Here is a 46121-nt window from a genome sequence, read left to right on the forward strand (position 1 = left end):
GTCGAAGACATCCGGCGTGGTCTTGTCCAGCGTCACCTCGACGAAGACGAGGAAGCCGCGGCCGAGCTTCACCGGATCAAGCCGCGCACCATAGCCGGCGATGATGCCCTCGCGGGTGAGCCGTTTCACCCTTTCGCTCGTGGCGGTCGGCGACAGGCCGACGCGCTCGGCCAGTTCCACATTGGAGATCCGTCCGTCCTGCTGAAGCAGGCGGAGCAGCTTGCGGTCTAGGTTGTCGAGCGGAGCGGTCATGGCAGGCGGCGATAGTCTCTGTAAATGTGTATCATTGTAGAGATTATCACTGTCAAACTGGAAAACAATCTATCGAAACACATGACATGCTGGCTTATGGTAGAGATATCGAACGCCAAACACTGAGATCCCCCGTGCCATCCAAGCCTTCCTTCGACGCTCCCTATGCCGAAGCTGACGAGGCCATTGCCGCCCGGCTGCTGGCGGAAGCCGGCCTTCCCGCAGCCGCGGAGGCGCGGATCGATGCCCATGCGCGGCAGCTGATCGCGGCGATCCGCGCCAGGTCGGGCGGGCTGGGCGGCATCGAGGACTTCCTGCGCGAATATTCGCTGACCACCAAGGAGGGCCTCGCCCTCATGGTTCTGGCCGAGGCGCTGCTCCGCGTGCCGGATTCGCGCACCGCCGATGCGCTCATCGAGGACAAGCTGTCGGGCACCGACTGGGCGCATCGCGCGACCAAGTCCGAGGCCTGGCTGGTATCGGCCTCCGCCTGGGCGCTCGGCGTCACAGCCCGCGTCATCCATCCCGGCGAGACGCCCGAAGGCATCCTGGAAACGATCGGCAAGCGGCTGGGACTGCCGACCGTGCGCGCGGCGACCCGGCAGGCCATGCGCCTGCTCGGCTCGCATTTCGTGCTGGGCCAGACGATCGCCGAGGCGCTCGGCCGGGCCGGCGCGGCGCGCCGCTTCCGCTACTCCTACGACATGCTCGGCGAGGGCGCGCGCACCGCCGGGGATGCCGCGCGCTACTTCGCCTCCTACCGCGACGCCATCGAGGCCATCGGCAAGACCGCCGGCAACGAGACGCTGCCCAACCGGCCCGGCATATCCGTGAAGCTCTCCGCGCTGCATCCGCGCTACGAGGCGGTCAGCCACGCGCGCGTCATGGCCGAACTGGTGCCGCAGATTCTGAAGCTCGCGGAAGCCGCGAAGGCACACGACCTCAATTTCACCATCGACGCCGAGGAGGCCGACCGGCTGGAACTGTCGCTGGAGGTAATCGAGGCGGTGCTGGCTTCGCCCTCGCTCGCCGGCTGGGACGGGTTCGGCCTTGCCGTTCAGGCCTACCAGAAGCGCGCGCTGGCGGTGATCGAATGGCTGGAGCAGATCGCCGCCCGGCACGACCGCAAGCTCATGGTGCGCCTCGTCAAGGGCGCCTACTGGGACACCGAGGTGAAGCGCGCGCAGGAGCGCGGCCTTGCCGACTACCCGGTCTTTACCCGCAAGCCGATGACCGACCTCAATTACATGGCCTGCGCGCGCCGCCTGCTGGCCGCGCGGCCCCGGCTCTATCCGCAATTCGCCACGCATAACGCGCTGACCATCGCGACGATCCTCGAAGAAGCCGGCGAGTCGCAAGGCTTCGAGTTCCAGCGTCTGCATGGCATGGGCGAAGCGCTCTACGACCAGTTCCTCGCGGACCTGCCGCAGGCGGCTTGTCGGACCTATGCGCCGGTCGGCGGTCATCGCGACCTGCTCGCCTATCTTGTCCGCCGGCTGCTGGAGAACGGCGCCAATTCCTCCTTCGTCTCGGCCTCCGCCGACCCGGCCGTCCCGGTCGAGACGCTGCTGACGCGGCCGCAGAGCTGGATCGGCACCTCTGGTGACGCGCGGCCGCATCGCCTGCCCCTACCCAAGGATCTCTACGCGCCCTCGCGCCTCAACTCGGCGGGCGTCGAGTTCGGTGATCGCGACGCGCTCGCCGCCTTCAGGGCGGAGATCGCGGCGGGAGCAGCGCGCGCGCCAACAGCTGCCCGGCCGCTGGTCGGCGGCAAGGCCATGGCCGGCACGGCGCGGCCGGTCACGAGTCCGGTCGACGGAGGTGCTATCGGCACGGTGGAGGAGGCCGACGCGACGACCGTCGCCGCCGCCTTCGCCGCCGCCGGGCAAGGCTTCCGGCGCTGGAGCCGGACGCCGGTGTCGCGCCGCGCCGAGATTCTCGAAACCCTCGGCGACAGGCTCGAAGCCGAGCGCGGCATGCTCTGTCACCTGCTCGCGCGCGAGGCCGGAAAGACGCTCGACGATGCCGTCGCGGAGATCCGCGAGGCCGTTGACTTCTGCCGCTATTACGCTGCCGAGGCGCGCCGCCATTTCGGCGAGGGCCAGCTCATGCCCGGCCCGACCGGCGAGGAGAACCGTCTGACCCTGCGCGGACGCGGCACCATCGTCTGCATCTCCCCCTGGAATTTCCCGCTCGCCATCTTCCTCGGCCAGGTCGCCGCCGCGCTCGCGGCCGGCAATGCGGTGATCGCCAAGCCGGCAGAGCAGACGCCGCTGATCGCGGCCGCCGCCGTGAAACTCGCGCACGAGGCGGGCGTGCCGGCCGATGCGCTGGCGCTCATGCCCGGCGACGGCAAGGTCGGCGCGCTGCTGACGGCGGACCCGCGCGTCGCCGGCATCGCCTTCACCGGCTCCACCGAGGTCGCGTGGATCATCAACAGGGCGCTGGCGGCCAAGCGCGGCCCCATCGTGCCGCTGATCGCCGAGACCGGCGGCATCAACGCCATGATCGTCGACGCCACGGCCCTGCCCGAACAGGTGAGCGACGACGTCGTGACCTCGGCCTTCCGCTCGGCCGGCCAGCGCTGCTCGGCGCTGCGCCTGCTCTGCCTGCAGGAGGACATTGCCGACCGGATGCTGGAGATGATCCGCGGCGCGGCGGCCGAACTCAGGATCGCCGATCCCGCCGATCCCGCAACCCATGTCGGACCGGTGATCGACGCCGAGGCGAAGGGGAAGCTCGATGCGGTGGTCGCCCGGGCAAAGGCAGAAGGCCGGCTCATCTGGCAGGCGCCCGTTCCCGCCGGTGCGCCGAAGGGCCTGTTCGTGCCGCCCGCCATCGTCCGCGTGACGCGGCCGGAGGATCTAACCGAGGAAGTCTTCGGCCCGGTGCTGCATGTCACGACCTGGAAGGCGGGCGCCCTGCCGCAGCTTCTCGACGGCATCGCCGGCAACGGCACGGGACTGACCCTCGGCGTGCATTCGCGCATCGACACGGTCGCCGAGCAGATCGTCGAGCGGCTCGCCAACGGCAATGTCTACGTCAACCGCAACATGATCGGCGCGGTGGTCGGCACGCAGCCCTTCGGCGGCTCGGCCCTCTCCGGCACCGGGCCGAAGGCCGGCGGGCCGCACTACCTGCCGCGCTTCGCGCTGGAACAGGTCGTCTCGGTCAACACCGCGGCGGCCGGCGGCAATGCCAGCCTGCTGGCGGGCGGCGAAGGCTAGCGCCCGACGCTAGCCCTTGCCCGTCGCCAGCTTCCACAGCCGCCCGTCGATGGCGGCGAGGCCGAGGCCGATGAGGCCCATGCCGGCGAAATGCGTCCATGCCAGCCGCTCGCCGAGGAACAGGCTCGACAGCAGGATCGCCGAGACAGGGATCAGGAACGTGACCAGCAGCAGGTTGGTCGGGCCGGCGCTGTCGAGGATGCGGAAGAAGATGATGTAGGCGAGCGCGGTGGAGAGCGCCGCGAGGCCGAGCACGGCGAGGATGACAGGCCAGCCGGGCATGGCGAGCGTCCATGGCCGGTCAACGATGGCGACGATCGGCAGCATGGCGATGGTCGTCACCGTGAGCTGCCCCCATGCGGTGAAGACCGGGGTCAGCCCCAGCGGCTTGAAGCGCCGGCCCCAGAGCCCCGAGAACGCGTAGGAGATGGCGGCGGCGAGGCAGGCGGCAAGCGCCCAGAGCGGCGTGTCGAGCGCGCCGAAGGCGGCGGGCCCGACCAGCACGACGACCCCGGCGAAACCCGTCAGCACGCCGGCGACCTTGGGCGGCGTCGCCTTCTCGTCGGCCGTGAACAGATGCATGACGATGACCGTGAACAGTGGCGTGGTGGCGTTCAGGATGGCCGCGAGACCGGCGGGAATGGCGGTCTGGCCCCAGAAGATCAGCGAGAACGGGATCAGATTGTTGAGCAGCGCCATGACGGCGAGTGTCGCCCAGACCTCCCGGCTTCGCGGAAAGGCCTGCCCCATGGCCTTGAGGACCGCCAGCAGGACGATCCCGCCAATGCCGACGCGGGCCAGCACCAGCGTCAGCGGCGGCAGACCATCGAGCGCGACACGCACGAAGAAGAACGACCCGCCCCAGAGAACAGAGAGCGCTAGCAGCAGGGCCCATTCGCGGGAGGTCATCGACAGGCCTGTCGGGCAGGAGGAGCGATGCCTATCTTTATCGGCGGATGCAGCCGCCGTCGCCACCCGCTTCCTCCGTTCAGCCCTGCTTCAGCCAGCGCATCCCATGGTCTCGGTTGCAATCATTGACAGGCCGCAATTCTGTGGCAGCGTCATTCATCCGCTGAAATAGACCTTTGATTCGAGCAGGAACGAGGACCACCCGCACACGATGTCCAGCACCATCGAACGACTGCACGAGGCCGTGACCCGGATCAGCCGCAACGTGGCCGATACCTCGCGCACGGCCAAGCTCGTCCAGGGCGGCCGGACCAAGATGGCGAAGAAGCTGGTGGAGGAAGCCTCTGAAGTGTCCCTCGACGCGGTGACCAACGACCGCGAGGCAGTGGTCCGCGAGAGCGCCGACCTGATCTACAACCTCACCGTCCTCTGGGTCGACATGGGCATCTCGCCCGACGACGTCTGGAACGAGATGAAGCGCCGCGAGCAGCTCTATGGCATCGCCGAAAAGCTGCACAAGGGCCCGGTCGCGGTGATCAATGGCGGCGTCACCGTCGGCCCCCAGGGCGACAAGGGCTGAATCCTCGACAAGGGCTGAGCCAGGCAGGCGCCGACCGCCCCCTTGCGCTGGCCCCGTCAGTCCCGCAGGAACAATGGCACATCGACCGGCGGCAGGCGCACCTCGCGATTGACCGCGTTCAGCATGCCGACGGCACGGCGGATCAGCCAGCCGTCCCGCTTGGGACAGGCTTCCGTGGCGAGTTGCTGCGCGGCGCGGATGGTCCGCACCAGTCTCGCCCGCTCGGGCGTCGCGAGACCCGCCCGTTCGACGGTTGCGCGCGTGCGCAGGAACTGGGTGGGATCGGCGCAGATGTCGCCGCGCGGCAGGAATTGCGCGGTCGCGGGACCGGAACCCGCAAGGAGCATCAGCGCGACGGCGGCGGTTCCGACGAGCTTCGCCGCGGCGCTGGCCAGCAGCGCGGGATCGCCGGATACCGCAAGCGTCTTGACCCGCGCCGTCTTGCCCTGAACCACGCTGACCGCCGACCGCGCGACCCCAAGCGACGACGCCACCAGAGCCTCCAGCGCGGCATTGGCCTTGCCGTCCTCCGGCACGGCCCGCACCCGCGCCTTCAGCACGCCCCGACCGTCGGCGAGGCGATCGATGCCGTCGAGTGCGTCACGACCGCCACGTGGCGTCAGGCGCACATCGACCATCAGGCGGCCATCGGCGATCCGGTAGGGCCTGTCGCTCATGCCGCCGCTCAGAACACGTTGGGGTAGATGTAGCGGATGATGACCTGCTGGATCAGGATGATGCCGAGCAGCAGCACGATCGGGGAAATATCCACCGCGCCGAAATTCGGCATCCGCGCCCTGATCGGCGCGAGCACCGGCTCGGTCAGCGCCCGCAGGGTCGTGTCGATCTGGGCGACGACCTGATTGCGGTAGTTCACCACGTTGAAGGCGATCAGCCAGGACATCACCGCCGAGATGATGATGATCCACCAGTAGAGGTTGAGGGCGATCAGGACGACGTCGAGAATGGCTTTCATGGGGCCGCCGTATGCGTGGAGCGTCTGGGCCCCGATTTATGGGGTCCAGCGGCGCAAGGGGCAAGCGGCAGCTTCACCGCACCTGTTCAGCCCGCCGCGAAGGACGAGCGCTGCGCCCAGCCGGTCATCCGGTTCTCCAGCCAGACGGTGGCCATGTACATGGCGACGCCGAGGATCGCGAGGGCGATGAGGGATGCGAACAGCAGCGGCACGTTGAAGTCGGCGGAGGCGCGCGCCATCAGGTTGCCGATGCCGAAACGCGAGGCGTTATATTCGGCGATGACCGAGCCGATATAGGCCAGCGTGATCGCGACCTTCAGCGAGCCGAAGAAATAGGGCAGCGAGCGCGGAATCCCGATCTTGGTCATGATCTGGAACTTGGTGGCGCCGAGCGCCTTCATGACGTCCTCGGTCTCGGGCTCGATCGTGGCGAGACCCGTCGCGACGTTCACGACGATGGGAAAGAACGAGATCATGAACGCGGTCAGCACGGCGGGAAGCCAGCCGACGCCGAACCAGATGACGAGGATCGGCACCACGGCGACTTTCGGCACCGTGTTGAAGCCGACCAGCAGCGGATAGAATCCCGCGTAGAAGAACCGGCTGGCGCCGAAGAGCAGGCCGAGCGCGATGCCGAAGGCGACCGCCAGGCCGAAGCCGGCAATGGTCATCCAGGCCGTATGGAACGAGTGCAGGCCGATCTGGCGCCGGAACTGCCAGAGCGAGATGGCGATATCGCTCGGCGCGGGCAGCACGAAGGTCGAGATCGACAGCGCCTTGCAGAACAGTTCCCACAGCAGGAACGTTCCGGCCGTGCAGATCAGCGGGGCAAGTTGCAGCGACAGCTTGGCGCGATCGGTCGCGCCGGACATCAGCACCTTCGCGAAGATCCACGCGACATAGGCGCCGCAGGCAATGACCAGCGCCACGGGCCAGCTGGTCAGAAGAAAATCCGCGATCGCGTCCATGGTCTGCCTTATGCGGTCGCGCGCGCTTCCGCGATGCGGGCGCGCAGGTCATGGACGATGTCGGAGAATTGCGGGGTGTAGGTGATTTCGATGTCGCGCGGACGGGCGAACTCGACCTCCCGCTCGGCGATGATCTTTCCCGGGCGCGACGACATGCAGAAGATGCGGTCGGCGAGGAACACCGCCTCGCGCAGGTCGTGGGTGACGAGGATCACCGTCAGCGTGCCGGACATGCGCGCGTGCAGGTCGCGGATGACGCACCACAGCTCCTCGCGCGTGAAGGCGTCGAGCGCGCCGAAGGGCTCGTCGAGCATGAGCAGCTTGGGCTCGTGGATCAGCGCCCGGCACAGCGAGGCGCGCTGCTGCATGCCACCCGAGAGCTGCCAGGGGAACTTGGCGCCGGCGCCCTTCAGCCCGACCGATTCGAGCAGGGCCTCGGCCTTGGCGACATATTCGGCCTTGTGCTTCCTGAGCCGCGAGCGGTGCGGCTCGACGATCTCCAGCGGCAGCATCAGGTTTTCCAGCGTCGTGCGCCACGGCAGCAGCGTCGGCGCCTGGAAGGCCATGCCCGCCATCTTCACGGGATCGCGGACTTCCTTGCCGTCGACGACGACCGCGCCCTTCTGGGGGAATTGCAACCCGGTCGCCAGTTTCATCAGCGTCGACTTGCCGCAGCCCGAGGGGCCGACGACAGCGGCGAACTCCCCCTCGTTGACCTTGATGTCGAGGCTGTCGACGGCAAGCGTGCCGCCGGTCGCATAGGTGTGGCTGACGCCGGTCAGTTCGACGAAGGGACGCAAGGAGATGTCACTTTCGGCCTGAATTGGGGCAAGGGCATTCGCGCCCCCGCAAGCTCAAGATCGAAGCAAGGGTCAGGCCAGTCGGCGGTCGCCGGCCGCCGGGAGGAAGTCGGAGACGAACACGTCTTCCGGCTTCGGCTTGTTCTTGTAGGTGAAGGTCAGGCCGATCTGGTCGATCGACTTGGCGAGGCGCACGGGATCGACGCCACCGAGGCCGTTGGCCTTCACCCAGGGGGTCGCGACGTAGTTGTCGATGCACATCTTGAGGCGCTCGGCCTCGGTCTCCTGCCGCGCGACGTCGTTGCGGGCGAGCACCAGTTTCACGGCCGTCGCCTGGTCGGCGATGCAGTCGCGGATGCCCTTGATGACCGCGCGGTTGAAGGCGGCGACCTGGTCGCGCTTGTCCTTCACAAAGCCCGGGCTCGGCATCAGCACGTTGCCGTAGAGTTCGACGCCATAGTCGTACATGTGCAGCACGACGATGTCGGCGTCCGGCACGCCACGCGACTTCAGGTTGATGTAGGACGAATGAGCGAAGCCGAAAATGGCGTCCACCTCGCCGGAGGCCAGCATGGGTTCGCGGACCGGGAAGCCGACATTCTCGAACTTCATGCCGGAATCGTTGAGGTTGTTGACCGCCTTGAAGATCGGCCACTGGGCATAGGCGCCGTCCGGGGCGGGCGCGCCGAACTTCTTGCCCTCGAGGCTCTTCACGTCGGTCGAGATGCCGCGCGACTTGCGGCCGATGATCGCGAAGGGCGGGCGGTCATAGACCATCATGACGCCCTTGAGATCGACGGTCGGGTTCTCGTCGCGGAACCGGATCATCGAGTTGAAGTCGCCGAAACCCATGTCGTAGGTGCCGGAGGCGACGCGGGTCACGCCCTCGCGCGAGCCCGAGGAGGCGTCGATCGTGACGTTGAGGCCCTCGGCGCGGAAATGGCCCTTTTCCAGCGCCATCAGGAACAGGCCCGCCGGCCCCTCGAACCGCCAGTCGAGGGTGAAGCGCACGTTGTTCGTGGCCTGGGCATGGACCGCCGGGGCGGCAAGCGGCAGCAGCGAAGCCGCGCCGGCAAGCGTCAGGGCGTCGCGGCGGGAGGGGCGGAAACGGAACTCGGTCATGGATGGGCCCTTGGAAGTCGGTTTGTGCCTCGACCTACCCTAGGGGCATGGCCGGACGGTGACCGTTCCGAGACCGGAACCGGCACCGTTATGATTATCGAGGCAGCAAAGACCATGCCGTTACGGACGGCAACCCATTTTTCAGGCAGATGCGGGGGATTGCCCAAGAATTCGGCGGTACGCTGTGCTTTGAGGCAAGGGTCCGTCAGTCGCGGCCGCGGATCGAGGCGGTTGTCGCGGGTGCGCCGAGTTCGAGCCGTGTCGGTTCGATCTGCGCGAGGCCGATGGGCGTGCGGATGGAGATGCGGGCCGGGACAAGAGCGCGCGTCCCGGCGACCGGCACCAGCCAGATCTGCATGTCGCGGTTCGCCTCCATCGGCGCGGTGACCGAGGGCCGGTGACCGGCGATGGCGCGGTAACGCGCGTTGCAGACGACCGCCGGGCCGTCATAGCCGGCGGCCTTCACGGTCTCCGTGCGGGCGAAGGAGAAGGACAGGTCGTAGCGCTGGCGGCCGTCGAAGACCGGAAAGGTCTTGGCGCAGGCCTCCGCCGTCACGGTCGGGCCGGCGCCGCCGACGAAGAAGAAACCCGCCGAGAGCGGATCGAGCACGCCCTGCCGGTGCGCCGAGGTCAGCGGCACCTCGTCGCCGGCCGCCGGCCGTTCCGGCTCGGCCGAATGCGAGCGCACCGAGCCGCCGGCCATGGCCATGCGGATCGCATCGTTCTGCTGGCTGGTATTGAGGGTGAGCTGGTAGTTCGCCGGCACGGCGCGAGCGCCGGCGATCCGCCCCGACGCGGTAGCCGAGCCACGCCCCGACGCGACCAGCCGCGACACGCCCGACAGGCGCAGCGACACGGAGGCCTGATAGCTCTCGCCCGACACCCGCCCCTCGAAGCCGGCAATGCCCACCTGCAGGCCGCCGATCAGGATCTCGTAGCGGCCGGAGACACGCTCCTGCGCGATCGCCGGCGAGGCGAGGACAGTGGTCGCGGCGAGAATGGACAGGAGGACCGATCGGGACACGGGACGCAAACTCCAAAACCAGCGCGAAGACCAGAGCGGCAGGCGCCGCACGGCGATCACGGGGCCGGCGGACAGCCGCATGAAAGCGCAAAACTGGTTAATGGGTTGGAAACGCTCCCCATGGGATTCAATAGACCGGGGAGCCCGAGGACTGCGCCGCGGAGCGGCCGCCGGGCCCGGAAAGGACGGCGGCGGGGGTGTCGGCCGCAGGCGCATGGTTCGGGGAGAGGCTGGCGGGGCTGAGACTTGCCGCCGCCGCGCGCTATCGCGCCCTCTGGTCGCGTCCGATCAGCCTCGCCGTGATCCAGATGCGCGTCGGCCGGACGCCGTCGCCTGGCATCCTTCTCGTGCCGCAGGATCTGAGAACCGCCGATCCCGTGCGCGCCGACGAGATCATGGCCGGCGTCAATGTCTTCGCCGGACGGATCGTCACCGCGGCCGATCCCTTCGCGGCCGAGGCGCCGACCCCCGAATGGGCCGAGGCGCTGGCAAGCTTCGGCTGGCTGCGCCATCTGCGCGCGGCGGGCACACCGGAGGCGGCAGAGGCCGGCCGCCGTCTCGTCCTCGCCTATCTCGACCGCGGCGACATCGGCCGACCCGCCGATGAGGCGCCCGCCATCGCCGCCGAGCGCATCCGGGCCTGGCTCGCCGCCTCCGGTTTGCTGCTGGCGGGCGGCGACGGCCTGTTCTACCGGCGATTTTCGCGCGCGCTGTGGCGGCAGGTCCGCCTGCTCCAAGCCCGCTATCGCGCCGTTCCGCCCGGCGCCGAACGGCTCTCGGTGCTGACGGCGCTGGTCGGGGCCAGCCTCTGCCTCGACGGCGAGACGAAGCTGCTGGCCTGGGCCTCGAAGCGCCTCGGCCTGGAGCTCGGCCGGCAGATTCTCGCCGATGGCGGCCATGTCAGCCGCGATCCCGGCGTCCTCGTGCCGCTGGTGCTCGACCTTCTGCCGCTGCGCCAGCTGTTCTCGGCGCGCAACGAGACGCCGCCGGCGGCGATCCTCACCGCCGTCGACCGGCTGATGCCGATGATCCGCTTCTTCCAGCTCGGCGACGGGTCGCTGGCGCGGTTCAACGGCATGGGACCGACGGTGATCGATCAGGTCGCCACCGCGCTCGCCTATGACGACAGCCGCGGCGTCGCCTCGCCCTCGGCGACCCATAGCGGCTACGAACGGCTCGCGGCCGGCGAGACGGTGGTGATCATCGATGCCGGCGCGCCGCCGCCGCCGGCCCATGCATCGGCGGCCCATGCCGGCTGCCTCGCGCTGGAGCTGTCCTCCGCGCGGCAGCTGATCGTGATGAATTGCGGCGCCCCCGCCATTCACCGCGCGGCCTGGCGGGACGAGGCGCGCAAGAGCGCGGCTCATTCGACGCTGACCGTCGCCGACCGTTCATCCGCCACCATCCTGCGCTTCGGCGCCGCCGGCGGCGCCCTGATCGCCGGGCCGCGCAGCGTCACGGCGCGGCGCAGCGGACTGGCGCTGGCGACCGCGCATGACGGCTATGGGTCACGGCTCGGCATCGTCCATGCCCGCAACCTCCGCCTCGGCGAGAACGGCGACCGGCTGCACGGCGAGGATGTCGTCGACGGGCCGGATTGTCCCTATGTCGCGCGCTTTCATCTGCATCCGGCCGTCCAGCCGATCCCGACCGAAAGCGCCCGCTCGATCCTGCTGCGCCTGCCGAACGGCGAGGCCTGGCAGTTCTCGGCAAGCGTGCCGGTCACGATCGAGGAAAGCGTCGCCCTCGCCATGCCCGAGGGGCCGCGCCGCAGCCTGCAACTCGCCGTGACGGTCGCCTCGTCGGCCGAGACGCCCCGGCTGGTCTGGCAGTTCCAGCGTTTCGCCCGCATCACCCGCTCGGCTGAGGAGACGGCGCCGGAACCGGAGCTGCCGCTTTGACAGGAATATTGTCCTTGACAGCGTGACGCTGGTCCGGTAGATTTCAGGCACGTTCGGCAGTTGCGCCTTGACGACCGCCGGCGAGCATCCCGCCAGACAATCCCGTGATGATCGCGCCGCCGGCAGTTCCGGTGGCCGATGCGCCATGCTAAGGCGCGCGGACATTTCCACACCCAGAGCATCCGTCGCCCGGTGCGCGGATGCCGTGCCGGAGCCTGCCGCCTTGTCCAGCCAGCCGAACCGCCCGATCGCCCGCGCGCTCCTGTCCGTCTCGGACAAGGCCGGCATCGTCGACTTCGCCCGCGATCTGGCGGGCCTCGGCGTCGCGCTGGTCTCGACCGGCGGCACGTTCAAGACCCTTAGGGATGCCGGCCTCGCCGTGACCGAGGTCGCGGAACTCACCGGGTTCCCGGAGATGATGGACGGCCGGGTGAAGACGCTGCACCCGAAAGTGCATGGCGGCCTGCTCGCCATCCGCGGCAATGCCGAGCACGAGGGCGCCGCGAAAGAGCACGGCATCCTGCCGATCGACCTGCTGGTGGTGAACCTCTATCCCTTCGAGGCAACCATCGCCCGTGGCGCGGGCTGGGACGACACGATCGAGAACATCGACATCGGCGGCCCCGCCATGATCCGCGCGGCCTCCAAGAACCACGACGCCGTGACCGTGGTGGTCGACAATGCCGATTATGCCGCCGTCATCGATGCCATGAAGGCGAATGGCGGCGCGACCCCGCTCGATCTCCGCCGCCGCCTCGCCGCCAAGGCCTATTCGCGCACGGCGGTCTATGACGCGGCCATCTCCAACTGGCTGTTCGACGAACTCGGCGAGACCTCGACCGCCTATCGCGCCTTCGGCGGCACGCTGGCGCAGGGACTGCGCTACGGCGAGAACCCGCACCAGTGGGCGGCGTTCTACAAAACGCCCCACCGCGCGACACCACGCCCGGGCGTCGCGACCGCCAGCCAGCTGCAGGGCAAGGAGCTCTCCTACAACAATCTCAACGACACCGACGCGGCCTATGAGCTGGTCGGCGAATTCGACCCGGCGCGCACGGCCGCCGTCGCGATCATCAAACACGCCAATCCCTGTGGCGTCGCCGAAGGCGACACTCTGCTGGGGGCCTACGAGAAGGCGCTGGCCTGCGACCCCGTCTCGGCCTTCGGCGGCATCGTGGCGCTGAACCGCACGCTCGATGCCGAGGCCGCCCGGAAGATCGTCGAGATCTTCACCGAAGTGATCATCGCGCCCGACGCGACCGAGGAGGCCCGCGCCATCGTCGCGGCCAAGAAGAACCTGCGCCTGCTGGTCGCCGGCGGGCTGCCCGATCCGCGCGCGGCGGGCATCATGGTCAAGACCGTGGCCGGCGGCCTGCTGGTGCAGTCGCGCGATAATGCGATCGTCGACGCCATGGACCTGAAGGTGGTGACCAGGCGCGCGCCGAGCGAGCGTGAACTGATCGACCTGAAATTCGCCTTCCGCGTCGCCAAGCACGTCAAGTCCAACACCATCGTCTATGCGAAGGACAGCGCGACGGTGGGCATCGGCGCCGGCCAGATGAGCCGGGTCGATTCCGCCCGCATCGCCGCCCGCAAGGCCGAGGACGCGGCTCAGGCCGGCGGCTGGGCGACGCCGCTGACCAGGGGCTCGGTGGTCGCCTCCGACGCCTTCTTCCCCTTCGCGGACGGACTTCTCGCCGCCGTCGACGCGGGCGCCACCGCCGTCATCCAGCCGGGGGGCTCGATGCGCGACAAGGAAGTGATCGATGCAGCCGACGCGGCTGGCCTCGCCATGGTGTTCACGGGAACGCGCCACTTCCGGCACTGAGGCCCACGCACTACATTGGCGGCGGCGACGACGGAGACCTGACCTTCATGCTGCTCGCAACCACGCCGACCATCGAGGGCGGCCGCATCATCCGCTACAACGGCATCGTGACCGGCGAGGTGATCCTCGGCGCCAACGTGTTCCGCGACTTCTTCGCCTCGATCCGCGACATTGTCGGCGGCCGGGCCGGCTCCTACGAGAACGTGCTCCGGGACGGCCGCACCACGGCCTTCCAGGAGATGATGCAGGAGGCGCAGCGGCTCGGCGCCAATGCCATTGTCGGCATCGACATCGACTACGAGACCATCGGCAAGTCGATGCTCATGGTCTCGGTGTCGGGAACGGCCGTGACGGTCGAGATGATGATGCAGCAGGCGCCGTCGCCCCAGCCCGGCTATGGCGGCTCCGTGCCGCCGTGGGGCCAGAGGTAAGGTTCAGGCCGCCGGCCGGTCCGTTTTCACCGTCATCAGGATCGCCGCGCCGATCGCGAACATCACGACCAGCACGCCGAGGCCGGCCCGCTGGTCGTTGAAGGCGAGTGTCATGACGCTGGCGAGGAACGGCCCGACAAAGGCCGTCACCTTGCCGGACAGCGCGAACAGGCCGAAGAACTGGCCGATGCGCTCGCGCGGGGCGAGCCGGCAGAGCAACGCGCGCGAGGCGGCCTGCAAGGGGCCGGCCGCCGCCCCGATCAGTCCGCCGAGGACCAGATAGACCTTCTCCGGAACGGTGGCGAAGAAGCCGTCGCCGGGCACCGGCGGCGTGGTCGGGAAGACGAAGAAGATGTGGTCGCGGCCGATCATCAGGATGGTGATGACCGCAAAGGACAGGAAGCCGATCGACCCCAGGATGACCTTCTTCGAGCCGATGGCGTCGTCCAGCCGGCCGCCGAGCAGCGCGCCGGCCGTGCCGGTGATGGTCAGGAGGATACCGAACAAGCCGATCTCGATGGTGGACCAGCCGAACACGCCGGCCGCATAGATGCCGCCGAGCGCGAACAGCGCGATCAGCCCATCCTGATAGATCATGTTGGCGATCAGGAAGGTCATCACCCGCTTGTACTGGCGCACCTCCAGGATGGTCGTCCTGAGGCTTGAGACGCCGGAGCGCATCGCATCCTTCATGCCCATCCTCGCCGGCACGTCGGGCGTGAACAGGAACAGCGGGATGACGAAGACGAGGAACCACAGCGCGGTCAGCGGGCCGGCCGCGCGGTCGCCCTCGCGGGCGAGGGGGTCGAGGCCGAACAGCGGGTTGAGCCCGATCAGCGTCTTGCCCGTCTCCGGGCTGCCGACGAGGAAGCCGAGCATCAGGATCAGCGAGGTCATGCCGCCGACATAGCCGATGGCCCAGCCGAGGCCCGAGAGCCGGCCGATCCGCTCCGCCGGCACGAGGTTCGGCATCATCGAATTGTTGAAGACGGTGGCGAATTCCGCGCCGATGGTCGCCAGCACGAAGCCGATCAGCACGATGGCGATCGTCTCCGGCACGCCCGGCCGGCCGAGCCACAGCATGGCCGAGCCGAGGATCAGCACCAGGCCGAAGGCGGCGATCCACGGCTTGCGTCGGCCGGACGCGTCCGCGATGGCGCCGAGCAGCGGCGACAGGATGGCGATGGCGAAACCGGCCGCGCTGGTGGCGAAGCCCCACATGGCCTGCCCTTCCACCGGATTGCGCGCGATGGCGCTGGCGAAGAACGGCGCATAGACGAAGGTGTTGATGATGGTGAAATAGGGCTGTGCGGCCCAGTCGAACAGCACCCAGCCGACGATGGCGGAGCGTTTGGCCGGCCTCATCGCGGCGCCTTCAGGGGGAGACGCGGTGGGTATCATGGTGCCAAGCTAGGCGCCCTTCGCCGATCGGTTGAAGCGGTATCCGCCGCCGTGGTTACCGGATACTGCATGTGAAATGTTGCGGACGCACGCCACAAAGCCTTCATTCCGGCCAGCGCGTCAGCAGCTCTGGACCATCGGACGGGGTACGGCCGACATTCAGGACATAGGCGAGAAGCGTGTAGATTCCGATCATGGCGGGGATCTCGACCGCGCCCCGCTCGCCATAGCGGGCGACGATCCGTCCGTAGGTGGCGTCGGACCAGCGGCGCGTCGCGATCAGTTCGGCGACCGAATCGTGGATCAGCGCCTCATCGTCGGTCATCCCCTCCGGGCGGCGGCCGTCGGCGACCGCGGCGAGGATGGCGGGCGCGACGCCGGCCTTCTCGGCCTCGCGGACATGGACCGACCACTCGAACTGCTGTGAGAAGGACCGCGCGACCTGGCAGATCGCCAGTTCCTTGAGATTCTCCGGCAGGCAGGAGCCGTAGCGCAGCCGCCGCCCGAGCGCCTCGACGTCCAGCATGACCTCCGGCGAGCGCAGCAGCGGCGCATAGGGCCCGAACGGCTCCACGCCGCGCCGCGCGCGGAAAACGGCTGCCGCCGCCTCCTGGTCCGGGCTGTAGGCCGAGGGCGGGATCGGCGGCATGCGGTCGGGGGCGGGCATGGCGGCTTTCAGGCTGGACTTTACGGCAAAGTGACCGACTCAATCGGCGCGGTCAGGTCATCATGGCGCGTGACAGGCGATTGCCAAGGGGCGCTGACGCAACGGGGCCATCCGCTTTCCGGCCTGATCGTATCGGTCAGCAATGTGGTGGGAATGACGATGAACGAACTGATGCGCCGATGGCCGTCGGCGGCGGCGGCTACCTTCGCCGCCTTTACCCTTGTCGCCGTCCCGGCCGCTGCCCAGCAGCCAGCTCCGCCGGCGGCATGGCCGATCATCTCGGATGCCGCGCGCATCCACCCCGCGCTTGCGCCGAGGGGCATGGTGGCGAGCCAGGAGGCGACCGCCACCCGCGTCGGCGTCGATATCCTGCGGCGCGGCGGCAATGCGGTGGATGCGGCGGTCGCGGTCGGCTTCGCCCAGGCGGTGACGCTGCCGCGCGCCGGCAATATCGGTGGCGGCGGCTTCATGCTGGTCCACCTCGCCGAGCGCAACGAAACGGTCGCCATCGACTATCGCGAAACGGCGCCCGCCGCTGCCACGCCGACCATGTTCCTCGGGCCCAATGGCGAGCCGGACCCACGCCTGTCGCGCGATTCAGGACTTGCGGCCGGCGTGCCGGGCACTGTCGCCGGCCTCGCCGAGGCGCACCGGCGCTATGGGTCGGGCCGTTTCTCGCTGGCGGAACTGATCCAGCCGGCCATCGCCCTCGCCCGCGACGGCATCGCGGTGGAGGAAGACCTCGCGGATTCCCTGCCGCGCGCCGCTGCCAGGCTCGGCCGCTTCCCCGCGTCGCGCCGGATCTTCCTGAAGGCCGACGGCACGGCTCCCGCACGCGGCGACCGGCTGGTGCAGGCGGACCTTGCCCGCTCGCTCGAAGCGATCGCCCAGCGCGGCCCGGCCGGCTTCTACGAGGGCGCGACCGCCGAGCGCATCGTCGCGGCGTTGGCGGCCCATGGCGGCATCATGACGGTGCAGGATTTCCGCGCCTACCGGCCGGTGATCCGCGATGTCGTGCGCGGCACCTACAAGGGCTATGCCATCGCCTCGATGCCGCCGCCCTCCTCCGGAGGCGTCCATCTCGTCCAGCTTCTCAACCTGCTCGAACCGCTCGACCTCGGCGCGAAGGGCCATAACAGCGCCGAGACCATCCACCTGATGGCGGAAGCGATGAAACTCGCCTATGCCGACCGCGCGCAATATCTCGGCGACCCCGACAGCGTCGCCGTGCCGGTGCGCGGCCTCACCTCGAAAGCCTATGCCGACCGCCTGCGGCCGCAGATCGATGCGGCGCGCGCCCGGCCCTCGGCCGACATCCGTCCCGGCGACCCCGCGCCTCACGAGGGCGAGCAGACCACCCATTTCTCGGTGGTCGATCAGTGGGGCAATGCGGTGGCCAACACCTACACGCTCAACTTCTCCTACGGCCTCGGCCTCGTCGCCGAGGGCACGGGCATCCTCCTGAACAACGAGATGGACGATTTCGCCGCCAAGGCCGGGGCGACCAACGCCTTCGGGCTGGTGCAGGGCGCCGCCAACCTGCCGGGACCGGGCCGCCGGCCGCTGTCGTCCATGACGCCGACCATCCTGTTCCGCGACGGCCGGGTGGCGATAGTGACGGGATCGCCGGGCGGCAGCCGCATCATCACCATCACGCTGCAGACCATCCTCAACGTCGTCGACCACCGCATGAACGCCGCCGAGGCGGTCATCGCCCCGCGCATCCATCACCAGTGGCTGCCCGACGCCATCGACGCCGAGAACGGCATCTCGCCGGACACGCTGCGGCTGCTGGCCGAGCGCGGCCACCGCATCACCCCGCGTCCTGCCTTCGGCAATGTCAACGCCATCATGGCGGTGCCGGGCGGCTGGGCCGGGGCGTCCGATACCCGTCAGCGCGGCACGCTGGCCGAAGGGCACTGACGACTGACAGCCTGCTGCCAAATGCTGTCAGCAAGCGTCATCGCGATCGTTGACGCCGGCCATCCATGTTCGCACAATGTTCTCATGAACAAAGAGCGAATCGGAAATCGGCGGATCATCCACGCCTTCGATGCCGGCAGCCCTTCGGCGCTTGCGGTTTCCGGCCTTGTCTCACGCTTTCACGCCTGGCGCGGGGCCTCGGGCCGCCGCTATCTCGCGACCGTCCACGGCGCCGGCGAGGCGCCGGCCTATGAGGGCGCAGTCATCGTGCTGGCCCGGCGCGAGCCGGACGGCACGCGTCTGGCGGTGTGGGCGGGTCGCGCACCGCGCACGCCACGGGCGCTGGCGCGCCTCGCGCAGATGAAGCGGGCCGAGGAGGTCCACGTTCATCTGATCGCCGAGCGGGACGAGGAGCGCGCCGCCGTCGAGGCAGACCTCGTCACGGTAGCGGCGGCCCCGCTCGTGCCGGAGGCGGCGGGTTTCCTCGCCGCCCCCTGATCACGATCAGCGCTGCATCGGCATCCGCGGACCGTCCGCCGGCGCCTCCTGGTCGGCGGAGCCATGGCCGTTCGCCTCGCGCTTCTTGACGGCGCGGCGCGACAGCATGTTCAGCGTCTCCACCAGGGCCGAGAAGGCCATGGCCGCGTAGATGTAGCCCTTCGGAACCTTGGCGCCGAAGCCCTCGGCGATCAGCGTCGTGCCGATCATCAGAAGGAAGCCCAGCGCCAGCATGACGATGGTCGGATTGCCGGCGATGAAGTTCGCCAGCGGATTGGCCGCGACAAGCATGACGATGACGGTGACGATCACCGCGATCACCATGATGGCGATCTCGTCGGTCATGCCGACGGCGGTGATGATCGAATCCACCGAGAAGACGATATCCAGCAGGATGATCTGACCGATCGCCGAGGCGAAATTGGTCACGACCGCACGGCCGGCCGAAGGCTCGTCATGCGAACCCGCGCGCGGATCGACGTTGTGGTGGATCTCCTTGGTCGCCTTCCAGAGCAGGAACAGGCCACCGGCGATCAGGATGATGTCGCGCCAGGAGAAACCCTTGCCGAGGATCGAGATGACCGGCTGGGTCAGCGTCACGATGATCGCCACCGTGCCGAGCAGGGCGAGGCGCATGATCAGCGCCAGCGAGATGCCGATCTTGCGCGCCTTCTCCCGCTGGCCGGCGGGCAGCTTGTTGGTGAGGATGGAAATGAAGATCAGGTTGTCGATGCCGAGCACCACTTCCATGGCGATCAGCGTTGCGAGGGCCGCCCAGGCGGTCGGATCCGCTGCGAGCCTCAAAAGATCTTCCACGTACCATCTCCGTTGCTATTGACGAGGGGCCGCTCTGAAGCGGAACGCCTGCAATGACGAAAGACGAAATGGTGTCGCACCCGGTCCCAAAGGCCCCGGGAAGGGCTCGGCGCGTTGTTTTGTCGCGCCTGCCCAAACGTCAGGACGGCCGTGTCAGGGCTTGAGGATGACCTTGCCCTTGGCGCGCCGACTGGTCAATTCGTTCAGCGCCTCGGCGATCTTCTCGAGGGGATAGGTGCCGTGGACATGTAGCGAGAGCTTGCCCTCGGCAGTCCATTTGGCGACCTGCATGAGGTTCTCGCGGTTCTTCTGCGGCTCGCGCTGGGCGAAGGCGCCCCAGAACACGCCGCGGATGTCGCAGCCCTTGAGCAAAGTGAGGTTGAGCGGGATCTTCGGGATCTCGCCGCCAGCGAAGCCGATGACCAGGAACCGCCCTTCCCAGGCGATGGCGCGCAGCGCCGGCTCGGCGAGCTTGTCGCCGACCGGATCGTAGATCACGTCCGGCCCCTTGCCGCCGGTGAGCGCCCGCAGGCGCTCCTTCAGATCCTCGGTCGCGTAATTGATCGTCTCGTCGGCGCCATGCTCGCGGCAGAAGGCGAGCTTCTCGTCCGAGGAAGCGCAGGCGATCACCTTCGCGCCCATGGCCTTGCCGAGCTCGATCGCCGCGAGGCCGACGCCGCCGGCAGCCCCCAGCACGGCCAGCGTCTCGCCGGGTTTCAGCTGCGCGCGATCCTTCAGCGCATGGATGGTGGTGCCATAGGTGATGATCATGCCGGCGGCCTGATCGTCCGACAGGGCGTCGGGGATCGGCGCCAGCATCGCCGCCTTGGCGACGATATGTGTGCGCGCCGCGCCATGGGAGGAGTTGCCGACCACCCGGTCGCCGACTTTCAGCCCGGCGACGCCCTCGCCGACGGCCACGACCCGGCCGGCGAATTCGGAGCCAGGCGAGAACGGCAGTTCCGGCTTCACCTGATACATGTTCTTGATGATCAGGTTGTCGAAGAAGTTGAGCCCGACCGACGCGACGCCGACCACGACCTCGCCGGAACCCGGCGCCGGATCGGGGAGTTCCTCGACCACAAGGCTTTCGGGCGGCCCATAGGCCTTGCAGAGAACGGCTTTCATCGGGGGATCCTCCAGTCGGGCGGCACGACACCAGCCGGAACGGGCAAGGTCAACCTCCGCCGAAGGGCGAGGCCGGGCGCGATCCGTTCCGGGGCGCGGCCCGCAGCTTTAACGCATCCGAAACAGCCATGGCAGACCGCCTCCGCAACGACTTCTGATCGCCTTATTCGGTGGTATGCTCATGACAATGACGTCCGTGCGCATGGAGGCCGCCCTGAGCGGCATGACGCATAATCAGGCTGCCCCGGCTGCCCGCCCCCGGCGGGTATGGCGTATTCTGCGCCCGGGATTCCTGCTCCCCGCGCTCCTCGCATCGCTTGTCCTCGGCCTGTTCGGCGGCTTCCTGTCCTTCGCCGACGAGGTGACCCGCCCCTACGACCCGTCCTCGCCGCGCACCGAGGCCATCGTCGCCATGACCGGCGGCTCCTACCGCGTGTCGGATGCGGTCGGGCTGCTCGGCTCCGGCCATGGCCGCCGGCTGCTCGTCAGCGGCGTCAATCCGATGGTGCGCGAACGCGAATTCGCCCGCGCCGTACCGGCCGCCCTGCCCTTTCTCGGCTGCTGCATCGATCTCGACCATCGGGCGCTGAACACGCGCGGCAATGCCATCGAGACCGCCAAATGGGCGCGCCTCCACGCCTTCCGCTCGCTGCTGGTGGTGACGTCGAGCTATCACATGCCGCGCACCATGCTGGAATTGCAGCACCTGCTGCCGGACGTGCAGCTCGTCGCCTATCCCGTGCAGACGGACGCCCTCAACCCCACCGGATGGTGGAAAGATCGCGCCAGCGTGAAGATTCTCGGCTTTGAATATGCCAAATATCTGCTGGCCGCCGTGGGTGTGAGGCTGGACGCTCCGATCGACGAGCGTCCCCGACCGATGCCGATGAGAACGGCCCGAAACTGACCGCCGCAGGGCGGGAGGAGCCCGCCCGATGCTTGCCCTGCGCTCCTTCGCGTTCAACATCTTCTTCTATCTCTGGACCCTCGTCCTGATGATCTTCATCATGCCGATGGTGCTTTTGCCCGGCTCCGGCCCGATCCTGTGGATCGGCCTCGTCTGGGGCCGCGGCAACCTCTGGGCACTGCGCGTCATCTGCGGCACGCATGTCGAGTGGCGCGGCATGGAGAAGATTCCGGACGGGGCCATCCTCGTCGCCGCCAAGCACCAGTCGGCCTGGGAGACCTTCGCTTTCTTCATCCCCTTCCGCAGGCCGGCCTATGTCTACAAGCGCCAGCTCGCCTATGTGCCGCTGTTCGGCTGGCTGATCTGGAAGGCGAAGCAGATTCCGGTGGACCGCGGCGGCAAGGGCGAGGCGCTGGCATCGATCACGCGCGGCGCGCTGAAGGCGGTCGGGATCGGCCGCCAGGTGATGATCTTCCCCGAAGGCACGCGCCGGGCGGTCGATGCCCCGCCGGACTACAAATACGGCGTGACGCACCTCTATTCGCGGCTCGACGTGCCCTGCCAGCCGGTGGCGCTCAATGCCGGCCTGTTCTGGAGCCGCAAATCCTTCACCCGCCGGCCCGGGACGGTGCTGGTCGAGTTCCTCGACCCGATTCCGCCGGGCCTGCCGCCGGAGGAATTCGCAGCCAGATTGCAGCACGACATCGAGACGGCCACAAAGCGCCTGATCGCGGAATCGCGCGGACGGGGTGAGGGCGGCTGAGCCTCACCCCTGCGGATGGAAGAAGTTGTAGACCGCCTGCGCCGTGCCGGCATTGATGCCGGGCGCGCGCTGGAGGTCCTCGAGGCTGGCCCGCTCGATCGCTTTCAGCGTGCCGAAATGGTTGAGCAGGGCGCGCTTGCGCGTCGGGCCGATGCCGCCGATCTCGGCAAGGCCGGCCGACCGCAAATCCTTCTTTCGGCGGCCGCGATGGGTGCCGATGGCGAAGCGGTGGGCTTCGTCCCGCAGCCGCTGGACGAAATAGAGCACGGGATCGCGCGGTTCGAGCCGGAACGGCACGCGGCCGGTCATGTGAAAGGTCTCGCGCCCGGCCTCGCGATCGCGGCCCTTGGCGATGCCGACCAGCGGCACGTCCGATATGCCGAGCCGTTCGAGGATCGCCTCGGCCGCCGAGAGCTGACCCGGCCCGCCGTCGATGATCACGAGGTCCGGCCAAGACGTATCGGCCACGTCCTCTTCCGGAGCGGCGACCTCGGCCTCCGGCTCGCTTCCCGCCTCCGGCTTCGGCGCATCCTTCAGAAGCCGCCTGAACCGGCGCTCCAGCACCTCGCGCATCATGCCGAAATCGTCGCCCGGCGCGATGTCCGACTTGATGTTGAAGGTGCGGTAGTCCTTGCGGCGGAAGCCTTCCGGCCCCGCCACGATCATGCCGCCGACGGCATTGGTGCCCATGATGTGGGAATTGTCATAGACCTCGACACGCCGCGGCGGCTTGTCGAGGCCGAGCGCGCTCGCCAGCCCCTCCAGAAGCTTCATCTGCGACGCGCTCTCGGCGAGCTGGCGACCGAGCGCTTCCCTCGCGTTCTGCGCGGCGTGATCGACGAGATCCTTCTTCTCGCCGCGCTTCGGCGCCTGCACCTCGACGCGCCGGCCGGCCTTGGTCGACAGCGCCTCGGCGAGCAGAGCCTGATCCTCGACCTCGTGGGACAGCAGCACCAGGGCCGGCGGCGGCTTGTCGTCGTAGAACTGCGCGACGAAGGAGGACAGCACCTCGGCCGCTTCCAGCGAACGGTCGGCCTTCGGATAATAGGCGCGGTTGCCCCAGTTCTGGCCGGTGCGGAAGAAGAACACCTGGATGCAGGTTTGTCCGCCATCTTGCACGGCGGCGAAAACGTCGGCCTCCTCGACGCCGCGAGGATTGATGCCCTGCGTCGACTGCACCGCCGACAATGCGGCGAGGCGGTCGCGATAGACGGCCGCCCGCTCGAACTCCATGGTCTCGGCGGCCTCCTCCATCTGCCTCGCAAGCAACTGCTTCACCGCCTGGCTTCGGCCGGAGAGAAACAGTTTGGCCTCCTTCACCAGCACATCGTAGTCGGCCGGCGCGATCTCGGCGGTGCAGGGACCGGCGCAGCGCTTGATCTGGAACAGGAGGCAGGGCCGGGTGCGGCTCTCGAACACGGCGTCCGAGCAGGAGCGCACGAGGAAGGCGCGTTCCAGCGCGTTGATCGTGCGTCCCACCGCCTGCGCCGAGGCGAAGGGACCGAAATAGTCGCCCTTCGGCACGCGCGCGCCGCGATGCTTGGCGATGCGCGGGGCCGGATGGTCACCCGTGATGAGGATATAGGGGAAGGACTTGTCGTCCCGCATCAGCACGTTGAAGCGGGGCCGCAACTGCTTGATCAGATTGGCTTCGAGCAGCAGCGCCTCTGTCTCGGTCTTGGTCGAGACGAACTCCATGGCGGTGGTCGCGGCGACCATCCGGGCGATGCGGCTGACCAGCCCCGTCGGGCGGGCATATGAGATCACCCGTTTGGCGATCGACTTCGCCTTGCCGACATAGAGCACCTCGCCCTTCACATCGATCATGCGGTAGACGCCGGGCCCCTTGGGCGCGTGCTTCACCGCCGCCTTGATCACCTCCATGCCGGCGGCGACCGTACCCTCGGCCGGGGCGGTTTCGTCCTCGACGGCCAGATCGAGGACGAGCGCCTCCGTCTCCTCCGCCTCGGGGGCTTCGGGATCGGTCAGGTCGGGTTCGATATTGGTCTGGCCGGGGCGACTCATCAGGAGCGATATATAGGCGATGCGGGCGTCCGATGCGTGGCATCAGGGCGCGGGCGCTTCATTCCCTGATGCCCCAGACATCCGGCGTCTGCCAGATCAGCCGCTGGCCGCCATCGACGGGCAGGGTGACGCCGGTCACGGCGCTCGCGCGGGCCAGATAGAGCACGGCCTCCGCCACCGCCTGCGGCGGACTGCCGGCACCGGTGAGGGTTGCCGCCTGCTGCCGGGCGAAATCCTCGGGGTGCTGGCGAATATTGGCGGCGGCCGGGCCCGGCGCGACGGCATTGACGCGAATGCGGGGGGCGAGCGCCTGCGCCATGGTCTCGGTCGCGGTCACCAGGGCGGCCTTGGTCAGGCCGTAGGAATAGAATTGCGGCGTCGGCTTGAACACGCGCTGGTCGGCGACATTGACGATGACCGAGCCGTCCGGCGCCTGAGCCGCGAAATCCTGCGCGAGGAAGGACGGCGTCTGGAGGTTGACGCGGAACTGGCGGTTCCACACCTCGCGGGTGAGCGAGCCGACATGGTCCTCGACGAACTCGCTGGCATTGTTCACGAGCAGCGTCAGCGGGCCGAAGGCTTCGGCCGCCGCCGCGATCAGGCCGTCGACCTCGGCGGGTTCGGCGAGATCGGCCCGCGCCACCGAAGCCCTGCCGCCGCGCGCCGCGATGGCCGCGGCAAGCGCCGCCGCCTCGGCTGTCGAGCGATTCGCATGGATGACCACGGCATAGCCGGCGGCCGCCAGCGCCTCGACGATGGCTGCGCCGATCCGCCGGGCCCCGCCTGTCACCAGCGCTATGCCGCCTTGCCCCATGATCCGATCCTCTGCGCTTCGCCTGACTTCCGCAAATAAAGCAGGCGTTGCCATTCGGCCACGGCTGCTAGCAGTGGCCCGAACCTTGGCCTGTCAGTAATGAACCGGCCCAGCACTGGCGCCTGCGGCGATGCCGCCGCGACACCCCTGACGTAGCAGGGAATTGCCGGGCCGCTTCTCTTGCTGCGCCTGCGAAACGACCTCCGTTCGCCACGATTGCGCCACAAGCCGGAAGAAGAGTTGGCCGTATTATCTCAATATCAATAGTTATTATATGTATATCTTACGATTGTAACGCTTTATTTCCAAATATGACTTGGCATTTCGTGCCTCATTTCAGCCAAGAACGGCAGACTATGAGTCACCTGTTCGCGAATGAACGCTAGCAGGCTCTCCGACGGGTAACCGACTATTAACGACGGAACCAAAGAAGCCGCGAAAATTGAACTGAATGCGGTTATAGATAGTTCACCGCACAGAATACGGGACGGCGCGAGGAGGCGAACTCCGGCGACGTTCGTGGGACAGGAGTTGGTTATGAAGAAGATCCTCTGGGCCGTGGCCGCTGCCGCTACCCTCGCCACCCCGGCTTTCGCGGCCGACCTGCCGCGCCGCCAGCCGATCGCCGACACCGTTTACGTTCCGGTGGCCCCCGCGGGCGTCTGGACCGGCTTCTACGTCGGTGCCCATCTCGGCGGCGCTTTCGGCTCGAACTTCCGCAACGACGTCGGCTACCGCCTCGGCGGCTCCTCGGGCTTCCTCGCGGGCGTCCAGGCCGGTTACGACTACCAGATCAACCGCGTCGTGCTCGGTATCGCCGGTGACCTGACCTATTCGACGGTCTCGCGCCGCTATATCGACCTGACCCCGTCGGACATCCGCGCCAAGCAGGACTGGAGCGGCTCGCTCCGCGCCCGTCTCGGCTACGCGGTCCAGGACAACATGCTGCTGTACGTGACCGGTGGTCTCGCCCTCGGCAATGTCCGCCTGAACGACGCCATCCTGGCCACCTCGCAGTCGCGCACGGCCTTCGGCTGGACCGTCGGCGCCGGCGGCGAGTACAAGTTCACCCAGAACTGGTCGGGTCTGCTCGAGTATCGCTACACCGATCTCGGCCGCGGCACCTACAACGCGATCTCCTTCGCGCCGCGTGTCGGCTACACCAGCCACACGATCCGCACCGGCCTGAACTACCGCTTCTGATCGGTTCTCCCGATCGAGCCTGCGACGGCCCGGGCAGCGCCCGGGCCGTTTGCTTGTCCGGGGCAGCAGCAATCAAGGCATCGTCATCGCCCGGTTGATCCGCCGCATTGCCTCGCCTGCCCAGTCGCCCTAGAACGCCGCCATGGCGCTCCTCGACCTCGCCAATCCGACCAGGTTCCTCGCCCTCGTGCAGCGCGCGCTGCCGTGGCTTGCGCTCGCGACCGCCGTGCTGTTCGCGGCGGCGGTTCATTTCGCCTTCTTCGTCGCGCCCGACGACTACCAGCAGGGCGGCACGGTCAGGATCATGTTCATCCACGTGCCGGCGGCCTGGCTGTCCATGGCCTGTTACGCGATGATGGCGCTGGCTTCCCTCGGCACGCTGGTCTGGCGCCACCCGCTGGCCGACGTCTCGGCCAAGGCGGCAGCGCCCATCGGCGCGGCTTTCACCTTCGTCTGCCTCGCCACCGGCTCGCTCTGGGGCCGGCCGATGTGGGGCACGTGGTGGATCTGGGACGCGCGGCTGACCTCCGAGCTCGTCCTGCTCATCATGTATCTTGGCCTGATCGCGCTCTGGCGCTCGGTCGATGACCCCGGCCGGGCCGGCCGGGCGGCGGCGGTGCTGACCCTCGTCGGCACGATCAACCTGCCGATCATCAAGTTCTCGGTCGACTGGTGGAACACTCTGCACCAGCCGGCTTCGGTGATCCGCCTCGGCGGACCGACCATCCACGCCTCGATCCTGATGCCGCTCATCGTGTCGGCGCTCGCCTTCACCGCGCTGTTCGTGACGCTGCACCTCGCCGCCATGCGCAACGAGGTGCTGCGCCGCCGGGTGCGCGCGATGCGGCTGATGGAAGCGCAGCGCGAGATGCCGCCGGTCGGCATCCGGACGGCAGCGGAGGCCAGCTGATGAACGATCCGCACGCCTTCTTCATTCTCGCCTCCTATGCGATCACGGCGCTGACCTGTCTCGGCCTGATCGGCTGGGTGGTGCTCGATCATCGCCGGCAGACGGCTGTCATCGCCGACCTCGAGGCGCGCGGCGTGACCCGCCGTTCGGGACGCTCCTCATGACCGACACCACCGCGCCCAAGCCGCGTTCGCGGTCCTGGCTCGCCTTCCTGCCGCTGATCGTCTTCGGCGGCCTCGTCGCCGTCTTCGTCATCGGCCTGAGGGGCGACCCGCAGCGTCTGCCTTCGGCGCTGGTCGGCCGGCAGGCACCGCAATTCGCTCTCGCGCCGCTGGAGGGCATCGGCCGCCCCGGCTTCACCACCGCGGATCTCCGGGGTCAGGTGACGGTCGTCAACGTCTTCGCCTCCTGGTGCATTCCCTGCCACGAGGAACACCCGTTCCTGATGGAACTGGCGAAGGACAATCGCATCCGCATCGCCGGCATCAACCAGAAGGACCAGCCGGAAAACGCCCGCCGCTTTCTCGGCCGCAACGGCAATCCCTATCATCTGGTCGGCGTCGATCCCGCCGGCCGGACGGTGATCGACTGGGGCGTCTACGGCGTGCCCGAGACCTTCATCGTCGGGCGCGACGGCACGATCCTGTTCAAGCATGTCGGGCCGATCACCGAGGCGATCCTCGCGAATCTGATCCGCCCCGAAGTCGAGAAGGCGCTGATGCGCTGATCTCCCCCGAACCGGGGAGATGCATCGCCGGGCCTCGCGCTTCACACTCGCTACGACCAAGCGGGTGACCTCATGACCGACCTTCTCATCGACCGGCGCGGGCCGGTCGCCGTTCTCACGCTCAACCGGCCGCAAGCGCTGAACGCGCTGTCGCAGTCGCTGATCCGCGCGCTGACGCAGGCCGTTCTCGATCTCGGCCGCGACGACGGCGTCCACGCGCTGGTACTGACCGGGGCCGGCGAGCGCGCCTTTTCCGCCGGCCTCGACCTGAAGGAGCTCGGCTCCAGCCCTGGCCTGCTCGGCATGGTGGAAGGCGACGGCGCCCGGCCCAATCCGATCAAAGCCATCGAGCAATGCCCGAAGCCGGTGATCGCCGCGGTCAACGGCGTCGCCATCACCGGCGGCTTCGAACTGGCGCTGGCCTGCGACATCCTCGTGGCCTCCAGCACCGCCCGCTTCGCCGATACCCACCAGCGCGTCGGAGTCATTCCCGGCTGGGGGCTCAGCCAGAAGCTCTCGCGCATCATCGGCCCCTCGCGCGCCAAGGAAATGGCCTTTTCCGGCCGCTTCGTCTCGGCGGAACAGGCGAGCCAGTGGGGCCTTGTCAGCCGCGCCGTGCCGCCGGGCGAGCTGATGGGCGATGTCATGAAGCTCGCCGAGGAGATCGCGGAAGTGCCGGCGGCCTTCCTCGCCGACTACAAGCGGCTCGTCGACGAGGGCTACGGCAAGCCCTTCGCCGAGGCCATGGCGCTGGAGGCCGACTGGTCGAAACGCCACAACAGCGCCATCGCCGTCACCGATCTGGAAGCGCGCCGCGCGGGCGTGCAGGAGCGAGGCCGATCCCGGTAGATCAGCCCACCAGCACGGCCACGCGCTGGATGGCGTTGCAGCCATAGCCCTGCGGGTTCCAGCCCGCAGCCCGCAGCGGCTGGACATTGCCGGCGGTGTCGGTCGCGCGCGTCCATATCTCGTGGTAGCCCTCGCCAACGAGGCGGATGGCGCCAGACCATCGCCGCCAGTCGTAACGATTGCGCGCGGGCGACAGGCGCATCGCGGTCCATGACAGGCCGAAATCGGCGGAGACCTCAACAATCCCGATGTCGTTTTCGCCGGCCCAGGCCGCGCCGCGCAGGTGCAGGGACGATCGGCCGGCGGGCAGGCGCGTGCCGCTCGCATGGCTGGTGAGGATCGAGCGCACCGGCATGGAGGCAAGATCGACGAAACCGGAGCGGCCATCGGCCTCCGCCCCCGGCGGCACCGGCACGGTCGGCACCCGGTAGCTCGTGCCGCCCATGCCCGGCCCGTCATGGACGCGGTCGCGCACCCAGATGCGCGTCAGCCATTTGTGCGACACCGAGCCCGGCCAGCCCGGCACGACGAGACGCACCGGCCCGCCATGGGCATGCGGCAGCGGCTCGCCGTTCATGGCGAAGGCGACGAGCGTGTGCCGCTCCATGGCCTTCGCGATTGGCACGCCGCGCGAGATGGATGGCCGCGCCGGATCGCCGGTCGCTGGCCGATCGAACCCATAATGGCCGGTATGAACCGCCGTGTCCTTCAGGCCCGCCGTCGCCAGCACGTCGGCGAGCGGCACGCCTGTCCATTCCGCGCAGCCGATGGCGCCGTTGCCCCAGGGATTGCCGCGCGCGGCCGGCATGTGGAACGCGCGGCCATTGCCGCCGCATTCCATCTGGAGGCGATAGGTGACCGCGCGAAATCGGCTCTTCAGCTCGCCGACGGTCAGGCGCAGCGGCGCGTGAACCTCGCCGTCGACCACGAAGGCATGGGCGTCCGGATCGGCGAGGGCCGGCGGCGCCAGGCCGTTATTGCGCAGGAAGAAGCGCCCGGTCGGCGTCGTCTCGTCGTCGAGCAGGTGCTCCGGCGTCTCGGCGACCAGCGGCGTTTCCTGCAGGAGGATCAGGCCGGGCGTCTTGCCGGCAAGCGGGCAAGTCGGCGCCACGCCTCGCGGAACCAGCCCTGCGGGGACGGTCTCCGGCCGGGCGACCCTGCCGCCGGCGGCGGCGGCCATGGCCCGCTCCGAACCGGCAGCAAGGCCCCGCTCGCGGCCCCGGCGGCCGAACACCTCCGCATCGGCCCGTTCGGGGTCGTCGCGATAGAGCTCCTCGACCGTGCGTTCCTTCTTCGCCGCCATGCCTCGCCTTCGCGCACTGCCCGCATCGGACCACTCTAGCGCGGCCGATGCGCGCCGGCGAAACACCCGTCGCGCAGGCCGGTTCCGGCGGCTGGAACGCTGTTCATGCGGCCCGTGTCATCGCCGCGTCACGGGAATAGGCGTTGACGGATGGGTCGCGGCGTGGCCAATGCGCGCCGTTACCTCATCCGGGTCCACGGCTTGGCCGCCGCGGGCCCGTTTTCAGTTCCCATGCAAGATCGGAGACCTCGCATGAGCCAATGGCACGTCTATCATGAAATCACCGGCCCGATCGTGATGATCGGCTTCGGTTCCATCGGCCGCGGCACCTTGCCGCTGATCGAGAGGCATTTCAAATATGATCAGACGCGCCTGACGGTCATCGATCCCGCCGATACCAACCGGAAGCTGCTCGACGAACGCGGAATCCGCTTCGTTCAGAAGGGTCTCACGAAGGACAATTACCGCGAGATCCTGACGCCCCTGCTGACCCAGGGCGGCGGCAAGGGCTTCTGCATCAACCTGTCGGTCGATACCTCGTCGGTCGACATCATGGAGCTGTGCCGCGAACTCGGCGCCCTCTATGTCGATACGGTGGCCGAGCCATGGACCGGCTTCTATTTCGATCACGACGCCGATGCGGCGGCGCGCACCAACTACATGCTGCGCGAGCGGGTGCTCGACGCGCGCCGGCGCAACCCCGGCGGGCCGACGGCGGTCAATTGCTGCGGCGCGAACCCGGGCATGGTGTCCTGGTTCGTCAAGCAGGCGCTGCTGAATGTCGCGACCGACCAGGGCGTCGCCTTCACCGAGCCGGCGACCAAGGCGGACTGGGCGGCGCTGGCGGCGAAGGTCGGCGTCAAGGGCATCCACGTCGCCGAGCGCGACACCCAGCGGTCGAAGAAGCCGAAGCCGGCCAACGTCTTCGTCAACACCTGGTCGGTCGAGGGCTTCGTGTCCGAGGGCCTGCAACCGGCCGAACTCGGCTGGGGCACCCACGAGACCTGGATGCCGGCCAATGCCGGTACGCACAAGACCGGCTGCGGCGCGGCCATCTACCTGCTCCAGCCCGGCGCGAATACCCGCGTCCGGTCCTGGTGCCCGACCATGGGCGCGCAATACGGCTACCTCGTCACCCATAACGAGGCCATCTCGATCGCCGACTATTTCACCGCGCGCGATGCGACCGGCCAAGTCACCTACCGGCCGACCTGCCACTACGCCTACCATCCCGCCAACGACGCGGTGCTGTCCCTGCACGAGATGTTCGGCGCGGCCGGCAAGCGCCAGCCGACCTGGCACATCCTCGACGAGGACGAGATCGAGGACGGCATCGACGAGCTCGGCGTGCTGCTCTACGGCCATGCCGGCAATGCCTACTGGTACGGCTCGCAGCTCTCCATCGAGGAGGCGCGCCAGCTCGCGCCCTACCAGAACGCCACCGGCCTTCAGGTATCCTCGGCCGTGCTCGCGGGCATGGTCTGGGCGCTGGACAATCCGGAGGCCGGCATCGTCGAGGCCGACGACATGGACTTCCGCCGCTGCCTGGACGTGCAGCGGCCCTATCTCGGTCCGGTCATCGGCACCTATACCGACTGGACGCCGCTCGATAACCGCCCGGGCTTCTTCCCGGAGGACATCGACGCCTCCGACCCCTGGCAGTTCCGGAACATTCTCGTTCGGGATTGATGGCCTCCCGTCGGCCGGGCGCTTGCCGCCCGGCCGTCACCGCTCTTCCAGCACATCCTCGAACAGGCCGAGCGCGGCCGCCGCGAAGGCGCGCATGTTGGGCTCGCGCTCGGCCGAGCCGGTATGCAGCGTGATGGTCCGCGATACCGGTCCCTCGACGCCGAGGCAGGCATGGCCGGCCGGATCGCCGTAGCGGTTGCCGGTCGGACCGGTCGCGCCGGTTTCCGAGAGGCCCCATGTCGCGCCGTGGCTGTCGCGGATCGTCCTCGCCATCAGCGCCGCCCAGGGCTCCGACGCCGAGCGGATGCCCGCCGCGACCATGTCCTTCGTACTGATGCCGAGCAGCGCCTGACGCGCCTTCGGCGTGTAGACGACGGCGCCGCCGAGATAATAGGCCGAGGCGCCGGGCACCGACAGCAGCGCCGCCGAGATCAGCCCGCCGGCCGAGGATTCGGAGACGGCCACCGTCTCACCTCGCTCCACCAGCAGGGCGCCGATCCGCCGCGCAATATCCTCCAGCTCCATGACAGCCCCCTTCCGCTTCGCGTCGCGCCACAATGCACGACGCGACGCGCCTGCGCGACCGCGTTGCGAACCGACACCACCCTTGCCGCCCTTGGCACCGGTCTTGCGATCCTTGTCCCGGATGTCGTGACGAAACCGGGAAATGCCGATGCCTGCCGCCCTTGCCGCCGTCTCCGACACGCCCCCGCCCGGCGTGCCTGCACAGGAAACAGGCACGTCGCGGCAGGTGTCGAACGCGCGGGCGTTCATCGAGTTCGAGAAGGTGTCGGTCCGTTTCGGCCGTGGCGACAGACAAGTGCAGGCGCTGGCCGAGACCAGCCTCAGGATCGACAAGGGCGATTTCGTCGCCCTTGTCGGCCCCTCCGGCTGCGGCAAGTCCACGCTGCTGAGGCTGGTCGGCGACCTCATGAAGCCCTCGACCGGCTACGTCTATGTCGGCGGCCGGGAGCTCGGCGCGACGCCGATCCGCATCGGCATGGCCTACCAGAACCCGACGCTGCTGCCCTGGCTCACCATCCGCGACAACGTCATGCTGCCGCTGAAGATCGTGCCGCCGTTCCGGGGCGAGTTCCTCGCCAAGCGCAAGACTGAGTTCCGCGACAAGGTGGAAGCCCTGCTCGATCAGGTCGGCCTTTCGGGCTTCGGCGACAAATTTCCCTGGCAGCTTTCCGGCGGCATGATGCAGCGCGCCAATCTCTGCCGGGCGCTGATCCACGAGCCGGACCTGCTGCTGCTCGACGAACCCTTCGGTGCGCTCGACCAGTTCACCCGCGAGGAGCTCTGGCAGATCATGCAGGAGCTCTGGGCAACGAAGAAGACCACCGTGCTGCTCGTCACCCACGACCTGCGCGAAGCCGCCTTTCTCGGCAACCGCATCTGCGTGATGAGCGCCCGGCCCGGCCGCATCCTCGATGATTCCGCCGTGCCCTTCGCGCGGCCGCGCACCATCGACATGACCTACGAGCCGGATTTCGTGGCGCTGAACCAGAAGCTGCGCAGCCTCATCGTCGAGGCGCGCGGCGGCACCGGCATCGTTCGGTAGAGAATTGTTTTGTCGCGTTTTGCACGCTGTTCGCGCGCTTCTCTTCCCGCGAACCGGTCTCCACTTCGCTCGAAAACGCTCTAGGGGGCATTGATCATGGACCGTCTCAGCGAACTCATCCGCGAACGCGCGGCCTCCATCGGCCTGATCGTCGGCGTCTTCGTGTTCTGGGAGGCGGCCTGCCTGATCGGCGGCGTATCGGACATCGTGCTGCCGCGGCCGACCCAGATCATCGCCGCGCTGATCGAATACTGGCCGGCGATCCGGCCGCATGCCGCGCAGACGCTCTACACCACGCTGGTGGGTTTCACGATCGGCGTCGCCGTCGGCATCCTGTTCGGCGTCGCCATCGGCTCGTCCAAGCTCGCCTACGACACCGCCTACCCCTTGCTGGTCGGCTTCTCGTCGATCCCGAAGGTGGCCGTGGTGCCGATCTTTGTCCTGTGGTTCGGGGCCGGCACCGTGCCGGCCATCCTCACCGCCGCGATCATCTCGATCTTCCCCATCACCGTGAACGTCGCGACCGGCATCGCCACCGTCGAGCCGGAGCTGGAAGACGTCATGAAGACGCTGAAGGCGTCGCGCTGGGACATCCTCTGGAACGTCTCGCTGCCACGCTCGATGCCCTACTTTTTCGCCTCGCTGAAAGTCGCGGTGACACTGGCCTTCGTCGGCTCCGTGGTGGCCGAGACGGTCGCCTCCAATTTCGGCATCGGCAACATGATGATGGTGGCCTCCTCCACCTTCAACGTGCCGCTGGTCTTCGCCGGCCTGTTCATCCTCGCCGGCCTCGGCGTCGGGCTCTACGCGATCTTCTCGGTGTTCGAGCAGCGGGTCACCGGCTGGGCGCACCGCAAGGATCTGGCGATGACGTGAGGCTGGCCGGGAACGGCATGGCGCGATAAGCCTCGATCAGCTCTGCCCGGAGGCTGCCTCATGCGCGAGATCACCTGCGCCGCCATTCTCGACCTCGCCGGCGCGCGCGGCCCCTCGCGCATCACGCTGGAGGGCGACAGGATCGCGGCCGTCCAGTCGCTCGAGGCAGGCGCTGCCTTCGACGACCTCCTCGTCATGCCGGCGCTCGCCAATGCCCACGACCACGGCCGGCCGATCCGCACCTCGTCCATCGGCGGCTTCGGGCGACCGCTGGAAGCCTGGCTGCATCGCCTGCGCCTGTTCGCGCCGGTCGATCCCTACCTCGCGGCGGCGGTGCCGTTCGGCCGCGCCGTCATGGGCGGACAGGGCGCGGCCATGGTCCATTATACCGGCGTGCAGGGCCTCACCGACTATGTGACCGAGGCGAAAGAGGTCGCGCGCGCCGCCGGCGATGCCGGGCTGCGCATCGCCTTCGCGGTGGCCATGCGCGACATGAACCCGCTGGTCTATGGCGATGGGCAGCCGATTCTTGACGCGCTGTCGCTGCCTGCTCGCAAAGAGATCGAGCAGCGCTTCCTGTCGACGCCGCCGCTTTCCGTCGCGGCGCAGATGGAACGTGTCGATGCCGTGGCGGAGGTCATCGGCTCGCCAACAGTCGACGTGCAGTACGGCCCGCAGGGCGTGCAATGGACGACGCCGGGCCTGCTGGAGGCCATTGCGGAAGGCTCGGCGCGCACCGGCCGGCGCGTCCATATCCACCTGCTCGAGACGAAGTATCAGCGCGACTATGCCGACCGCATGTTTCCTCAAGGCATCGTGCAGCACCTCAAGGATATCGGCCTCCTGTCACCGCGCCTGACGCTGGCCCACTGCGTCTGGGCGCGGCCCGACGAACTGGAGATGATCGCCGAAGCCGGCGCGACCATCTCGGTCAATACCTCTTCCAACTTCGCGCTGCGCTCCGGCATCGCGCCGGTGGCGGCCATGATCAAGGCCGGCTGCAAGGTCGGCATCGGCATCGACGGCTCAGCCTTCGACGAGGACGACGACATCATCCGCGAGATGCGCCTCGTCTGGTCGCTCCATGCCGGCTGGGGCTTCGACAAGGAGGTCGAGCCCGCGCAGGTGCTGGAAGCCGTGCTGGCGCAGGGCCACGCCACGCTGAACTCGCCAGTGACGGGCAGGATCGAACCGGGCGCGCCGGCCGACCTCCTCGTCCTCGACCGCAAGGCGCTCGATGCCGACGCGCTGATGGAGGTCGAGCCCATCGAATTGCTGTTCGCGCGCGGCACGGCCGCCCTCCTGAGGGAATCCATCGTCGCGGGCCGCACCGTGGTCGCGAACGGACGGCCGACCGGTTTCGACTTCGCGGGGCTGCAGCACGAGTTGCGAAGCCGGCTCAGGAACGGCGTCGCGGAACGCGGCCAGTTCCGCGCGATCCTCCCCGAGCTCGAAACCACGCTCGCCGGCCATTTCCGCGACCGTTTGGGCTGTTGCTAAACCCGGCGCTTTGCCTAGATTGCGCCATCCGTTTGGCTCCACCCCGCGAAGGATGGCATCATGGTCCCACGTTCCCTGTCGAAGCTCGTCGTCGCCGCGCTCGCGACGCTCGGTCTTGCGGCAACCGCCGCCGCGCAGGCGCCCCGGGAACTGAGGATCTTCAACTGGTCGAACTATATCGACGAGCAGGTGCTGCGCGACTTCGAGCGCGAGTTCAACGCCAAGATCACTTACGACACCTACGATTCCAACGAGGTGCTGGAGACGCGCCTGCTGGCCGGGCGCACCGGCTACGACATCGTCGTGCCCTCGGCGCCGTTCCTGTCGCGCCAGATCGCGGCCAATGTCCACCAGCGGCTCGACTTCGCGAATATCCCGAACCGTACCAATTTCTGGCCGGACATCCTGCGCCGCACCGCCGCCTATGACGCCGGCAACGCCCATTCCGTGAACTATCTCTGGGGCACCACCGGCATCGGCTACAATGTCGCGAAAATCCGCGAACGCATGCCCGACGCGCCGCTCGATTCCTGGAAGCTCGCCTTCGATTTCGACACACTGTCGAAGTTCAAGGATTGCGGCATCCACTTCCTCGACACCGCCGAGGATTTCCTGCCCTCGGTCATGCGCTATCTCGGCCGCGACCCGAACTCCAAGAAGCCGGAGGACTGGGAAGCCGCCGCCGCGCATGTGCAGAAACTGCGCACGCTGGTCACCAAGTTCCACTCGTCGGAATATATCTCGGCGCTGGCCAACGGCGACATCTGCCTGGCGGTCGGCTATTCCGGCGACATCTTCCAGGCGCAGAAGCGCGCCAAGGAAGCCAGCAACGGCATCGACATCCAGTACGTCATCCCGAAGGAAGGCGCGCAGATGTGGTTCGACCAGATGGCGATCCCCGCCGACGCGCCGAACGCCGATCTCGCCCACGCCTTCATCAACTATCTCAACCGGCCCGAGGTAATGGCGAAGGTCGCGAGCTTCGTCTCCTATGCCAGCGGCAATCTGGCGGCGAAGCCGCTTGTCGCGCCGGCCGTGCGCGACAACCCCTCGGTCTATCCGCCGGACGAGGTGATGGCGCGGCTGTTCACCGTGACGAGCCCCGACGCGCGGCTCCAGCGGGTCATCACCCGCGCCTGGACGCGCGCCAAGACCGGGCGTTGAGTTCATCGTGAGCGACACGCCCAAGACGACCGCGGCCCTCGGCGCGGTCCGCTCCGCTTTCGCGCCCTGGAACGACCCGGCCGCCAGACCGCTTGTCGTGTTCGACGGCGTGACCAAGCGCTACGGCACCGAGACGGCGGTCAACGACCTGTCGCTCGCCGTCTATGAGCGCGAATTCTTCGCCCTGCTGGGGCCCTCGGGCTGCGGCAAGTCCACGCTGATGCGGATGCTCGCGGGCTTCGAGACCCCGACCGCCGGGCGCGTGCTGCTGGCGGGAGAGGACCTGGGCGGCGTGCCGCCGCATCTCAGACCCACCAATATGATGTTCCAGTCCTATGCGTTGTTTCCGCATATGACGGTGGAGAAGAACATCGCCTTCGGCCTTGAGATGGAAGGCGTGGCGAGGCCTGAGATCGCCGACCGCGTCGCGGGCGCGCTGAAGCTGGTGAAGCTTGAAACACTCGCCTCGCGCAAGCCGCATCAGCTCTCTGGCGGCCAGCGCCAGCGCGTGGCGCTTGCGCGCGCGCTGATCAAGCGGCCCAAGGTGCTGCTGCTGGACGAGCCGCTCGGCGCCCTCGACCGCAAGCTGCGCGAGGAGACGCAGTTCGAACTGGTGGCCTTGCAGGAGCGGCTGGGGCTGACCTTCATCATCGTCACCCACGACCAGGACGAGGCCATGTCCATGGCGACGCGCATCGCGGTGATGGACAAGGGCCGCATCGCGCAGGTCGGCACGCCGCCGATGATCTATGAGGCGCCCGCGACGCGCTACGTCGCGGATTTCATCGGCGACATCAACATCGTCGAGGGCAAGGTCTCCGCCGTCGATGGCCGGCGGATCATGGTATCGACGCCGCTCGGCGACATGGCCGTGCCGGAGGTCGCAGACAGCCTCGTCGTCGGGCAGGAGGTCGCGGTCGCATGGCGGCCGGAGAAGACGCGCCTCGTCCGCGCCGAGGATGCGGTCACCGGCGGGCGGATGATGATCGAGGGCGTGGTCCACGACATCGGCTATCTCGGCGACTGGACGACCTATGTGGTCGAAGCCGGCGGCCGGCGGCTGCGCGCGGCGGTTGCCAACGCCTCGCGGATGGTCGAGCGACCGATCGGATGGGACGAGCCCGTGCGCCTCTGCGTCGCGCCGGAATCCCTGATCCTGCTGACGCGGTGACGCCATGAGCGAGCGCCAAGCCCGCCGCACCATCATCCTCGTGCCCTATCTGTGGCTCGCGGTGTTCTTCCTCGTGCCCTTCGCCATCGTCGCCAAGATGTCGCTGTCGCAGGTCGCGACCGCCATCCCGCCCTACGTGCCGGTCTTCGAGCTCGGCGACGGCCCGGCCGGCTGGCTCGCCAAGGCGCGCGAACTCTCCCTCGACAATTACGGGGTGATCGCCAGCGACCGCCTCTATATCGACGCCTTCCTGACCTCGATCCGGATCGCCGCCACCGGCACGCTGATCCTCCTGATCATCGGCTATCCCATCGCCCACGCCATGGCGCGCGCGCCGGAGCATTGGCGGCCGCTGCTGGTCATGGCGGTGATCCTGCCGTTCTGGACCAGCTTCCTGATCCGCGTCTATGCGTGGATCGGCATCCTCAAGCCCGAAGGCCTGCTCAACGAATTGCTCATCGGCCTCGGGCTGATCGGTGAGCGGCTCCAGATCGCCAATACCGAGACCGCCGTGCTGATCGGCGTCGTCTATTCCTACCTGCCGTTCATGGTGCTGCCGCTCTATGCGGCGCTGGAACGCATGGACCGCACGCTGCTGGAGGCCGCCGCCGACCTCGGCTGCCCGCCCTGGAAGGCGTTCTGGCGCATCACCGTGCCGCTGTCGCTGCCGGGCATCGTCGCCGGCTGCTTCCTCTGCTTCATTCCGATCACCGGCGAGGTGGTGATCCCGGACCTGCTCGGCGGCTCAGACACGCTGATGATCGGCAAGACGCTTTGGACCGAATTCTTCTCGAACCGCGACTGGCCGGTGGCCTCGGCGGTCGCGGTGCTGCTGCTGGTCCTGCTGGTCGGACCGATCATCCTCTATCAGCGCCAGCAGGCGCGGCAGCTGGAGGCGGCGCGATGAGTTCCCGCTCCCGCTTCCTGGATGCCACGGCGCTGACGCTCGGTTTCGCCTTCCTCTATCTGCCGATCGTCATCCTCATCGTCTATTCGTTCAACGCCAGCCAGCTCGTCACCGTCTGGGGCGGCTTCTCGACACGCTGGTACGGCGCGCTCTGGCAGAACCGCCAACTCCTCGATGCGGCCTGGATGACGGCGAAGGTCGCGGCGCTCTCGGCGGCCTTTGCCACGGTGGTCGGCACGCTCGCAGCGCTCGCTCTGACGCGCTACCTGCGCTTTCGCGGCCGGACGCTGTTCTCCGGGCTCGTCTACGCGCCGATCGTCATGCCGGAGGTGATCACCGGCCTGTCGCTGCTGCTGCTCTTCGTCTCGGTCGGCATCGACCGCGGCTTCTGGACCGTGACGGTGGCGCACGCGACCTTCACGTCGGGCTTCGTGGCGGTCGTGGTGCAGTCGCGGCTGATCACCTTCGACCGCTCGCTGGAGGAGGCCGCCGCCGATCTCGGCGCGACGCCATGGCAGGTGTTCTTCCGCATCACCCTGCCGATCATCGCGCCAGCTGTCATCGCCGGCTTCCTGCTCGCCTTCACCCTGTCGCTCGACGACCTCGTCATCGCGAGCTTCACCACCGGGCCGGGCTCCACGACCCTGCCCATGCGCATCTACAGCCAGGTGCGGCTCGGCGTGACGCCCGAGATCAACGCCATCTGCACGCTGATGATCGCGGCGGTGACGGTGCTGGTCATCGGCGCCTCGCTGGCGACCAAGCGCGGCCTGCCGGCGACCTGACAGACTGTTTGGAAGGTCACCGATCCCACCACGTCATGCCCGGGACAAGCCCGGCCATGACGATGGCGAGCGCTACTAGCGGTTGACCTGCGGGCGCTGGCAGTGGTTTCTCGGCTCAACAGTTCAGAGACCCTTGCCGCCATGACCTCCGCCGTCGAAAGCCTCGTGTCGATCCTCGACCTCGAACCGCTCGAGGTGAACCTGTTCCGCGGCCAGAGCCCGAAGGACCGCTGGCAGCGCGTCTTCGGCGGGCAGGTCATCGGCCAGGCGCTGGTCGCGGCCTGCCGCACCGTCGAAGGCCGCAGGCCGCACTCGCTGCACGCCTATTTCGTCCTGCCCGGCGACCCCAAGGCGCCGATCATCTACGAGGTCGAGCGCACCCGCGACGGGCGCAGCTTCTCGACCCGGCGGGTCAAGGCGATCCAGCACGGCGCCGCCATCTTCTCGCTCTCCGCCTCCTTCCACACGGAAGAGACGGGCGAGGAGCACCAGTTCGCCATGCCGGCCGTGCCGATGCCGGAAGACCTGAAGCCGGAATCGGAGGTGCGCGCCGAACTGCGGCCGGACATGCCCGAGGACGTGAAGAGCTATTTCGCCCGCGAGCGCCCCATCGAGATCCGCCCCGTGGAGGTTGACCGCTATACCGGCGAGAGCCAGCCGGAGGGCCGCTTCCACGTCTGGATGCGCGCGACGCGCGCCCTGCCCGACGATCCCGTCATCCACCAGTGCGTGCTCGCCTACGCCTCCGACATGACGCTGCTGGACGCCGCCAACCTGCCGCACGGGCGCTCGTTCTTCGACCAGTCGGTGCAGGCGGCGAGCCTCGACCACGCCATGTGGTTCCACCGGCCGTTCCGCGCCGACGACTGGCTGCTCTACGCTCACGAATCGCCCTCGGGGCAGGGCTCGCGCGGCTTCACCCGCGGCTCGATCTATACCCGGGAGGGCGCGCTGGTCGCCTCCGTGGCGCAGGAAGGCCTGCTGCGGGCCCGCCGGAAGCCCGCCTGACTGCCTCATTCTTGAGCGAATTCGCGTTGCGCGGTCAGCCGCAACTTTGGCTCAGCCCAGAAGTGCCCGCTTTTTAGGCATCGACGGGCTTCGCGCCGGGACGCGTAGCCGCGCGCGCCCTCCAACCATTTGATCTCACTGGATTTTGTGCGTCGCGGTAGCTCGTGGCACGCGACTTGATTGCTCATGTCCGGTTCGGACCGCGGCTTTGCCGGGGCTTTAGCCGACAAAGACCAGCGAGCCTCCCGCGACGACAGCGTCCCGCGAGGCCAGATCGGGGATGACGACATGAAAATCGTAATGGCGATCATCAAGCCATTCAAATTGGAGGAGGTCCGCGATGCCCTCACCGGTATCGGGGTCCATGGCCTCACCGTTACGGAAGTGAAGGGCTACGGCCGCCAGAAGGGCCATACGGAAATCTATCGCGGCGCCGAATATGCCGTCAGCTTCCTGCCGAAGCTGAAGATCGAGGTCGCGGTACCCGCCGGCGACGTCGACAAGGTCGTCGCCGCCATCGCCGGCGCCGCCAAGACCGGCCAGATCGGCGACGGCAAGATCTTTGTCACCTCGATCGAGCACGCCGTGCGCATCCGCACCGGCGAGACCGACATCGACGCCCTCTGACGCGCCAACAGACATTCCCTGGAGAGTTCCCTCATGACCAAGTCCAACCTTTCCCGGTGGGGCATTGCGGGGCTGGCGCTCGCCGCCGCCGCAAGCCTCGTCGAGCCGGCGCTCGCGCAGGCTCCCGCCGCCGCGCCGACCCCGCCGAAGCCGAACAACGGCGACACGGCCTTCGTGCTGTTCTCGGCCTATTTCGTGCTGATGATGGCTATTCCCGGCCTTGCGCTGTTCTACGGCGGCCTCGTTCGCGCCAAGAACATGCTGTCGGTGCTGACGCAGGTCTTCGTCATCGTGGCGCTGGTCTCGATCATCTACGTGACCTACGGCTACTCGCTCGCCTTCACCTCCGGCGGCGGCCTCAACAGCTTCATCGGCGGCTTCTCCAAGGCCTTCCTGATGGGCGTCGACACCAACTCGACCGCCGCGACCTTCTCCAACGGCGTGGTCATTCCGGAATATGCCTACATCATCTTCCAGATGACCTTCGCCTGCATCACGCCGGCCCTCATCGTCGGCGCCTTCGCCGAACGCGTGAAGTTCTCGGCGCTGCTGCTGTTCACGGTCCTCTGGGTCACCTTCATCTACTTCCCGATGGCCCACATGGTCTGGTACTGGGCCGGCCCCGACGCCATCGCTGACGCCGTCAAGGCTGTCGCCGCCGCCGGCACCGACGCTGCCGCCAAGGCCGCCGCCGAGGCCAAGCTCGCCGCCGTCAAGGCCGATGCCGGCCTGATCTTCCAGTGGGGCGCGCTCGACTTCGCTGGCGGCACCGTCGTCCACATCAACGCCGGCATTGCCGGCCTGGTCGGCTGCATCGTGCTCGGCAAGCGCATCGGCTACGGCAAGGAACTGATGCCTCCCCACTCGCTGGTGATGACGCTGATCGGCGCCGCGCTTCTGTGGGTCGGCTGGTTCGGCTTCAATGCCGGCTCCAACCTCGAAGCCAACGGCACCGCCGCGATGGCGGCCATCAACACCTTCGTCGCCACCGGCGCGGCCACGCTCTCCTGGCTGTTCGTCGAATGGGCGGCCAAGGGCAAGCCGTCGCTGCTGGGCGCCGCCTCGGGCGCCATTGCCGGCCTCGTCGCGGTCACCCCGGCCGCCGGCTTCGCCGGTCCGATGGGCTCGATCATCCTCGGCCTGATCGCCGGCGGCGTCTGCTTCATCTTCTGCTCGACGGTGAAGAACGCCTTCGGCTACGACGACACGCTCGACGTGTTCGGCATCCACGGCGTCGGCGGCATCATCGGCGCCATCGGCACCGGTATCCTCGTCAGCCAGGCTCTCGGCGGCGCCGGCATCCCGGACTACGAGTCGAAGCCGGGCGAACTGGCGGTCGGCGCCTATGAGTTCGGCGCTGCCATCTGGGCGCAGATCAAGGGCGTGCTGCTGACCATCGTGTGGTCCGGCATCGGCTCGTTCGTGATCTTCAAGATCGTCGACGTGATCGTCGGTCTGCGCGTCACCGCCGACCGCGAGCGCGAGGGCCTCGACCTCGCCGAGCACGGCGAGCGCGCCTACAACCTCTGACGTTTTCGCGGCTTGCCCCCGCGAAACTGCCCCCGGCGACCCGTTCGCCGGGGGCTTTCTTTTGTCACCGCGGCCCTGGACACCGTCCCCCCGGGGCCATGGTTAATCCCCCGTCAACCCTTGCCTCGGTAAGGTCGGACAACGAACCGGAAGGCCCCGGCGCGGCTGCATGTGCGAGGATGCGGGTGCCCGGCCGCCGCCCTGACAGGATGCGAGAGACATGGCCGTGGCGCGCCGGCAGACCGGACCATCGCTGGTTCCAGAAGGGCTCGGCGGCCTGATGCGCCGCAAGCTGCGCCAGCTCATTGGGCTCGGCACGCTCGCCGCCGTCGCCATCGCGGCGCTCGCCATGCTGACCTGGACGGCCGGCGATCCCTCGCTCAGCCACGCCACCAACGCACCGGTGAAGAACTGGGTCGGCCGGCCCGGCGCCATCCTCGCCGACCTGCTGATGCAGCTCTTCGGCCTCGCGGCCATCGTTCTCCTCGCCATCTGCGCCACCTGGGGCTGGCGCCTGCTGCGAAGCCGCGCCTTCGACCGCGAGGCACTGCGCGTGCCCCTTGGCCTCGCCGCCGCCATGACCGTCGCGGTCGCCTGCTCGCTCATGCCCGCGCCGCGCGGCTGGCCGCTGCCGACCGGTATCGGCGGCGTCATCGGCGACGGCGGCCTTGCCGTCATCTCCGCCGTGCTCGGCCGGCCGGACGCGGCGACGCGCGGTCTCGTCGGCCTCATCATCCTCGCCGTCGGCGGCGTCCTCGCCGCCATCGCCATCTGCCTCCTGATGCGCCCCGAGCCGGTGACGCTGGAGGAGGAGATCGACCGCGTCGCGCCGAAGGCCCGCAAGCCGGCCGACGACGATCGCGAGCCCGGCCTGATCGGCCGCACCGTGTCGAGCGGCGTCGGCGCCCTCGCTCACGGCGTGCTCTCCGCCAAGGCGCGGCTTGCCCGCATGGCGGCGGAAGCTCCCGAGACCGCCCGCCAGGCGGCCGGCGCGGAGCCCGGAACAGGCGGGCCGCGCGGACCCGGCATGGTCGCCCGCGCGAAAACCTTCTTCACCGAACCGGATGACGATGGCCTGCCCTCGCAGCGCCGCGGCTCCGGCGTGCGCCGCGAGCCGGTCATGGAAGCGCCGGCCGAGCGCCAGCCGCGCACCTATCACGCCCCCGTCGGCCGCAGCCGCCCCGCCGAGGAGCATCTGGACGACGCGCCGAGCGTCTCTCCCGCCCATGCGCCGGAGCCGGACGAACCGCCCTTCGACATCGATCCGCCGAAGCCGGCCGCGGCGCCGGCGGCGGGGCCCCGCATCCACGCGCCCGCGCCTGCCCCCCGCGCGGCGCAGGTCCAGCAGAAGCTGCCGCTGCCTTCGCCCGACGGCGCGGGCGACAATTACGAGCTGCCCCCCCTCGACCTGCTGGCGGAGCCGAAGCCCTCCGAGCGGCATGCCTCCATGTCGATGGAGACGCTGCAGGACAACGCCACGACGCTGGCCTCGACGCTCGACGATTTCGGCGTGCGCGGCGAGATCATCAATGTCCGCCCCGGCCCGGTCGTGACCCTCTACGAGTTGGAGCCCGCGCCCGGCACCCGCTCCAACCGTGTCATCGGCCTCGCCGACGACATCGCCCGCTCGATGTCCGCCATTTCCGCCCGCGTCGCTCTCGTGGCCGGCCGCAACGCCATCGGCATCGAACTGCCCAACGCCCAGCGCGAGAACGTGCTGCTGCGGGAAATGCTGGCGAGTCAGGATTTCATCACCGCCAAGGAAAAGCTGCCGATCGCGCTCGGCAAGACCATCGGCGGCGATCCCGTCATCACGGACCTCGCCAAGATGCCCCACCTGCTGGTGGCCGGCACCACCGGCTCGGGCAAGTCGGTCGCCATCAACACCATGATCCTGTCGTTGCTCTACCGGCTGACGCCGGATCAGTGCCGCCTGATCATGGTCGACCCGAAAATGCTCGAACTGTCGATCTACGACGGCATCCCCCATCTGCTGACCCCGGTCGTCACCGACCCCAAGAAGGCCGTGGTCGCCCTCAAATGGGCGGTGCGCGAGATGGAAGAGCGCTACCGCAAGATGTCGAAGGTCGGCGTGCGCAACATCGACGGCTTCAACGCCCGCATCGCGGAAGCCAAAGAGAAGGGCGAGAACATCCAGCGCCTGATCCAGACCGGATTCGACCGGGAAACCGGCGAACCGATCTTCGAGAATGACGAACTGCCGCTCGAGCCCTTGCCCTATATCGTCGTCATCGTCGACGAGATGGCCGACCTGATGATGGTCGCCGGCAAGGAGATCGAAGCCTGCATCCAGCGCCTCGCCCAGATGGCCCGCGCCTCCGGCATCCACCTGATCATGGCGACCCAGCGGCCCTCGGTCGACGTGATCACCGGCACCATCAAGGCGAACTTCCCGACCCGGATCAGCTTCCAGGTGACGTCCAAGATCGACAGCCGCACCATCCTCGGCGAGATGGGCGCCGAGCAGCTGCTGGGCCAAGGCGACATGCTCTACATGGCCGGCGGCGGGCGGATCACCCGCGTCCACGGCCCCTTCGTGTCCGACGAGGAGGTGGAGGAGATCGTCCGCCATCTGAAAAGCCTCGGCACCCCGGACTACCACGACGGCATCATCGACGGCCCCGACCCGGACGAGGACGCCGAGCTCGACCTGGTGCTTGGCCTCGGCGGCAACACCCAGAGCGACGACGCCCTCTACGACCAGGCGGTGGCGATCGTGGCGAAAGACCGCAAGTGCTCGACTTCATACATCCAGCGCAAGCTCTCGGTCGGCTACAACAAGGCGGCGAAGCTCGTGGAGATGATGGAAGACCAAGGCGTCGTCAGCCAGGCGAACCACGTCGGCAAGCGCGAGGTTCTGGTCCCGGAGCGGTAGCCCATGATAAGATGAGCCGTCGCTCACGTGGAGGCCGAACATGGTGACGGAGGTTCAGATGGCTATGGCGTGGCTGTCGGAGATGCGAACCAGCAGGATCTCCGAAATCGTTCCCCTCCAACCACAGCGAACAGTCGCGGACATTATCGAGCACCTGGCAAACGAGCCTTCCGTGTCGTCGCTGTTCAGCCAGCTGAACGAAAAATCGCGACAGGAGGCGATCGCACAACTCAAGTCGGCCACGCCGCCAGGATTGAAGGCGTCCCTGCCTTATGCCGTTCCTCCAGACATCCGGAACAACAGAAGAGATAACGTCTCCGGCCTCTGGGGAGAGGTCGGAGATCAATGGGTGGAGGCCATGTGCGGAGCGGGGTACGAAAAGCAGGTGAAGTAAATACCCTTGGTGGTGGGGAGACGTGAGGAACCTGGCCCAGGTGGAGCAGTGTCTG

Annotated in this window: 42 protein-coding genes and 1 pseudogene (1 of these 43 running past the window's edge); 27 read left to right on the forward strand and 16 right to left on the reverse strand. The window is 68.2% G+C overall.

Going from position 1 to position 46121, the window contains the following annotated elements:
• Positions 1 to 252, reverse strand: the 5' portion of a protein-coding gene (locus tag JNK84_RS19275) for an Lrp/AsnC ligand binding domain-containing protein (RefSeq protein WP_293426870.1). Its footprint begins 213 nt before the window's first position; 252 of the gene's 465 nt are visible here — the first part of the coding sequence; the start codon lies at positions 250 to 252; its stop codon lies off the left edge, out of view.
• 86 nt (positions 253 to 338) lie between these two features.
• Here JNK84_RS19275 and putA point away from each other — a divergent pair, with 86 nt between their 5' ends.
• Positions 339 to 3479 (forward strand): bifunctional proline dehydrogenase/L-glutamate gamma-semialdehyde dehydrogenase PutA, encoded by a 3141-nt coding sequence (gene putA, locus JNK84_RS19280; protein ID WP_441343274.1) that lies wholly within the window; start codon positions 339 to 341, stop codon positions 3477 to 3479.
• A gap of 9 nt (positions 3480 to 3488) precedes the next feature.
• On the opposite strand, the gene JNK84_RS19285 is transcribed toward putA, so the two are convergent.
• Positions 3489 to 4388, reverse strand: a complete 900-nt coding sequence (locus JNK84_RS19285; RefSeq protein ID WP_293426876.1) for a DMT family transporter — start codon at positions 4386 to 4388, stop codon at positions 3489 to 3491.
• A gap of 211 nt (positions 4389 to 4599) precedes the next feature.
• On the opposite strand from JNK84_RS19285, the gene hisE reads away from it, so the two are divergent.
• Positions 4600 to 4968, forward strand: coding sequence for a phosphoribosyl-ATP diphosphatase (gene hisE, locus JNK84_RS19290; RefSeq protein WP_293426879.1), 369 nt, complete (start codon positions 4600 to 4602; stop codon positions 4966 to 4968).
• A 365-nt stretch (positions 4969 to 5333) separates the two neighbouring features.
• On the opposite strand, the pseudogene JNK84_RS23575 reads toward hisE, so the two are convergent.
• The 6 genes and pseudogenes from JNK84_RS23575 to JNK84_RS19320 all read right to left on the reverse strand — a co-directional run.
• Positions 5334 to 5645 (reverse strand): annotated as a pseudogene (locus JNK84_RS23575) (DUF167 family protein); the annotation flags it as partial.
• A gap of 8 nt (positions 5646 to 5653) precedes the next feature.
• A complete protein-coding gene (locus JNK84_RS19300; RefSeq protein ID WP_293426882.1) occupies positions 5654 to 5944 on the reverse strand; it encodes a YggT family protein in 291 nt (96 codons plus the stop codon).
• A gap of 86 nt (positions 5945 to 6030) precedes the next feature.
• The gene (locus tag JNK84_RS19305; protein WP_293426885.1) at positions 6031 to 6912 is read right to left on the reverse strand and encodes an ABC transporter permease; all 882 of its coding nucleotides are present in this window, start codon (positions 6910 to 6912) and stop codon (positions 6031 to 6033) included.
• A gap of 8 nt (positions 6913 to 6920) precedes the next feature.
• Positions 6921 to 7712: an ABC transporter ATP-binding protein gene (locus JNK84_RS19310; protein ID WP_293426888.1), complete on the reverse strand. Its 792-nt coding sequence runs from the start codon at positions 7710 to 7712 to the stop codon at positions 6921 to 6923.
• A 72-nt stretch (positions 7713 to 7784) separates the two neighbouring features.
• Complete coding sequence (locus tag JNK84_RS19315; protein ID WP_293426891.1) at positions 7785 to 8834, reverse strand: ABC transporter substrate-binding protein; 1050 nt, start codon at positions 8832 to 8834, stop codon at positions 7785 to 7787.
• 205 nt (positions 8835 to 9039) lie between these two features.
• Positions 9040 to 9858: a DUF3108 domain-containing protein gene (locus tag JNK84_RS19320; RefSeq protein WP_293426894.1), complete on the reverse strand. Its 819-nt coding sequence runs from the start codon at positions 9856 to 9858 to the stop codon at positions 9040 to 9042.
• 197 nt (positions 9859 to 10055) lie between these two features.
• Here JNK84_RS19320 and JNK84_RS19325 point away from each other — a divergent pair, with 197 nt between their 5' ends.
• From JNK84_RS19325 to JNK84_RS19335, 3 genes are all read left to right on the forward strand, one after another.
• Positions 10056 to 11759: a heparinase II/III family protein gene (locus tag JNK84_RS19325; RefSeq protein WP_293426897.1), complete on the forward strand. Its 1704-nt coding sequence runs from the start codon at positions 10056 to 10058 to the stop codon at positions 11757 to 11759.
• 145 nt (positions 11760 to 11904) lie between these two features.
• Entirely contained in the window at positions 11905 to 13587 is a 1683-nt protein-coding gene (gene purH, locus JNK84_RS19330; RefSeq protein ID WP_441343275.1) for a bifunctional phosphoribosylaminoimidazolecarboxamide formyltransferase/IMP cyclohydrolase, read from the forward strand.
• A 47-nt stretch (positions 13588 to 13634) separates the two neighbouring features.
• Positions 13635 to 14018, forward strand: coding sequence for a heavy metal-binding domain-containing protein (locus JNK84_RS19335; protein ID WP_367272364.1), 384 nt, complete (start codon positions 13635 to 13637; stop codon positions 14016 to 14018).
• 3 nt (positions 14019 to 14021) lie between these two features.
• Here the strand turns inward: JNK84_RS19335 and JNK84_RS19340 are convergent, their stop codons facing one another.
• The gene (locus JNK84_RS19340; RefSeq protein ID WP_293426903.1) at positions 14022 to 15383 is read right to left on the reverse strand and encodes an MFS transporter; all 1362 of its coding nucleotides are present in this window, start codon (positions 15381 to 15383) and stop codon (positions 14022 to 14024) included.
• Between the two features lie 139 nt (positions 15384 to 15522).
• Complete coding sequence (locus JNK84_RS19345) at positions 15523 to 16086, reverse strand: carboxymuconolactone decarboxylase family protein (protein ID WP_293426905.1); 564 nt, start codon at positions 16084 to 16086, stop codon at positions 15523 to 15525.
• A 159-nt stretch (positions 16087 to 16245) separates the two neighbouring features.
• On the opposite strand from JNK84_RS19345, the gene ggt reads away from it, so the two are divergent.
• The gene (gene ggt, locus JNK84_RS19350; protein WP_293426907.1) at positions 16246 to 18009 is read left to right on the forward strand and encodes a gamma-glutamyltransferase; all 1764 of its coding nucleotides are present in this window, start codon (positions 16246 to 16248) and stop codon (positions 18007 to 18009) included.
• A gap of 84 nt (positions 18010 to 18093) precedes the next feature.
• On the forward strand, positions 18094 to 18507 hold the full coding sequence (locus JNK84_RS19355) for a hypothetical protein (RefSeq protein WP_293426909.1): 414 nt from the start codon (positions 18094 to 18096) through the stop codon (positions 18505 to 18507).
• Positions 18508 to 18513: 6 nt separating this feature from the next.
• Here JNK84_RS19355 and JNK84_RS19360 read toward each other — a convergent pair whose 3' ends face one another.
• Both JNK84_RS19360 and JNK84_RS19365 read right to left on the reverse strand, forming a co-directional pair.
• Positions 18514 to 19323, reverse strand: a complete 810-nt coding sequence (locus JNK84_RS19360; RefSeq protein WP_293426911.1) for a TerC family protein — start codon at positions 19321 to 19323, stop codon at positions 18514 to 18516.
• Positions 19324 to 19476: 153 nt separating this feature from the next.
• On the reverse strand, positions 19477 to 20451 hold the full coding sequence (locus tag JNK84_RS19365; protein WP_293426913.1) for an NADPH:quinone oxidoreductase family protein: 975 nt from the start codon (positions 20449 to 20451) through the stop codon (positions 19477 to 19479).
• Between the two features lie 181 nt (positions 20452 to 20632).
• Between JNK84_RS19365 and JNK84_RS19370 the strand changes: the two genes are divergently transcribed.
• Together JNK84_RS19370 and JNK84_RS19375 are read left to right on the forward strand one after the other, a co-directional pair.
• Positions 20633 to 21358, forward strand: a complete 726-nt coding sequence (locus JNK84_RS19370; protein ID WP_293426915.1) for a YdcF family protein — start codon at positions 20633 to 20635, stop codon at positions 21356 to 21358.
• A gap of 28 nt (positions 21359 to 21386) precedes the next feature.
• Positions 21387 to 22121, forward strand: coding sequence for a lysophospholipid acyltransferase family protein (locus JNK84_RS19375; RefSeq protein ID WP_293426917.1), 735 nt, complete (start codon positions 21387 to 21389; stop codon positions 22119 to 22121).
• Positions 22122 to 22124: 3 nt separating this feature from the next.
• Here JNK84_RS19375 and uvrC read toward each other — a convergent pair whose 3' ends face one another.
• Together uvrC and JNK84_RS19385 are read right to left on the reverse strand one after the other, a co-directional pair.
• A complete protein-coding gene (gene uvrC, locus JNK84_RS19380) occupies positions 22125 to 24146 on the reverse strand; it encodes an excinuclease ABC subunit UvrC (RefSeq protein WP_293426919.1) in 2022 nt (673 codons plus the stop codon).
• A gap of 58 nt (positions 24147 to 24204) precedes the next feature.
• The gene (locus JNK84_RS19385) at positions 24205 to 24960 is read right to left on the reverse strand and encodes an SDR family oxidoreductase (protein ID WP_293426921.1); all 756 of its coding nucleotides are present in this window, start codon (positions 24958 to 24960) and stop codon (positions 24205 to 24207) included.
• Between the two features lie 537 nt (positions 24961 to 25497).
• Here JNK84_RS19385 and JNK84_RS19390 point away from each other — a divergent pair.
• The 5 genes from JNK84_RS19390 to JNK84_RS19410 all read left to right on the forward strand — a co-directional run bounded on the left by JNK84_RS19390 (position 25498) and on the right by JNK84_RS19410 (position 28649).
• Positions 25498 to 26163 carry an outer membrane protein gene (locus JNK84_RS19390; RefSeq protein ID WP_293426924.1) on the forward strand — a complete coding sequence of 222 codons (666 nt, stop codon included), beginning with the start codon at positions 25498 to 25500 and terminating at the stop codon, positions 26161 to 26163.
• 142 nt (positions 26164 to 26305) lie between these two features.
• Positions 26306 to 27073 carry a heme ABC transporter permease gene (locus JNK84_RS19395; RefSeq protein WP_293426927.1) on the forward strand — a complete coding sequence of 256 codons (768 nt, stop codon included), beginning with the start codon at positions 26306 to 26308 and terminating at the stop codon, positions 27071 to 27073.
• Complete coding sequence (gene ccmD / locus JNK84_RS19400; protein WP_293426930.1) at positions 27073 to 27237, forward strand: heme exporter protein CcmD; 165 nt, start codon at positions 27073 to 27075, stop codon at positions 27235 to 27237. Before JNK84_RS19395 ends, ccmD begins: the two co-directional genes overlap by 1 nt.
• Positions 27234 to 27800: a DsbE family thiol:disulfide interchange protein gene (locus JNK84_RS19405; protein ID WP_293426933.1), complete on the forward strand. Its 567-nt coding sequence runs from the start codon at positions 27234 to 27236 to the stop codon at positions 27798 to 27800. The genes ccmD and JNK84_RS19405 overlap by 4 nt, the downstream gene beginning before the upstream one ends.
• A gap of 72 nt (positions 27801 to 27872) precedes the next feature.
• Positions 27873 to 28649: an enoyl-CoA hydratase gene (locus tag JNK84_RS19410; RefSeq protein ID WP_293426935.1), complete on the forward strand. Its 777-nt coding sequence runs from the start codon at positions 27873 to 27875 to the stop codon at positions 28647 to 28649.
• A 1-nt stretch (position 28650) separates the two neighbouring features.
• On the opposite strand, the gene JNK84_RS19415 is transcribed toward JNK84_RS19410, so the two are convergent.
• A complete protein-coding gene (locus JNK84_RS19415; protein ID WP_293426937.1) occupies positions 28651 to 29952 on the reverse strand; it encodes a sulfite oxidase in 1302 nt (433 codons plus the stop codon).
• Between the two features lie 252 nt (positions 29953 to 30204).
• Between JNK84_RS19415 and JNK84_RS19420 the strand changes: the two genes are divergently transcribed.
• Positions 30205 to 31641, forward strand: coding sequence for a homospermidine synthase (locus tag JNK84_RS19420; RefSeq protein WP_293426939.1), 1437 nt, complete (start codon positions 30205 to 30207; stop codon positions 31639 to 31641).
• Between the two features lie 36 nt (positions 31642 to 31677).
• On the opposite strand, the gene JNK84_RS19425 is transcribed toward JNK84_RS19420, so the two are convergent.
• A complete protein-coding gene (locus JNK84_RS19425; protein ID WP_293426941.1) occupies positions 31678 to 32166 on the reverse strand; it encodes a CinA family protein in 489 nt (162 codons plus the stop codon).
• Positions 32167 to 32314: 148 nt separating this feature from the next.
• Here JNK84_RS19425 and JNK84_RS19430 point away from each other — a divergent pair, with 148 nt between their 5' ends.
• From JNK84_RS19430 to JNK84_RS19485, 12 genes are all read left to right on the forward strand, one after another.
• Positions 32315 to 33208, forward strand: coding sequence for an ABC transporter ATP-binding protein (locus tag JNK84_RS19430; RefSeq protein WP_293426943.1), 894 nt, complete (start codon positions 32315 to 32317; stop codon positions 33206 to 33208).
• Positions 33209 to 33304: 96 nt separating this feature from the next.
• Positions 33305 to 34084 (forward strand): ABC transporter permease, encoded by a 780-nt coding sequence (locus JNK84_RS19435; protein WP_293426946.1) that lies wholly within the window; start codon positions 33305 to 33307, stop codon positions 34082 to 34084.
• A gap of 60 nt (positions 34085 to 34144) precedes the next feature.
• Positions 34145 to 35584, forward strand: a complete 1440-nt coding sequence (locus tag JNK84_RS19440; RefSeq protein ID WP_293426949.1) for an amidohydrolase family protein — start codon at positions 34145 to 34147, stop codon at positions 35582 to 35584.
• A 60-nt stretch (positions 35585 to 35644) separates the two neighbouring features.
• On the forward strand, positions 35645 to 36748 hold the full coding sequence (locus JNK84_RS19445) for a polyamine ABC transporter substrate-binding protein (RefSeq protein ID WP_293426952.1): 1104 nt from the start codon (positions 35645 to 35647) through the stop codon (positions 36746 to 36748).
• Positions 36749 to 36755: 7 nt separating this feature from the next.
• Positions 36756 to 37919, forward strand: coding sequence for an ABC transporter ATP-binding protein (locus JNK84_RS19450; protein WP_293426955.1), 1164 nt, complete (start codon positions 36756 to 36758; stop codon positions 37917 to 37919).
• Between the two features lie 4 nt (positions 37920 to 37923).
• Positions 37924 to 38826, forward strand: coding sequence for an ABC transporter permease (locus JNK84_RS19455; RefSeq protein ID WP_293426958.1), 903 nt, complete (start codon positions 37924 to 37926; stop codon positions 38824 to 38826).
• A complete protein-coding gene (locus JNK84_RS19460; protein ID WP_293426961.1) occupies positions 38823 to 39611 on the forward strand; it encodes an ABC transporter permease in 789 nt (262 codons plus the stop codon). Before JNK84_RS19455 ends, JNK84_RS19460 begins: the two co-directional genes overlap by 4 nt.
• 141 nt (positions 39612 to 39752) lie before the next feature.
• A complete protein-coding gene (tesB, locus tag JNK84_RS19465) occupies positions 39753 to 40619 on the forward strand; it encodes an acyl-CoA thioesterase II (RefSeq protein WP_293426964.1) in 867 nt (288 codons plus the stop codon).
• Between the two features lie 288 nt (positions 40620 to 40907).
• A complete protein-coding gene (locus JNK84_RS19470; protein ID WP_293426991.1) occupies positions 40908 to 41246 on the forward strand; it encodes a P-II family nitrogen regulator in 339 nt (112 codons plus the stop codon).
• A gap of 33 nt (positions 41247 to 41279) precedes the next feature.
• Entirely contained in the window at positions 41280 to 42776 is a 1497-nt protein-coding gene (locus tag JNK84_RS19475) for an ammonium transporter (protein ID WP_293426967.1), read from the forward strand.
• A 220-nt stretch (positions 42777 to 42996) separates the two neighbouring features.
• Positions 42997 to 45672 carry a DNA translocase FtsK gene (locus tag JNK84_RS19480; RefSeq protein ID WP_293426970.1) on the forward strand — a complete coding sequence of 892 codons (2676 nt, stop codon included), beginning with the start codon at positions 42997 to 42999 and terminating at the stop codon, positions 45670 to 45672.
• 40 nt (positions 45673 to 45712) lie between these two features.
• Positions 45713 to 46066: a hypothetical protein gene (locus JNK84_RS19485; protein WP_293426973.1), complete on the forward strand. Its 354-nt coding sequence runs from the start codon at positions 45713 to 45715 to the stop codon at positions 46064 to 46066.
• Positions 46067 to 46121: the final 55 nt, after the last annotated feature.

This window comes from Phreatobacter sp. (genome assembly GCF_016793595.1).
Classification (GTDB): domain Bacteria; phylum Pseudomonadota; class Alphaproteobacteria; order Rhizobiales; family Phreatobacteraceae; genus Phreatobacter.

Excerpts from the sequence above, each read along its gene's own strand:
- putA (WP_441343274.1), top strand. The coding sequence starts at position 339 with ATGCTGGCTTATGGTAGAGATATCGAACGCCAAACACTGAGATCCCCC.
- JNK84_RS19285 (WP_293426876.1), bottom strand. The coding sequence starts at position 4,388 with ATGACCTCCCGCGAATGGGCCCTGCTGCTAGCGCTCTCTGTTCTCTGG.
- hisE (WP_293426879.1), top strand. The coding sequence starts at position 4,600 with ATGTCCAGCACCATCGAACGACTGCACGAGGCCGTGACCCGGATCAGC.
- JNK84_RS19300 (WP_293426882.1), bottom strand. The coding sequence starts at position 5,944 with ATGAAAGCCATTCTCGACGTCGTCCTGATCGCCCTCAACCTCTACTGG.
- JNK84_RS19305 (WP_293426885.1), bottom strand. The coding sequence starts at position 6,912 with ATGGACGCGATCGCGGATTTTCTTCTGACCAGCTGGCCCGTGGCGCTG.
- JNK84_RS19315 (WP_293426891.1), bottom strand. The coding sequence starts at position 8,834 with ATGACCGAGTTCCGTTTCCGCCCCTCCCGCCGCGACGCCCTGACGCTT.
- purH (WP_441343275.1), top strand. The coding sequence starts at position 11,905 with ATGCTAAGGCGCGCGGACATTTCCACACCCAGAGCATCCGTCGCCCGG.
- JNK84_RS19335 (WP_367272364.1), top strand. The coding sequence starts at position 13,635 with ATGCTGCTCGCAACCACGCCGACCATCGAGGGCGGCCGCATCATCCGC.
- JNK84_RS19340 (WP_293426903.1), bottom strand. The coding sequence starts at position 15,383 with ATGAGGCCGGCCAAACGCTCCGCCATCGTCGGCTGGGTGCTGTTCGAC.
- JNK84_RS19345 (WP_293426905.1), bottom strand. The coding sequence starts at position 16,086 with ATGCCCGCCCCCGACCGCATGCCGCCGATCCCGCCCTCGGCCTACAGC.
- ggt (WP_293426907.1), top strand. The coding sequence starts at position 16,246 with ATGAACGAACTGATGCGCCGATGGCCGTCGGCGGCGGCGGCTACCTTC.
- JNK84_RS19355 (WP_293426909.1), top strand. The coding sequence starts at position 18,094 with ATGAACAAAGAGCGAATCGGAAATCGGCGGATCATCCACGCCTTCGAT.
- JNK84_RS19365 (WP_293426913.1), bottom strand. The coding sequence starts at position 20,451 with ATGAAAGCCGTTCTCTGCAAGGCCTATGGGCCGCCCGAAAGCCTTGTG.
- JNK84_RS19370 (WP_293426915.1), top strand. The coding sequence starts at position 20,633 with ATGACAATGACGTCCGTGCGCATGGAGGCCGCCCTGAGCGGCATGACG.
- JNK84_RS19375 (WP_293426917.1), top strand. The coding sequence starts at position 21,387 with ATGCTTGCCCTGCGCTCCTTCGCGTTCAACATCTTCTTCTATCTCTGG.
- uvrC (WP_293426919.1), bottom strand. The coding sequence starts at position 24,146 with ATGAGTCGCCCCGGCCAGACCAATATCGAACCCGACCTGACCGATCCC.
- JNK84_RS19385 (WP_293426921.1), bottom strand. The coding sequence starts at position 24,960 with ATGGGGCAAGGCGGCATAGCGCTGGTGACAGGCGGGGCCCGGCGGATC.
- JNK84_RS19390 (WP_293426924.1), top strand. The coding sequence starts at position 25,498 with ATGAAGAAGATCCTCTGGGCCGTGGCCGCTGCCGCTACCCTCGCCACC.
- JNK84_RS19395 (WP_293426927.1), top strand. The coding sequence starts at position 26,306 with ATGGCGCTCCTCGACCTCGCCAATCCGACCAGGTTCCTCGCCCTCGTG.
- ccmD (WP_293426930.1), top strand. The coding sequence starts at position 27,073 with ATGAACGATCCGCACGCCTTCTTCATTCTCGCCTCCTATGCGATCACG.
- JNK84_RS19405 (WP_293426933.1), top strand. The coding sequence starts at position 27,234 with ATGACCGACACCACCGCGCCCAAGCCGCGTTCGCGGTCCTGGCTCGCC.
- JNK84_RS19410 (WP_293426935.1), top strand. The coding sequence starts at position 27,873 with ATGACCGACCTTCTCATCGACCGGCGCGGGCCGGTCGCCGTTCTCACG.
- JNK84_RS19415 (WP_293426937.1), bottom strand. The coding sequence starts at position 29,952 with ATGGCGGCGAAGAAGGAACGCACGGTCGAGGAGCTCTATCGCGACGAC.
- JNK84_RS19420 (WP_293426939.1), top strand. The coding sequence starts at position 30,205 with ATGAGCCAATGGCACGTCTATCATGAAATCACCGGCCCGATCGTGATG.
- JNK84_RS19425 (WP_293426941.1), bottom strand. The coding sequence starts at position 32,166 with ATGGAGCTGGAGGATATTGCGCGGCGGATCGGCGCCCTGCTGGTGGAG.
- JNK84_RS19430 (WP_293426943.1), top strand. The coding sequence starts at position 32,315 with ATGCCTGCCGCCCTTGCCGCCGTCTCCGACACGCCCCCGCCCGGCGTG.
- JNK84_RS19435 (WP_293426946.1), top strand. The coding sequence starts at position 33,305 with ATGGACCGTCTCAGCGAACTCATCCGCGAACGCGCGGCCTCCATCGGC.
- JNK84_RS19440 (WP_293426949.1), top strand. The coding sequence starts at position 34,145 with ATGCGCGAGATCACCTGCGCCGCCATTCTCGACCTCGCCGGCGCGCGC.
- JNK84_RS19445 (WP_293426952.1), top strand. The coding sequence starts at position 35,645 with ATGGTCCCACGTTCCCTGTCGAAGCTCGTCGTCGCCGCGCTCGCGACG.
- JNK84_RS19455 (WP_293426958.1), top strand. The coding sequence starts at position 37,924 with ATGAGCGAGCGCCAAGCCCGCCGCACCATCATCCTCGTGCCCTATCTG.
- JNK84_RS19460 (WP_293426961.1), top strand. The coding sequence starts at position 38,823 with ATGAGTTCCCGCTCCCGCTTCCTGGATGCCACGGCGCTGACGCTCGGT.
- tesB (WP_293426964.1), top strand. The coding sequence starts at position 39,753 with ATGACCTCCGCCGTCGAAAGCCTCGTGTCGATCCTCGACCTCGAACCG.
- JNK84_RS19470 (WP_293426991.1), top strand. The coding sequence starts at position 40,908 with ATGAAAATCGTAATGGCGATCATCAAGCCATTCAAATTGGAGGAGGTC.
- JNK84_RS19475 (WP_293426967.1), top strand. The coding sequence starts at position 41,280 with ATGACCAAGTCCAACCTTTCCCGGTGGGGCATTGCGGGGCTGGCGCTC.
- JNK84_RS19480 (WP_293426970.1), top strand. The coding sequence starts at position 42,997 with ATGGCCGTGGCGCGCCGGCAGACCGGACCATCGCTGGTTCCAGAAGGG.
- JNK84_RS19485 (WP_293426973.1), top strand. The coding sequence starts at position 45,713 with ATGGTGACGGAGGTTCAGATGGCTATGGCGTGGCTGTCGGAGATGCGA.